Here is a 57,671-nt window from a genome sequence, read left to right as displayed (position 1 = left end):
GCCTGGGTCTCCAGCTTTTCTCCCGGGCTGGGAGGCGCCGACCCCTGCCCGGCGTGCCGCGCCCGCACCTGCGCAACGGCCCGCCGACACGGCGGTGGCTGTGCTCGGCAACGCGTGACTGTGGCCTGCGACACGCTCGAAGGCTAATCTTATCGAGTCGATAGAGTCAATAAGGTTCTATTTGATCATCCCATGGAGGTCTCGAGTAGCAGATTAGTTACTTTAGGTAAGATCGGGAGTCCTCGTGGCATCGACGGCTCCTCGACGGCTCCTCGACGGCCAAGACGCACAACACCTTGATCGCGAGAGTCCTCCTACCATCGGGCACGGGGGCACGCTCGTGTGGACGGTGCCGGGAGCGGGTCGTCCTGCCGTCAGACTGGAGACACGCGCAGTGGGGAACAGGTTCGAGACACCCGCGAAGATCCTCGATGCGGCGTTGGGGTGCATCGCGGCTCGCGGTCCGGCCAAGATGTCCCTGCGGGACGTTTCCGCAGCTGCGGAGGTCTCTCGTGGCACGCTCTACCGGTACTTCAAGACCAAGGGCGAGCTGCTCACCGCCATCAGCGAACACGTCCGGCGGGGTGTCAGCGCCGCGCTCGACGAAGCGGTCGCCGAGCAGCCGGTCACCTCTGAGCGCCTCCGCGCGACCGCCGATGCCATCATGCACTACGGAGACGGCCATCCCGAGGTTTCCAGAGTCATCGAAGCGGAGCCCGCCTTCGCCCTGCAGTTCATCCGCGACATTTTCCCGACCTTCGTGGCCCAGGTGACGGAACTCCTCGAGCCCGTACTTGACGAGCTCGACATAGTCCAGGAAGGCAAGGTGAGACGGGAGGTCCTGGCGGAGCTTCTGCTACGAGCCACGAGCTCGCTCTATCTGATACCGTCCCCCAACCCCGACGAGATGGCCGACGCGGTCGTGGCCCTGTGGGCTTCTGTCGCTGAACCCGCGAAGGTCGGCGGTCCCGCCCCAGAAGACGTCGCCTGACTCGCTCCGGAGATTCTCCACCCAGGGAATGTTCCGGCGGCTCGGGGGTGACGAAGTCACCGAACGGTCACTCTGGGGCGCAGTCCCGTCGGGCGGGATTGTGATCACCGAAATTATCACCGCCGGCGTCCGGGAATTCCCGCGTGGCTGCCTCCCGTCTTCCGGGCCGGGCCGGGCCGGTGGACCCAGCCAGCAGGCGACGTCCCGCCTTAGCTGGAGGCTGCGACTGCTCAGATAGCCGTCCTGCCACTCCCGCAGTGACCAAAGCGGGATTGCGGTTCGGGGTGCCGGAAATATCCTCCGGGCCCGATCGGTCGCTCCTGCGCGCGACGAGCTTTCGTGCAGAGAAGCCGATCGTCCTCGCGTGCGCACCCGGGCCTGCACGTAGACACTGTGTCAGATGCGCTGTAACTTCCTCGACACACCCGACCTGGCAGGACGGGGATTCCGAGGACGAAGGAGTCTGATCGGCGATGACCACGGAGTCTGATGCGGTGTTGGCGCAGGGCGAGCACCGGCTTCTGATCGACGGAAAACTCGGCGAGGCGGAGGCGGGGGGCCGCTTCGACAACATCAACCCGGCGACCGAGGAGATCCTCGGTCAGACGACGGACGCCACCGCGGCGGACATGGACCGCGCCATCGCGGCGGCGCGCCGCGCGTTCGACGAGTCGTCGTGGTCGACCGACCGGGAGCTGCGCAAGCGGTGCCTGGCCCAGTTGCAGGCCGCGCTGGAGGACGAGAAGGAGGCGCTGCGGGCGGAGCTCATCGCCGAGGCGGGCTCGCCGATCACGGTGACGCGCTTCGCGCAGCTCGACTGGCCGCTGGCCGACGGCCTGCGCGGGCCGCTGGAGCTGATCGACGAGTTCCCGTGGGAGCGCCCGCTGCCCGACACGAACCTGTTCGGGCCCAGCCACCGCGCCGTCTGGAAGGAGCCGGTGGGGGTTGTCGCGGCGATCGTGCCGTGGAACTACCCGTTCGAGGTGACGATCAACAAGCTGGGCCCGATCCTGGCCACCGGCAACACGGTGGTGCTCAAGCCCGCGCCGGACACGCCCTGGAACGCCACCCGGATCGGCCGCATCGTCGCCGAGCGGACGGACATCCCGGCGGGCGTCGTGAACGTGGTCCCGACCTCGGACAACGCGGTGGCCGAGCTGCTCGTGACCGATCCCCGGGTGGACATGGTGTCGTTCACCGGGTCGACCGGGGTCGGCCGGCGGATCGTCGAACTGTCCGCCGGGACGATGAAGCGGACGCTGCTGGAGCTGGGCGGCAAGTCCGCGCTGATCGCCCTCGACGACGCCGACCTCGCCTCCGTGCTGCCCGGGGCCGGCCTCGGGGCGTGCCTGCACGCCGGGCAGGGCTGCGCGATGACGACGCGGATCCTGCTGCCCCGCTCCGTCTACGACCAGGGCGTCGAGATCCTCACCGAGGTGTTCCGCCAGCTTCCCTACGGCGACCCGAACGACCCGGCGAACCTCTCCGGCCCGCAGATCAACGCCCGCCAGCGCGACCGGGTGCTGGACTACATCGAGATAGGCAAGGGCGAGGGCGCCCGGGTCGCCGTCGGCGGCGGCCGCCCGGCGCACCTGCCGTCCGGCTACTACGTCGAGCCGACGCTGCTGGTCGACGTGGACAACGGCATGCGGGTGGCCCGGGAGGAGATCTTCGGCCCGGTGGCCGTTGTGATCCCGTTCGACGACGAGGCGGACGCCGTGCGAATCGCCAACGACAGCCCGTACGGCCTGTCCGGCGGGGTCTTCTCCGCCTCCCTCGACCGCGGCCTCGCCGTCGCCCGGCGGATCCGTACGGGGAGCATCAACGTCAACGGGGGCAACTTCTACGGCTCGAACGGTCCCTACGGCGGCTACAAGCTGTCGGGCAACGGCCGCCAGGGCGGCATCGAGGGCTTCGAGCAGCACCTGGAGAGCAAGTCCGTCGGCTACACCGGCTGAGCCGCTCTCATCTCAGGCGCCCACAACCAGGCGGCCCCTACCCGGGCCGCCCCATGAACAGATCGAATCCACGAGCAGAGGAGCAGGACGATGCCAGGTCGCCTCGAGGGCAAGGTCGCCTTCATCACGGGTGCGGCGCGCGGGCAGGGCCGCAGCCACGCGGTCCGCCTGGCGCAGGAGGGCGCCGACATCATCGCCATCGACATCGTCGAGCAGATCGAGTCGAACCCCTACCCGCTGTCCACTCCGGAGGACCTCGCCGAGACCGTCACGCTGGTCGAGAAGCTCGGCCGGCGCATCATCGCCACCAAGGCCGACGTCCGCGAGCGTGACCAGCTCCGAGAGGCTGTCACCAAGGGCGTCGCCGAGCTCGGACGTCTCGACATCGTCGTCGCGAACGCCGGCATCCTGCCGATGGCGATGGGCGACCCGCAGGCCACCGACTTCATCGACGCCGTCGACGTCGACCTCATCGGCGTGATGAACGCCGTCGCCGTCAGCGTCCCGCACCTGCCGGACCACAGCTCCATCATCGTCACCGGCTCGACCGCGGCCATGATGCCCAACACCACCGACAACCCCGCGATGGGCCCGGGCAGCGCCGGCTACGGCTGGGCGAAGAAGATCCTCATCGGCTACGTCGAGGAGATGGCGCTCCACCTGGCCCCGAAGTTCATCCGGGTCAACGCGGTCCACCCGACCAACGTCAACACCCACCTGCTTCACAACGACGGGCTGTACGCGCAGTTCCGGCCGGACCTGGAGAACCCGACCCGGGAGGACGTCGAGCCCGCGTTCGTCACGTTCCAGGCGATGCCGATCCCCTACGTCGAGCCGGTCGATATCTCCAACCTGGTGCTGTTCCTCGCCTCCGACGAGTCCCGGTACATCACCGGCCAGCAGATCCGGGTCGACGCCGGCTCCCTGCTCAAGTTCCCGAACGGCCCCACAGGCTGATCTTCGCTGAGCCCTGCGGAAGGCAGTGCTCGGGTCGCGTCGAAGCGCCCGCCGAGCACCGCCTTCCACGAGGTTCCAACATTCGATGTTCCGGGGCCGCTCAATGGTTCGGCGGGGGGCTGAGGAGAGTTTCGAGGGGTTGGGTGTAGGGGTTTCGGCGGGGTGTCTGGGCGGGGTCGGTCCAGAGGGGCGGGAGGAATTCGGGTCGGTGGTCGGCGCCGAGTCGGACGGTCCAGCCGTGGTGGTGGAGGAAGCGGTGGTGCCAGCCGCAGACGAGCACGAGGTTGTTCAGGCAGGTGGTGCCGTTGTCGGTCCAGTGCCGAATGTGGTGCGCCTGACACCAACTCGGCGGCCTGTTGCAAGTGGGGAACGCGCAACAGCGGTCGCGGGCGACCAGGGCGCGGCGCAGGTCGGCCGGGACGGTGCGTTGCGTGCGGCCGACGTCGAGGGGGACGCTGTCCGGGTTGAGGACGATGCGGCTGACCTCGGCGTCGCAGGCCAGGCGGCGTAGCACGGAACGGGGTATCGGCTGGCCCCAGCTCGTGGACGCGGCCGGCCCGCCGCGGCCGACCAGCGTCGCCCAGGGGACGGTGACGGTCAGGTGGGGGCGCACACCGCCGGAGACGGGTACCGACGAGGCGTCGAGGGCACGGCGCAGAAGCTCGACGAGCGCGTCGGCCCGGCGTCGGGCGGGGCTGCGGGGGTCGCGTGTGCCGTCGATGGCGGGGCTGGGGGCGGCGAGGCTGTCGAGGGCGGTGCGCAGGAGTGCGGCGCCCTCGGCGTCGAGTTCGCCGCTGATCCGGGTCATCCCGTCGGACAGGTCGATGATCGACAGGTGGCGACGCGACGCCGGATCGTCCCCGTCAGCACCATCGCCGGCGTTGGCACCGTCGGGGTCACCACCGCCGCTGCCGTGATCATTCCCGTCATCGCTGCCGCTGTTGTCGTCGGCGGGGTCGGGGCTGTCGCCGCCGGGGCTGGTGTCGACGTCGGTGAGCCGCTCGCGGATGTGGCGGCCGAGGAGGGTGAGATCGGCGGGGTCGAAGGTGCCCGCGCACTGGAGCAGGAGTGCTTCGGCTTCACGTCGTTTGGTGAGGTCCACCCCGCGGGGTAGGGCGCGCAGCGCCGCGTGGATCGCGAAGGCCTGGTCGATGCTGATGGTGCCGGCGGTCAGGGCGGTGCCGGTGGCGGTGAGGTCGCCGTCGACTGCCAGGGCAAGACCGAGCAGCCGCTGGGCCTCGCCGGGGCGGATCCGCAGCCGGGCGCGCAGGAGCGCGGCGGTGCTGGTGGCGCCCTCGCGTTGGGCGCTGCCGCGGCCGTGCAGCTCACGGATCAACCCCAGACGCAGCGCGGCGAGCCGGGCCAGCAACACCGAGCAGTCCAGCACCGCGCTGTCGAGGTCGGGATCTGACAGGGACCAGCCGGGCATGTCCACCGCCTGCCCGACCAGCTCGTCGAGCTCGGACAGCGCGGCAAGCAGCCGTGGACAACCCGTCTGGTCGTTGCCGAAGCCGGACGCGGGAGCCGGGTCGACGTCGGAGTCAGGATCGGGGGTGGAGGCGAGGTCGGGGTCGGCGTCGGCGCCAGGATCGGGGGTGGGGGTGGCGTCGGGGTCAGGGACCGGGCTGGGAGCGGGGTCGCGGCCGGGGCTGGGGCCGTGCGTGGTCATGAGTCAACGGTAGATCCGCCACCCCCGGATGTCGAACGTATGTTCGGCTCTGTGAGCGATGTGGGGAAGCGGCCCGCCGCACGCCGCCGGCCCGTCCACATCCCCAAGGCTGCGGCTGCCGGCGAGGGGTCGGGCCGGGTGGCGAAGTGCAGGGCCGGGCGGCGAAGTGCAGGGCCGGGTGGCGAGGGGTCGGGCCGGGTGGCGAAGTGCAGGGCCGGGTGGCGAGGGGTCGGGCCGGGCGGCGAAGAGTGGGGCCGGGCGGCGAAGTGCAGGGCCGGGTGGCGAGGGGTCGGGCCGGGCGGCGAGGGGTTGGCCGGAGGTCGCGGGCCGGGCCGGGCCGGGCCGACGACTCAGGACGGTGCCGCACCCGGCGGCGAAGCATTCGGTCCGTGGTGTGCGGGGTTCCGCGCAATCGTCGGTAATTTGGATACAGATCTCCGACATCTGGCGGATACCCATCGGAGTTGGATGGGTGACAGTGCACGCCATCCCGACTCCGACCAAAAGGAACGTGCTTGTCAAGAAGAGCGTTACCCCATGGTGGGGTGCCGTCCACGGTCTAAGTCCCGTAATGTCGAGATCACAGCATCGTGAATGAGTGATTCCAGGAAAGCCCCGAAACGGGTTCCGGCGAAATGCCCGGCCTTTCTGGGGGCGTTCCCGCGCCAGCCTCGGTCGTTTCCACGGCCGGGGCCGCGCGTGGCGATCGCTCGCGAAGCCACCGATGCTGACGTGTGTCGCGGCTCGGTGGAGGCAGGTCGGGTCGCGGCGTCCCTCGCCGTAAAGGACGTGACCATGACAGTGATGGCCAGGTGGCGGACCCGCCGCCGACGGATCGCGACGACAACGGTGGCCGGCCTGCTGGCCGTGACCGCCGCCGGGGTGGCCCAGGTCGCGACCGGTTCGGCCGCTGCGGCCGCCAGCCCTTCGGCTGCCAGCCCTTCGGCTGCCAGCCCTTCGGCCGCCAGCCCCTCGGCTGCCAGCCCCTCGGCTGCCAGTCCCACGGTGACCGGGCCCGTCACCGGCGGTAAGGGCGTCCCCGTGGTGGGCGCCACCGCCTTCGCCTTAGCCAAGGTCGGGTACCGGCAGTCCGAGTACTTCCTCGCCGGCTCCGCGACCGCCTACCAGTCGTCGGGGACGCTGGGGTCGGACGGCAAGTGGACCGTGACCCCGGCCACCACGGCGCCGTACACAACACGGATCGTGGTCAACCGCCCGGCCGACGCCCGGAAGTTCAACGGCACCGTCGTCGTCGAATGGCTCAACGTATCCGCCGGTTACGACGGAGCCCCGGACTGGACCGCCGCCCACAACCAGCTCATCCGGGAGGGCTACGCCTGGGTCGGGGTGTCCGCGCAGGCCGTCGGGCTCAACGCGACGAAGAACGCCGACCCGGACCGCTACCAGGCGCTGTCCCATCCCGGTGACAGCTACTCGTACGACATCTTCTCCCAGACCGGCCAGGCGGTGCGGAAGTCGGCCGGCACGGTCCTCGGCGGGCTGAGGCCGAAGAAGGTGCTCGGCGACGGAGAGTCGCAGTCGGCCTTCCGGCTGACGACCTACGTCAACGCCATCCACCCGCTCGTCAACGTGTACGACGGGTACCTGCTGCACAGCCGCGCCGGCACCGCGAGCGCGCTGTCCCAGGCCCCGGAGCGTCCCGACATCGCGGCGCCAGCCGTCGTCCGGATCCGTCCCGACCTCGCCGTCCCGGTCCTGACCTTCCAGACCGAGACGGACCTGCCGACCGGCCTGCTCGGCTACGTCGACGCCCGCCAGGACGACACCAACCGGTTCCGCCTGTGGGAGGTCGCGGGGACCGCCCACGCCGACGCCTACACCATCGGCATCGCGGCCACGGACGTCGGCGACGGGCAGGGCAGCGTCGCCGCGTTCAACGCGCTGCGCAACCCGCCGACCGGGGCCGCCGGCTTCAGCTGCGCCAAGCCGATCAACGCCGGCGAGCAGCAGTACGTCCTGCAGACCGCGTTCTCGCAGCTCAACCGGTGGGTCACCACCGGGCAGGCGCCGTCGAAGGCGCCGCGGCTGCAGATCACGAACAACGCCTACGTCCTCGACGCCAACGGTAACGTGAAGGGCGGCATCCGCACCCCCGCGGTCGACGCCCCGGTGGCGAAGCTGTCCGGGCTCGGCCAGGACACCGGTTCCTCCCCGTTCTGCGCCCTGTTCGGCACCACCGTCCCGTTCACCGCGGCGCAGTTGCACGCCCTCTACCCGTCCCACGAAGCCTTCGTCGCCGCGTGGACGAAGGCCACGACCAGCGCCGTGAACGCCGGCTTCATCCTGCCGGCCGACGCGAAGCCGCTCGTGGCGGCGGCGGCGTCGTCCACCGTTCCGGAATGACAGGTGTTCCCCAGTGCCAGGTGTCCCCGGTGACGGCGTTCCGGTGACGGGCGCCGACCGCACCTGAGCACCGCCGACCGCCGACCGCCCATCCCCCAGCGCCAGTGGGGATGGGCGGTTCGGCCGTCCGGCAGCCGAGTCCCGTTCTCAGCCGAGTCCCGTTCTCAGCCGAGTCCCGTTCTCAGCCGAGACGGCCCCACGCGGCGCGCTCGGCGCCGGCGGGGTCGGCCTCGATCCGGGTCGGGACGTCGAACAGCACGGTGGCGCGTTCGGGCAGGGAGTACGGCGGCCACGGGAGAGCCGGCCCGGCGGCGGGCCGGCCGTCGCGGGCGAAGGCGACCCAGGCGTCGCCCATCCGCGCCGCGAGTGCGCGGCGTCCGTCGCTGTCGCCGGTGTCCGCGCCGAGGGCGGCGGCCGTGGCGGTGTCCACCGTGTCGAAGAAGAACGGGACGTCGAGGCCGTGCGCCGCCCGCAGTGACGGGTCGAGCGGGGTCTCCCAGCCGAACCGGTACAGGTACACGGCCGCGCCGCCCGCGGCCAGGCGGGCCTGCGCCAGCCGGATGGCGGGCAGCCGCACGTGACCGTCCGTCGCCACCGCCACCCGCACCCGGTCCGCGCTCAGCTCCGGCCGATCGGCCTGGTAGGCCTCCACGACCCCGACGACGTCGGGTCCGAAGGCGTCGACCAGGTGGGCGAGCTCCGCGTCCGCCCGCGGACCGGGCCGGCCCATCGTGGCCAACGGCAGGAACATGCTGTACTCGTCGCGGGTCGTCCCGATGAGCAGCGGCACGTCGGGAGCCAGTCCGTCGCGGACCGCCGCGAGTGGCTGGGCGGGGATGATCTTCCCGTCGGTGGCGGGGTAGAGGCCGTTGTCGATGCCGCCCATCGGGGCGGCGGCCTCCACCAGCCGCTGCGCCGGCAGCGTCAGCACCTGCTCGGCCTGGTCGGGACGCAGGTCCAGCAGGTCCAGCAGGTCCAGCGCCCGAGCGGTGATGGACCGGGCCTGCTCGGGCTCGGTGCCCCGCAGGCCGAACCACCCGCTCATGATCACGGCGCGGTGAAACAGGCCGCGGGCGGACGGCATCGCCAGCAGGGTCGCGACCTTGGAGCCGCCCCCGGACTCACCGGAGATCGTGACGTTGCCGGGATCCCCGCCGAAGGCCGCGATGGTGTCCCGGACCCACTCCAGCGCCTGCACCAAGTCGAGCACGCCGGCTGCACCCGACGCCGTGAACTGCTCGCCCAGCAGGTCGGCCAGGTACAGGTAGCCCAGGATACCGAGCCGGTGGTTGACCGTGACCACGACGGCGTCCCGGCGGGCGAGGGCCGCGCCGTCATGGACGGGCCACGACACCGAACCGGTCGCGTGCCCCCCGCCGTGGAAGTAGACGATCACCGGTCGGCCGGCGGGCGCCGTCGGCCGCCGGCGTCCACACGTTCAGCACCAGGCAGTCCTCGGACATCGAGGGCTCGGGGATGCCGCCGAAGACCGCCAGCGCCCCGGCCGCCTCCGCGGGCACCGCGGGCTGGGGGCTGGAGGGGCCGACGGCCAGCGCGTCGCGGACGCCGGTCGGCGGCCGCACGGGCGCCGGCGGCCGGAACCGGCGCTCGCCGCCGGTCGGCGCGCCATACGTGATGCCGAGAAAGGCCAGCACATCCGCGTCCACGCGCCGGCCACGCAGCCGCCCCGCCGAGGTCTCGGTGATCGGCGCGCCCGGGTTGCCCGCCCCGCCAGCGTTGCCCGCCCCGCCAGCGTCGTCCGCCCCGCCAGCGTTGCCCGCCCCGCCAGCGTTGTCCGCCCCGCCAGCGTTGTCCGCCCCGCCAGCGTTGTCCGCCCCGCCAGCGTCGTCCGCCCCGCCAGCGTCGTCCATGGCCGGACCTTATCGGGGCAGAAGTGCCGGCGCCCGGCCGATCTATCCCGCCGATACCCGGGCGTGGAGCTCGCGGATCGCCGGGCGGGGATCGTTCTCGACGCGGGACTCGGTGTCGAAGATCATGGTGGCGCGCCGGTCGAGCGTGTAGGGCGACCAGGCGGGCAGTCCGGGGTGGTTTGGATCGCCCTCCTGGGCGAAACGCACGAACGCCTCGCTGAGCGCGCGGGCCACCTGTGCATTCTCGGGCCGGTCACCGGCCATCGGGGTGAGCGGGTAATTGTCGAACACAAATGGGATCTCACCGCCGTGGGTGGCCCCGAGAATCCCGCCGAGCGCGGGCGTGGCGAAATCGAAACGGTAGACGTACACGGGGGCGCCGTTGGCGGCGATCTTCCGCTGGGCCCAGTCGATCCCGCCCCACCACATCACCCGGTCGGTCACGAAGGCGCACGCCAGCTCGCTCGGCGTCGCGTCCGGCCGCTCCGCGCGGTAGGCGCGCACGAACTCCGGCCCGGCGGCGCCGAACATGCCGCCGGCCAGCGCGGCCAGGCCGGCGTCGTCGAGGGAGCCGAACCACGGCATGCCCAACATGATCATCTTCATGTCGTCCCGCGTCGAACCGACCAGAACCGGGACGTCGGCGCCCAGTGGCGAGGCCACCGGATCCATCGGATGGGCGGGCAGGTTCCGGCCGTCGACGACCGCCTGGAAGGGCATGAACCGGTCGCCCTCGGCCGCCCCGGCGAGCCCGGCGCCGATCGGCACGCCGACCGCCTCCGCCTCCTCGACGAGCCGCTCGGCCGGCACGTCGTGCAGCTTCGCGACGTCCGGCCCGGCGATCCCGAGCCGGCCGAGCAGCTCCTCGGCGTTCGCGGTCGCCACGTCCGCCGGGCAGGAGCGGACCAGCGGGCCGCTCATCACCGCCGCCCGGTGGAACAGGCCCCTCGCCGCCGGCATGCCCAGCAGGATGGAGGTCTTCGACGCGCCGCCCGAGTCGCCGAACACCAGCACCCGGTTCGGGTCGCCGCCGAATCCGGCGATGTTGTCGCGCACCCACCGCAGGGCGAGCACGATGTCGAGCATGCCGGCGTTGCCCGCGTCGCGGTAGCGGTCCCCGGCCAGCTCGCCGAGGTGCAGGAAGCCGAGCGGGCCCAGCCGGTGGTTGATCGTGACGACCACGGCGTCGCCCCGGCCGGCCAGGGGAGCGCCGTCGTACAGCGGCCAGGAGCCCGAGCCCGTGCTGAAGGCGCCGCCGTGCAGCCACACCAGCACCGCGCGGGGGCGTTGCTGATCGACGCCGCCGGTCCAGACGTTGAGCACCAGACAGTCCTCGTCCTGGGCCGGTTCGTCCCCGGCCAGGCCGTGCAGGAACGCCAGGAACGGCGCCATCCGCGCGGTCGCGGCGGGATCGTCCGCACCGCCGCCCGCCTCGGCCGGGTGCGCCTGCGGCGCGGTCGGACCGTAGGATAAGGCGTCCCGAACACCCGTCCACGGCTCGGGCGGGCGGGCGGGCTGGAATCGGTTCGCGCCGGTGACGGATCCGCCGTACGGAATTCCCTTGAAAACGTGCACACCCGATGGTGTCGTCGTGCCGCGAATCCGGCCGCTCGACGTTTCGATGATGATATCCGGCATGGTCGGTCCTTTCCCGCGTGGCCCGTTCCCGGGTGCGAGTGATCCGGCTCGATGCATCGGAAATTAGGCGCCGACCGAAGGCGTGTCAACACTGTTCACCGCACCCGGTCGCGACCGGTTGACGTGGTCGCGGGCACTCTGAAACGCTGCTCGGTACCCGCACACGGGCCGCGGGTACCGGCTGGGCCGTGGGCGCCGGCGCGAGGCTGGGCCCGAGGGCTACTGAGGATGGAGCTGCCTGATGGGCGCGAGCGAGCTGTCCGGGAACGTCGATTCCGCACCGTTAGCCCGCTGCGCGGCGACGGCGGCCTGACGCCGATGGCCGCGCCCACCGCGGAACCCACTCCATCCACGAACGGCCGGCTCGCCGGGCGGGTCGCCGTCGTCACCGGTGCGGGCCAGGGCCTGGGCCGGGCGATCGCCGAGGCGCTGGCCGACGAAGGCGCCGCGGTGGCCCTGCTCGGCCGCACCGAGTCGAAGGTGGTCGCCGCCGCCGAGGAGCTGTCGGGCAAGGGCGCCCGGGTGCTGGCGCTGCGCTGCGACGTGGCCGAGCGGGCCGACGCGCAGGCCGCGGTCGCGGCGACGCTGGACGCGTTCGGCGGGGTCGACATCCTCGTCAACAACGCCCAGGGCGGGAACAACACCGTCCGCATCCCGACGGTCGATGCCACCGACGCCCAGCTCCTCGAATCCTTCGAGACCGGGCCGCTGGGCAGCGTGCACATGATGCAGGCCTGCTTCGAGGCGTTGCGGGACTCCGGCCACGGCGCGGTCGTCAACTTCGGGTCGGGGATCGGGGTGCGCGGCGCGCCCGGCCTGCTCGGGTACGCGATGGCGAAGGAGGCCATCGGCGGCCTGACGAAGGTCACCGCCATCGAGTGGGGCCGCTACGGGATCCGGGTGAACCAGGTCTGCCCGGCGGCCTGGTCGCCGGCGGCCGAGGAGTACATGAAGCAGAGCCCCGAGCGCTGGGAGCTGCAGCGCCGCCAGACTCCGCTGCGCCGGCTCGGCGACCCCTACGCCGACATCGGCCGGGCGATCGTCGGCCTGGTCAGCGACGACCTGCAGTACCTGACCGGGGCGACGCTCATGCTCGACGGCGGCCAGATCCTGCTGCGCTGAACCGGTCGCGCTCTCCAACCCCGCGGCAGGACGGACCGGAAGGGAACGGCGATGCCGGACAACCTGGTGGGCAAGACGGCGATTGTGACCGGCGGCAGCAGTGGCATCGGCCTGGCCAGCGTCGAGGCGTTCGTCGCCGAGGGCGCACACGTGGTCATCGGCGACATCCAGGACGAGCGCGGCCGGGCCGCCGCCGAGCGGCTCGGCGACGCCGCGATCTACGTCCACGCGGACGTCTCCGACGACGATCAGGTCGCGGGCCTGGTCGACACCGCGGTGCGGCACTTCGGCGGGCTGGACATCATGTTCAACAACGCCAGCGGCGCCGGCGACCAGGCCGGGTTCGTCGATCTCGGGCCGGACGGGCTCGACCGGTCGCTGCGCCTCATCGTCGGCTCGGCCGTCTCCGGGCACCGCCACGCCGCCCGGGTGTTCATCGAGCAGGGCCGCGGCGGCTCGATCATCACCACGAGCAGCGGTTCGGGCCTGCGCGGCGGCCTGGGCCAGCCGAGCTACGTGATCGGCAAGCACGCCGTCATCGGCGTGGTGCGCCAGGCCGCGGCCGAGCTCGGCCGGCACGGCATCCGCTCCAACGCGATCTGCCCCGGCATCACCATGACGCCGGTGCTGGGCATGGGCATCGCCCGGGACCGTCGACCGGCCTTCATGGAACACCTCGCCGAGGCGCTGCGCGACGAGCAGCCGGCCGGCCGGGTCGGGCAGCCCGAGGACATCGCCGCGGCCGTGGTGTTCCTGGCCAGCGACCTGTCCCGGTTCGTCAACGGGGTGATCCTGCCGGTGGACGGCGGCGCCGACGCGGTGAGCCTGGGCCGCTACGCCGAGATCACCACCGCCGTCCGGGCGGAGTTCGGCGGCCGCTGACCGCGGTGGCGATCGGGCCGAGGCTCCCGGCAACCTGCTCGGTCGGGTGCGCTACTCGACGTCCTTGAGAATGCCTTCGACGGACCGCAGCCGGGTCTGCATCTCGGCGAGGCGACCTCCCAGCTCGGCGAGCTGGCGTTCGGTACCCTCCTGGAACAGGACGGCTCGGTCCGCGATCGTCCGGTACTCCTTCTCCCGGGCGAGCGACGCCTTCGCCCGCCAGGTCGCGGCGAACTGCCAGATCGACACGATGACCACGGACGTGACCAGGGTGAAGACCCCGATGACGCCGATGATCTCCTGTCAGTCGTAGGGACTCATGCCGTTGCTCCCTTCTCCTGCGGGCTGAGGGTGCGGGCTGCCTGCGCGATGGTCCGCGGGGTCAGCTGGATCACGAACGCGGTGATCTCGTAGAACTTCATCGCCTTGCCATCCTCCGAGAGTTCAAGGCAGGCGGTCACGAGGCCGGCGGCCTCGAGCTTGCGCAGATGGACCTGCAGCAGGGCCCGGCTGATGTCCAGGTCCCGGGCCAGCCGGCTCACGTAGTTGCGCTCGCCGGCCAGCGCCGCGAGAACCCGCAGCCGGTGCGGGTTGGCAAGCGTGGCCATGATCTGCACCAGCTCGTCCCCGGATGGATCGGATCTCGTCACTTGCGGGCCCACCTCTGTCACGTGCAGATCCCCGTCACTCCAGATCCCTGTCACTCCAGATCACTGTCACTCCAGATCACTGGCACTCCAGATCCCTGTCACTCCAGATCACTGGCACGTGCGAATCTCTGGCACGTGCAAAAAAACCTTAGCATGTGCTGGATCAGGCTAGCATGTGAGGACCGGAAAGCAAGGCCCGCGGCGCGACCGGTCCGCCGGGGTGCCGCGGGGGGTGGCGCCAGTGGTGCCGGGGGTGCCGCCGGGGTGGGCGCAGACGCGTCGCGGGGCCGGCTGCGCGACGGTGCGCGGCCGGCCCCGCGACGGGCTGGGGTGAGGCGGGTCAGGTCACGACGATCCGCACGGAGGCGACGTTCGGGATGCGGCGGTGCACGGCGTCGCGGTCGCCGTCCCGGTGGGACCACACCCGGGCGGTGGCGAACCGGGTACCCGGCGTGGGGTAGGTGTGCGTCCTGGTCAGGCTCACGGCGGTCGGGGTGCCGTCGACGTCGGCCGGGTCGGCGAACGAACCCGAGCCGTCGAGGTCCCACTCGACCGCGACGATCGTGCCGGCCCCCGGGGGCACCTCGGCGTCCACCCGCAGGGTCACCGCCGTGCCCGCCGGCACCTCGGCCCGCTCGCCGCCGTCCACCGTCGCCGAGACCACCGGCTGGATGCCGCCGCGTTCGGCCGCGGTCGCCGGCAGCACGACCCGCCCGTCGCGGAACTCGTAGCGCGACCCGGCGGGCTCGACGCCCTGCTCCACCCAGGCGACCAGGTCGAGCAGGCTCTGCTCGATGACGGGCAGGTAGTCGATGAGCCACGTCGAGGTGGCCCGGTCGGGCGCCGACGGCAGGTACGCGGGCGGGATGTGCTCGGCGTTCTCGGTCCAGCGCAGGCGGAACCGCTCGGCGGCCGCCTCGGGGCCCCGCACGGCGCGCACCGCCGCCTCGTACACCAGGCCCTGCGGCGGCCACAGCGAGGCGTCGTGGGTGTGGTGCACCCACAGCAGCTTCCCCTCGTACTGGCCCGAGTAGGCCACGCCCATCAGCGGCGACATCGTGGGCACCCGGTTCTGCGGGTAGATCGGGCGGCCGTCGGGGCGCAGGAAGTCGAACGCCGGCTCGTCCATCAGATGGTGGCGGTAGTAGTAGCAGAACGCCAGGAACCGGCGGTTGTCGACGTGGATCTCGTCGCCGACCTCGACGTCGCGGAAGCGCAGCAGGTTGGCCTCGGCGACGCCGTCGGCGCTCAACAGGTCGCCGGCGTGGCCCATGCAGTAGAGCTGGCGCCCCTTGGCCTTCCCGCTGAGCAGCTTCAGGCCCGCGCCGAGGCGGTAGCCATCGCCGAGGCCCTCGACCTCGATCGCCATGGGCAGATCGGGCCCCGCGCTCATCAGTGACGCCATCACCCGCAGGCCGCCGTACTCCGGTCCGGCGTAGGCGGGGTCGGTCAGCAGCTCGCGTCCGGTGACCACCCGGCTCACGGTCGTGGTCACGTCGAGGATGTCGTCGGCCAGGGCGTCCGGCGCGTCGTGGCCGACGTAGCCGGGCTGCGTCCAGAAGGCCGTGAAGTACTCGGCGTCCTCGGTGGCGAGCCGGTCGGCGATGGACGACCAGAGCCAGATCTGCCCCATCGGTGAGAAGATCATGAACTCGTCGCCGCGGGGGTAGCCGAGCTGGTAAAGGTTGGCGAGCTCCTCGCGCTGGTGCGTGGTCAGCCCGGCGTAGGGGTCGCCGCTGCCGCCCGGCCGCATCGCGTCGACGACCCCGGGGGCGACGCGGCGCAGCAGGCGCTGCACATTGAACATCGACGCGAAGGCCATGACCTGGGCGCCCTTCATGAGCGCGGTGGTGCCGTGCGCGGCGATCTCGCCGCCGCCCATGAACGGCAGCGCGCCGTCGTAGACGCCGGTGCCGTACTCCAGACACAACGGCGAGCGCCGCCCGCCGCCGCTGCCGCCCCAGACGTAGGCGTGGTGGGGCGGGGCGCCGTACACCTGGGCGGCGACGTGCTTGGAGAACCGGGCGGTCTCGACGCTGGCGCGGTGGCCGTAGAGGGTGGGGTCGTCGCCGCCGCGGGGGTCGATGTCGTCGCCGATGTGGCCGGAGTTCGACTCGACCATGTAGCCGCCGAGCCGGGAGATGAGGGCCAGCCCGCCGATCACGTCGCCCATCGGGCCGCCGAAGGCGTCCTCGTGGCCCGCGTGGGCCCCTTCGAGCGGGTGGAACAGGCGGCCGTCGTAGGAGTCCTCGGTGGGGAAGTAGAAGGTGAAGCGGGTGTCGGTGTCGTGAAAACCACCGTGCACGTGGCGGTGGGGTAAGGGGCTTTCGCGCCATTCGTCGGAGTCGATGTAGGGCGAGCCGAAGAATGAGTCGGCGGGAATGTAGGAGGCTACCTCGATCTTTCCGTCCACGTCCATGACAGCAGTCATCCTCCACGCGTTTGGTGGGGTACTGGGAATGCCGACCGCAGCCGCCGCCGGGCGACCGGTGCGGGCGCAGCGTACGTCCGCGGCGGCCACCAAGTCAACGGTGTTCACCACCTCGGGACGGACGGGTCGGACGGGCGCCACCGAGTCGGTCTGGAATGCACGAAGCGACCACCGGAAGGGCCATGGACATCGGTCGTCCGGGCGGTACCGTCCTCGCATGACGACCACTTCCGGTAACCCGGCGCCCCAGCAGAACGGCACTGCCCTCTTATCGTCCGAAGGCCCCCCGCGGCCACGGCTGGAAACCCGCGGCCTGTCGGTCGGCTACGGGTCCACCCCCGTGGTGCACGACCTGAATCTGGTGCTGCGGCCCGGGGAGGTCGTGGCGCTGCTCGGGGTCAACGGCGCGGGCAAGACGACCACGGTCCGGGCGCTGGCGGGGGAGCTGCGGCCCCTGCGCGGCGAGGTGCTGTTCGACGGGCGCCGCACGACCGCGCCGCTGCACCGCCGCGCCCGCGGCGGGTTGCGCTACATCACCGAGGAACGGTCGGTGTTCATGGAGCTGTCCGCGGCGGACAACCTGCGTCTGGGCGGGGGCGGGCGCGATCGGTGCCTGGAGCTGTTCCCGGAGCTGGCGCCGCTGCTGCCCCGCCGGGCGGGCCTGCTCTCCGGTGGCGAGCAGCAGATGCTCACCCTGGCGCGCGCGCTCGCGGCGGACCCCCGGGTGCTGCTCGCCGACGAGCTCTCGCTCGGGCTCGCGCCCCTGGTCCTCGAACGCCTGCTGCTGGCCGTGCGCGCGGCCGCGGACCGGGGCGGCGCGGTGCTCCTGGTCGAACAGCACGTCCGGGACGCCCTCGAGGTCGCGGACCGCGCGTACGTGCTCAGCCATGGGCGGGTGGTGCTGGAGGGCGAGGCCCGTGAGCTGCGGGGCCGCATCGGCGAGATCGAGCGGACCTACCTGTCGAACGCCGAGCTGGCGACCGGCTGACCCCGTCACCCGACTGCGGGCTCTGGCACTTTGGTGAGGTGAACGCTGTTGACACCGCGGCGCGGCAAGGGCAGGGTGAGCGAACTCGATCTATGAGGTGAGTCACATGGGACAGCGATTGGTCCTCGTCTCCGCCGACGGTCACACCGGAGCTCCCCCGCAGGCCTACCGCGACTACATCGAGCCCGAATACCTCCCCGACCTCGACCTCCTGGCGGCGGAGAACGACGAGTGGCTCTCCGTCGTGATCACTGCCAAGGGCTCGTCCGACGAGACGCTCGAGGTCATCGACGGGCGGGAGGCCATCCGCACCGACGGTGAGCTCGGCGCGTTCGACCTGGACCGGCGGGTGCGCGAGCTCGACGCCGAGGGCATCGCCGGCGAGCTGCTGCTGTCCGGCCACCAGATGTGCACGCTGCCGTTCTTCGGCGTCGTGAACAACCCCTACCCGCCGCGGCTGCGCGCCGCCGGGACCCGGGCCTACCACCGCTGGCTGGCGGACGCGATGGCCACCGCGCCCGGCCGGCTCTACGGCATCGCCGAGGCGGGGCCGTGCCTGGACCTGGCCGCGACCGTCGCCGAGCTGGCGTGGGTGGCCGAGCACGGCTTCGTCGGGGTCCTGCTGCCCGGCATGGTCGCCGACCCCGCGCTGCCGCCGTTGCACGACCAGTACTACGACCCGTTCTGGGCGGCCTGCGCCCGCCTCGGGCTGGTGGTGACCGTGCACGCCGGCTGGGGCGGGGTGCAGGGTCAGTTCCAGGCGTTCCTGCGGCAGGTGCACGAGGCGCTGGGCGAGTCCCGCGAGATCGACCTGAACCTGCAGCAGCGGCTGCGGGAGCAACTGGACGCCGGCGCCGACTCGCCCCTGCGGCTCGATCTGGGGCCGCGCCGGGCCATGTGGCAGCTCATGCTGGGCGGGGTGTTCGACCGCTTCCCGGACCTGCGCCTGGCCCTGACCGAGGTGCGGGCCGACTGGCTGCCGGCGACCCTGCGGCGCCTGGACGAGCGCGCCGCCCGCGCGGACATCGCGCTGAAAAGGACACCGAGCGAGTACTTCCGCCTGCACTGCGCGGCGATCCCCTCCTCGCCCCACCGCGCCGAGATCGAGATGCGCCACGAGATCGGCGTGGGACGGCTGCTGTTCGGCGTGGACTTCCCGCACCCGGAGGGGACCTGGCCCAACACCCGTGACTGGATCCGCGCCGCGTTCGCCGGTGTGCCCGAAGGGGAGGCCCGGGCGATCCTCGGCGAGAACGCCATCGACGTCTACGGCCTCGACCGGGCGGCCCTGGCGCGTGCCGCCGCCCGCGTCGGCCCGCGGCCCGAGGAGGTGCTCGGCGAGCACGAGGTCGACCCGCGCCTGCTCGCGCACTTCCACAAGCGCTCCGGGTACGCCCGCACGGCCGAGGACGTCGACCTGGCCGCCGTGGACGAGGCCTGGGACGACGACCTCGTCGCGCTCGCCCCCGGCGGCTGATCGCCCCGGCTGCCCCCGTCCCCTGCCCTGCTCGCCCGCCCTCCTGCCCCGCCCGCCCTCCTGCCCCGCCCGTACCCGCCGGCCGCCACCCGTGCCCCCGCCGGCCGTGCCCGACCGCGCCGAATGCCACCGGAGAATCGATCCGTCAAATATCCGGAGCGGATCGAAAAATCGACCCTCCTAGGTCCTCTGCTGCCCGCGTTCAGGAATACATAAAAGGCGCTCAGCCGATACTTGCGGACCGGGATGCAAGCTGGTAAAAAACGAGCTGTAGCCCCGGTATGAAACAGCTCACACCTCTTCTGGTAAGGTTCGGGAACCCGTGGGGAGCACATGGTCGGGAGCAGGAATTCACGAACGTCGGCGATTATCGTCGGATTATGTCTGGCGCTAGTGCTAGCAGCATGCGGCGGATCGTCGTCGGATGGCGGGGCGGGCGGATCGCCGAGCGCTTCGCCGCCCATTTCATCGGACGTCAGCGCCAAGATCATGGTGATCGGCGACCTGACCAGTACCATTCCCTTCAAGGTGCCGGAGGTCGTCCCGACGGCGCGCGGGGTGCTCCGCGGTTTTCCCAACGTGCGGATCGAGACCTGCGACTCGAAGGGAACCTCCGGCGGTTATCAGACCTGCGCCCGGCGGGCGATCACCGAGAAGGTCGCCGGGGTGATCCAGGGCTTCGTCACGGCTCGGGACCAGACGGCGCTGACCAGGGCCGGCATCCCGGTAGTCGGGGTCAGTGACGACACGAGCCCCAACTCCTTCCCGGTCAGCTCGTCGTTCGCGCTCTACGTCTCCCTCGGGGTGGGCCTGGCCGAGACGGGCTGCACCCGGCTCGGCATCGTCTACCTCGACGGCTCGGACTTCCTCGTCGACTACATCAAGCGGGGGTTCGAGTCCCGGGGCGGCAAGGAGGTCGCACGGGCCCCGGTCGCGGCCAACGCCGCGGACCTGTCGCCCGCCGTGGCGAAGCTGACCGGCGCCGGCGCCACGTGCGTGGCGGTCAGCCTGGTCCCGAGCGGCGCGGCGCAGGCGCTCACCGCCCTGCGCCAGAGCGGTCGCACGCTCACGATCGGCGGGATCTCGGCCATCTTCAACGAGGACCTGCTCAGCTCGCTGGGCAGCCTCGCCGACGGCCTCATCGTCGTCGACAGCCAGCTCAACTCCCACGACTCCGACGCCGCCGGGATCGGGCAAGTGCGGGCGGACGCGCGGGCCGTCGACTCCAAGACCAAGATCACCGAGCAGGCCGTCGTCGCGTGGATCGCCGCGCGACTCGTCGCGAACGCCCTGCGCAGCACCTCCGGCGAGGTCACGCCCGCCTCGCTCACCACCGCGCTCAACGGCCTGCGCGGCGTGGACCTCGCGGGCGTCGTCCCGCCCTGGACCTCGCAGCCGCTGGACAACCCGTCGTTCCGCCGGGTGTTCAACCACTACGGGGTCAACTACGAGATCTCCGGCGGCGGCAAGGCGGTTCGCCAGGGCGAGTTCTACGACATCGCCCCCATCCTGCGAACCAAGTGATCCGCGGGGGATCGAGATGACCGAGGTATTCAGATTCGCCGCGCTCGGCGTGGGCGCCGGCGCGCTGTACGCGCTGGCCGCCGTCGGACTCGTCCTGGTCCACCGCGGGTCGGGCGTGGTCAACTTCGCCCAGGGCGCGATGGGCATGGTCGGCGCCTACGTGTACTTCGAGGGCCGCGAGAGCGACCTGCCCGAGCCGGTCGCGGTGGTCCTCGGGCTGCTCGCCGCCGCCGTGCTCGGCGCGGTGTTCCACCTGCTGGTGCTGCGCCGGATGCGGGGGGCGTCCGGCCTCGCCCGGATCGTGGCGACCCTCGCCCTGCTGGTGGTCCTGCAGTCGGTGGCCGTGCTGCGCTACGGGGATCTGCCAAAGGTGATCCCGTCGATGCTGCCGATCGAACCGGTCGGCGTCTTCGGGGCGCAGATCGGGCGGGACCGCCTCTACATCCTCGCCATCGTCGTGGTGCTCACCGGCGCGCTGTGGGCGGTCTACCGGTTCACCAGGTTCGGCGTGGCGACCAGCGCGGTGGCGGAGAACTCCCGGGCGGCCGCGGCCCTGGGCGTCTCGCCGGATCTCATCGCGGCGGCGAACTGGGCGATCGGCGCGGCGCTCGGCGCGCTCGCGGCGATCCTGCTCGCGCCGATCACCGGACTCGGCCCCGCGAACCTCACCTACCTCGTCATCCCGGTGCTGGCCGCGGCGGTGGTGGGACGGTTCGCGTCGTTCCCGATCACCCTCGCCGCGGGGCTGGTGATCGGGATCGGGCAGTCCGAGGTGACGCGGTACGTCACCGCGCCCGGCCTGGCCACCGCCGTCCCGTTCGTCCTGGTCGCGGTGGTGCTGCTCGCCCGCGGGCGCACGACCGCCGGGAAGGGCGACAGCTTCGGCCGGATGCCGCGCCTGGGCGCCGGCCGTCCCCACCGGCTCGCGACGCTCGCCGCGGTGCTCGTGGCGGTCGTGTGCATCTGGTGGTTGCTGCCCGCCGGGTGGGTCAACGCGCTGCAGCTCCAGATGATCGTTGCGATCATCCTGATGTCCTTCGTGGTCGTCACGGGCTACGCCGGTCAGGTCTCCCTCGTCCAGATCGGCTTCGCCGGAGTCGGGGCGCTGATGACGGCCTGGCTGGTGGCCGACCACGGCTGGCCGTTCTGGCTCGCCGCCCTCGCCGGCGTCCTCGCCGTCGTACCGGTCGGGATCGTGGTGGGCCTCGGCGGGCTGCGCACCCGCGGGGTCCACCTCGCGATCCTCACCCTGGGACTGGCGATCTCGCTGGAGGCCGTCGTGTTCGGCAACCCCCGCTACACCGGCGGGGTCGAGGGCTACCCGGTCGGCGGCATCAGCGTGTTCGGGCTGACGGTCGACGCGCTGACCTTCCCGAAGCGGTACGCGAGCCTCGTGCTCGCCGTCCTCGTCATCGTCGCCCTGGCGATCGTCAACCTGCGCCGGTCCCGCGCCGGGCGGCGGCTCATCGCGGTGCGGACCAACGAGCGCGCCGCCGCGGCACTCGGCATCTCCGTGGTCGGCGCGAAGCTCTACGCCTTCGTCCTGGGCGCGATGATCGCCTCCCTCGGCGGCATCCTGCTCGCGTTCCACGATCCCGTGCCGAGCTTCGGCTCCTTCGCGGGCCTGCAGTCGGTGACGGCCCTGCAGAACTCGGTCCTCGGCGGCGTCGGGGCCACCGCGGGGCCGCTGGTGGGCAGCTCGTTCGCCCCGGAGACCCTCGGCCAGCAGATCTTCGGGTTCCTCGGCGCGAAGGTGGCGCTCTACCTGGCGCTGGCCAGCGGAGTCGGGCTGCTGTTGATGCTGACCTCCGCGCCCGACGGGCTGGTGTTCCTGCGCCACCGCGCCGACGACCGGTTGCGCGCGCTGGTGGCCGACCGCCTTCCCCGGCGGCTTCCGGGGCTCCGGCCACGCGCGCGGCTGGCGACCACCCCTGCGTCCGTAGCTTCGACGTCCGTATCGCCGACGTCCGAATCGCCGACGTCCGTATCTTCGACGTCCGTATCTTCGACGTCCGAATCGCCGACGCTCGAGGCCGGGGGGGCAGGGCGCGCGGTGGGCCGGGAGCACCATCGCGTCCCGCCGCTCTCGCTCGAGCTGCGCGGGGTGTCGGTGCGCTTCGGCGGCGTCGCCGCGCTGCGCGAGCTGAGCCTGCGCGTGCGTCCGGGCGAGATCGTGGGCCTGATCGGGCCGAACGGTGCCGGCAAGAGCACGACGATCGACGCGATCACCGGCTTCACCACCCTGGCCGGCGGTGAGGTGCGTCTCGGCGAGACGCGCATCGACGGCTGGAGCCGCGAACGGCGGGCGCGCGCCGGGCTCGGTCGGTCGTTCCAGTCGCTGGAGCTGTTCGAGGACCTGACCGTCCTGGAGAACCTCCAGAGCGCCTGCGACCGTCGGGACAGCCTCGCCTACGTCACCAACCTGGTCGTCCCGGACCGCGGCCGGCTCACCCCCGCCGGCTGGGCCGCGGTCGCCGACTTCGGGCTCGCGCCGTTCCTCGACACGCCGGTGCAGGACCTCGGCTACGCCCACCGGCGGATGCTCGCGGTGGCTCGCGCCGTGGCGGGCGGCCACAGCGTCCTGCTGCTCGACGAGCCGGCGGCCGGCCTCGGCGACGCGCAGACCCGCGAGCTCGGCGCGGTCCTGCGCCGGCTCGCGGACGAGCGCGGGATGGCCGTCTTCCTCGTCGAGCACAACGTCGACATGGTGCTGCGCACCTGCGACAGCGTCTACGCGCTCGACTTCGGGGCGCTGATCGGCGCGGGCACGCCGGCCGAGATCAGCGGCACGCCGGCCGTCGTCGACGCCTACCTGGGCACCGCCCGATTCCGCGCCGACGGCGCGCCGGCCGTGCCGGACGACCTCGGTGCCGCAGTGCGGGAGGAGACCCCTGAACCGGCCCGCGGCACCGCGTGACCCGACCCGACCCGACCCGACCCGACCCGACCCGACCCGACCCGACCCGACCCGACCCGAGGAGACGATCGGCATGAGCGAGGAACTCACCTGGCTTCCGGCGTGGCGAATCCGGGAGCTGATCGGCAAGCGCGAGGTGTCCTGTGTGGAGGTCACCGAGCACTTCCTGGGCCGCATCGAGGAGTTCAACCCCACCCTGCGCGCCTTCGAACAGGTCGACGCCGCCGGTGCCCGCGAGCAGGCCCGGCGCGCCGACCGGGCGGTGGCCGGCGGCGAGGCCCTCGGGCCCCTGCACGGAATCCCGACGTCGGTGAAGTCGCACATCCGGGTCGAGGGGCTGCGCTACGTCCAGCCGGGCACGGACGTGGTGTCGACCTTCGACGACATCGGTGTCGAGCGCCTGCGCCGGGCCGGGGCGATCATCATCGGCACGAACACGATGATGGGCGCCGGTGCCGACCTGACGCTCGCCCGGGACCGGCCCGGTGTGTTCAGCCCGTTCAACTGGGACGCCGAGGCGCTCAGCCCGTGGGACACCACCCGGGTCCCCGGCTGGTCGAGCTCCGGCGGTGCCGCGACGGCGGCGGCCCGGCTGCTGCCGGTGACCATCGGCTCGGACGGCGGGGGCTCGACCCGGCTGCCGGCGGCGTACTCGGGGGTGGTGGGCCTGCACACCTCGCGCGGGCTCATCCCTCACGTCAACTACGACAAGCCGACGATGCTGCTCACCGCCAGCTACGGTCCGCTGGCCCGGTACGTCCGCGACGCGGCGCTGTTCACCCGCGCGATGAGCGGCGGCGACGGGCGGGACTACGTGTGCCTGCAGGACGACACCCCCGATCCCCTCGACGCCCTCGACCGGGGCATCGAGGGGATGTCGATGGCGTGGACCGAGGACTTCGGCTTCGCCGCGACCTACGCCACCGCCGACAGCGCGCGGATCATCGACGTCGCCCGGGCGGCCGCGCACAGCCTCGCCACCCTCGGCGCCACGGTCGAGCCGACCGAGGAGGTCTGGGAGGACCGCGCCGAGCGGGGAACCGTGCGCTGGACGGTGGAGCCCTCCGTCTACGAGGCCATGGTCGGCACCAACACGGCCCCGCTGCCGGCGCTGGACCCGGTGCTCTACCGCGAGCAGGCGCAGTCGCGGGCGCGCAACTGGGAGCGTTTCCAGCGCCTGTTCCGGCGCCACGACGTCATCCTGTCGGTCACCGCGCAGCGGATCGCCGCCCCCGTCGAGGAGTGGGAGCGAGCCTGGACCGTCGACGGCCCGGCCTTCCCGGGCGGCAGCTTCGCCCCGGTGTACTGCAGCCATACGATGATCTTCAACTGGCTGGGGTTTCCCGCGGTGACGGTGCCGTGCGGCTTCGTCGACGGCCTGCCCGTCGGGCTGCAGATCGCTGCCTGGCACGGCCGCGAGGACCTCGTTCTCCGCGTCGCCCAGGCCTTCCAACAGGCGTTCCCGCGCGACGAACACCCGGCCGTCAGCTGACGTCGGCGGCTCGGCTGGTGGCGGCTCGGCTGGTGGCGGCTCGGCTGGTGGCGGCTCAGGCGGTGGCGGCTCAGGCGGTGGCGGCTCAGGCGGTGGCGGCTCAGGCGGTGGCGGCTCAGGCGGTGGCGGCGCGGTCGCGTTCGAGAGACCGGTGGGCGCCGTCGAGCACCAGGTCGAGCCCCGCGGCGAACTCGGCATCCGCGTGCTCGCCCAGCGTCAGCGTCGCCGGCGCCAGCATCGCCCCGGAGGTGTAGAAGAACAGGACCCGCACCACCCGCTCCGCGCCGGCCGGAGAGAAGCCGACGCCCCGCAGCGTCCCGTTCAGGGATGTGTAGAGCTGATGCGGCATCGGGTCGGTGACGTGCGCGGAGATGTGGCCCGCCATCCCCGGGTAGGCGCCGACGACCTCGCGGAAGCGCAGCAGGAACGACCGGATGCCCCGGCACCAGTCCGCGCCGGTCGGCTCGCACGGGCCGATCCGGGCGTAGAGCTCGAGCGTGACCAGGCGCAGGAGATGCTCCTTCGTCGGCACGTGCTTGTACGTCGCGCCGACCGCGACGCCGAGGCGGTCGGAGAGGCGGCGCATGGTGAGGCCCTCCACCCCGTCCACCCCGATGATCTTTAGAGCCTCGCCGACGATCTCGGCTTCGTGCAGCGCGCCGCGCCGCGGCCCGCCGCGGCCGGTGCCACGGCTACTCCCCTGCGCGGCAGCATGCATGTCAACAGCCTAGATCCGCGGGCAGGGCGGGATCGGATGATGTCCCGAGGTGGAGGGGAACACCACGCCCGCCGCCGTGGCGGACTGCGTAAGGTGACGGGGCATTCCGAGATGGTTACGCCGTTGGTGGCGTGATGGTTACCGGCTGGGCTGGGCGGGCACCGGGGGACGTGCCGGCGTGGCGTTCGAGGGGAGGTGGCCGCCGTGCCGGGGGGCAGACCCGAGGCGGAGGAACCGCACCCGCCGGTTCCGGACGAGCCGCGGCACCCGACCGAGCCCGCCGCAGGCGAACCGCCGGAGTCGCCGGCGGGACGCCCAGAGGGCGCGCAGGACCGTCCGGGGGGCGCGCAGGACCGTCCCGATGCCTCGGCGGCACGTCGAGACGTGCCGGTGGAACCGCCGGATGCCGGGGCTGAGCTCTCCGCCGGCGACGTCGTGCCGGGCGGCTTCGGCTGGGCGCGGGTGGCCGGTCGGGTCGTCCCGCTGGCCGCGACCGGGGTGGCGCTGTACCTGCTCATGCCGCAGTTGCTCGCGGTGTTCTCCGCTTTCCCCCGGCTGCGGGCGTTCCAGCCGCTGTGGTACCCGGCGATGGTGCTGCTGGAGGCGGCCAGCTTCGCCTGCGTCTGGCAGCTCCAACGGATCGCGATCAGCGGGTTGAGCTGGTTCCTCTCGGTCACCTCGCAGCTGGTCTCGAACAGCATCAGCCGGATCGTGCCGGGCGGGATCGCGGTCGGCGGCGCCGTGCAGTTCCGCATGCTGAACCGGGGCGGCTGCGATCCCGCCGCCGCCGGGTTCGCGCTGACCGCGACCTCCATGGTGACCACCGGCGTCGTGTTCGGCCTGCCCCTGGTCGTCCTGCCGGTGATCGCCTTCGGTCAGCCGGCGCCGAGCGGGCTCACCACGATCGCCACCACCGGGGGGCTGGCGTTCGTCCTGCTCGTGATCGTCGGCGTGGTCCTCGCGTGGTCGGACGCGACGGTCCGCCTGCTCGCTCGGGCGGTCGGCCGGCTGGCCCGGCTGGCCCGGCGGTCGACGCCCGCGGACCTTCCCGACGTGCTCGTCGCCCGCCGTACGGACGTGATCCGCTCGCTGGGGAAGCGCTGGCCCGCGGCCGTGCTGACCGCGGCCGGCAAGTGGGGGCTGGACTACCTCGCGCTGCTCGCGGCGCTGGCCGGGGCCGGCCAGCATCCGAGAGTGTCCCTCGTGCTGCTCGCTTACGTGGCCGCCAATGTTCTCGCTATGATCCCCATCACGCCTGGTGGTCTCGGCTTCGTCGAGGCGGGGCTGACCGGCACCCTCGCGCTCGCCGGGGTGCCGGCGGCGGCCGCCGCGGTGTCGACGCTGGCCTACCGGCTGGTGTCGTTCTGGCTGCCGCTGGCCGCCGGGGCTCCCGCCTGGGTCGCCTACCGCGTCCGGTACCGGTGACCCGCGTTCCGGGGGCCGGTGGCCGCGGTGCCGATCCCGCTGCCGTTACGTGAGTGTGTCTCGGGCGAGCGAGAAGTCGGAGTACTACGCGATTCCTCCAATATGCGGGCCGCGGGGGGCGTGAGACGGTGGGCGACGTGCCCGCCGCCCGCCCTGGAAGTCCGGGCGAGGCGCGGCGGCGTTCGGCCGTCGGATGCGGCCGAGGCGCAGGGCGCCCAGCCCGTCGGGTTCGGCGCGCGTCACCGACGTCTACTTCCCGTGGGGCAGGCCGTGCGATACGAGATCCTGGGACCTCTTCGCGTGCTGGACGGCGATCGGCAGGTGCGCGTGAGCGCCCCGAAGCTGACCGTGCTGCTGGCGGTGCTGCTGGCCCGGGCCCGGCAGGTGGTCGCCGCCGACCTGCTGGTCGCCGAGATCTGGCCGGACGACCCGCCGCGGCGGGCGACCGCCGCGCTGCACGTCTACGTCTCTCAGCTGCGCAAGCTGCTCACCTGCCCCAGGCGCCCGCAGTGCCCGATCATCACGCGGTCGCCGGGATATCTGCTGGCCGTCGAGCCGGAGGCCGTCGACCTGCACCAGTTCGAGCAGCGGGTGGCGGCCGGCCGGCGCCATGCCCGCTCCGGCCGGCACCCGCAGGCGATCGAGCAGTTCACGGCCGCGCTCGCGCTGTGGCGCAGTCCCGCCCTCAGCGATCTGCGCGACGGCCCGATCGTGGACGCCTTCGTCACCCGGCTGGAGGAGGCCCGGCTGGAGTGCCTGGAGATGATGATGGAGTCCGGGCTCAGCGCCGGCCGTCACCGCGAGCTCGTCGGGCAGCTGTTCGAGCTGACCCTGGAACATCCGATGCGGGAGGCCTTCTACCGCCAGCTCATGATCGCGCTGTACCGGTCGGAGCGGCAGGCCGACGCGCTGCGCGTGTACCAGCGCGCGCGGGGGCTTCTCGCCGAGGAGCTCGGCGTCGAGCCGGGCCGCCCCCTGCGGGAGATCCAGCGCGCCATCCTGCTCGACGACGACCGGTTCGAGCTGCCCTCCACGGGATGACCGGACGCCCCTGCGCCGCGCGACTCGGCGACCGGCCGGGCACCGGCATCGCGCGGCCCGGCCGGCCCGGTCGGCCTTCATCGCGGCCCGGTCGGCCTTCATCGCGGCCCGCTGCCGTCGATGAGCCGGACCAGCGCCACCCGGGAGGACACGCCGAGCTTGCGGTAGATGCGGGTCAGGTGCGCGTCCACCGTCCGCGGGCTCAGCCGCAGGTCGTAGGCGATCTGCCGGCTCGTCTTGCCACCGACCGCCACCAGGGCGATCTCGCGTTCCCGGGGGGTGAGGCCGGCCAGCGCGTCGACTCCGGCCGATCGCCGCTCGTCCAGCGCGCGCAGGGCGGCGCGGGCCTGCGCGCCCAGCCGGTGTGCCCCGCACCGGCCGGCCAGCTCGGCCGCGACGGCGAGCTGGTGGGCGGCCGGGTTGGGACGCCCCGCCGCCGCCAGACACATCCCGCCCTGCACCAGCAGGTAGGTGCGCAGCGAGAGCATGCCGGCGGCGGCGAACAGGTCCGCCGCCTGCTGGTACAGCGCGCCGGCCAGGGCCGGCTCGGTCTGGCGCAGCGCGTGCGCCCGGGCAGCGAGGGCGTGCCCGCGCTGGTAGCCCAGATCCAGGCGCTCGGCGGCCTGTTCGGCGCCGTCCGCCCAGCGCAGGGCGGCGGGGGTGTCCCCGAGGCGTTCGGAGGCGGCGGTGAGCGCCTCGAACGCCATCGGGCGCAGGACGGGCGACAGCTCCGCCAGTGTCTCGCCGCCGCCCGTGTCGAGGATCAGCGCCATCGTCCGGTGCGGATCGCCGCTGTCGGTCTCGGCCGCGTACGCGGTCCAGATCGCCGCCACATCGCCCCACCAGGACCGCCGCGGCGTCGGCCGGGCGGTGAACCGCTCGATGGCGGCCTCCTCGGCCAGCGTGGCCGCCCGCCGGCTGCCGTGGCCGTCGATCCACACCCCGGCCAGCGCCTCGATGGCATCGGCGAGGTTCGTGTGGTGGCCGCGCCGGGTGTTGCGGATCAGGTGCTGCACCTCGGCGGCGGTCCGGCGGGCGTCGGCCAGCCGGCCGACCCGGTGGTAGACCGCGCCGAGCCCGCCGAGCAGCAGCGGCAGGGTGTCGTCGCGGCCGGAGCGGCGGGCGAGGGCGGCCCCGCGGCTGAAGTGCCGTTCGGCGTCGAGCTGGCGGCCCAGCACCGAGTCCGCCCAGCCGAGCAGGGCCAGGTGCTCGGGATGGTCGGCGAGGTCGGCGTCGGGCAGCCGGTCGGCGATGGCGATGCAGCGGGTCACGGTCGTCGCGGCCGCCGGGATGTCGCCGCCGAACGCCTCGACGACGCCGCGCAGGGCCAGCGCGCCGACCTCGGCGGTGTGGTCCTGCTGCTCGCGGGCCAGCCGTAGCAGCAGGCCCAGATCGTCGGGGCTGGGCGGCGTCCCGTCGAGCAGCCCCACCGCCGCCCGGGTCAGCAGCAGGGTGATGACGGCCGGCCGAGCCTGCGGGCGGACCGGCCGTCCGGCGGCCGGTGGGTGGGCGCGTTGCCCCGGCGGCTCGCCGATGGCGGCGTCGATCTCGTCGGTGAGGATCGCCTGCGAGTCCGCGTGCTGCCCGAGGGAGTAGGCCAGCATCGCGCAGAGGGAGGCGAGGTCGGCACGGGCCGTCGCCGGCCGCGTGGCGGCCAGCCGCAGGGTCTGGCGGATCTGCGCCAGGCTCTCGGCGAGCTGCCCGGCCGAGCCCAACGCCCGGGCGAGGCTGAGGGACAGCTCGCCGCGCAGGCCCTCGACCCGGTCCGGATCCCCGCCGTCGACGCCCGCGAGGATGCGCAGCGCCAGGCGCAGCCAGCGCACGGCATCGGGCGGCGCGCTGGCCAGTGACTCCTCGGCCGCCCAGGCGAGCACCTCCACCTCCTCGAACCCCGAGTCCTGCGGGCAGTGCTCGATGTGCGCCGCGAGGACAGCCGGTGGCGCGCCGGACAGACCGAGGATCCGCGCCGCCCGGCGGTGCGCCGCCCGGCGCCAGCCCGGGTCGAGGGTCGGGTAGAGCATGCGGGCCAGCAGCGGATGGCGCAGCCGGTAGGTCGCCCCGTCGCCGGTCGCCACCAGCAGGTCTCGCGCGGTGAGGTTGGCGACGGCGACGCAGGCCGGTTCGACCCCCAGCTCGGCGACGGCGGCGATGGTGTCGACGTCGAACGTCTCGTCGACGACCACCGCCGCCCAGACCACGCGCAGGCACGCCGCGTCCAGCTCGGCGAGCTCGGCCAGCACCGGGCTGACCAGGTCGCGGGGAGGCTGGTCGAGGTCGCCCGGGTCGTCCGCACGGCCCACGCCGGACGCGAGCTCGGCCCAGGTGTGGGAGGGGCCCGGGTGGGGCGCGAGGGCGGCGAGACCGAGCAGGTAGTGCGGAATGCCCCCGCTCACCTGATGCAGCTCCCGCAGCAGTGGGTCGTCCGCGGCCAGCCCGGTCAGGAGCGCCGCCTGGTCCAGGGTGAGCGGTGGGACGTCGATGCGGTCGACCGTGCCGATTTCCTCGCCGTGGGCGAGGGAGGCGAGCAGCCGGGGCGGGCTCTGGCGCGGCCGGTGCGCCAGGACGAGCAGCAGGTGGGCGTCGACCGGCCAGCGGACGAGATGGTCGATGAACGCGCTGGACGCCTCGTCCGCCCAGTGGGCGTCGTCGACGATCAGGACGAGCCCGTCGCCGGCCGCCCGGCCCAGCAGCAGCCGGGCGGCATCGAACAGCGAGCCCGCGGCATCCGGGGTGGACAACATGGCGGCCAGCAACGGGCCGGGCGAGGACCGGTCGGCCTCCGCGGAGGCGGGCGGAGAGATGGACAACAGCCGGCTGAACACCCCGAAGCGGACCGCGTGATCGGTCTCGGCGCACCGACCCCGGATGACCGGCAGGCCGCGCCGGGCCGCCTGCCGGGTCAGCTCGCCGAGCAGTCGGGTCTTGCCGATGCCGGGCTCCCCGCGGACCTCGACGATGCGCCCCTGGCCGGTTGCCAACGCCTCGAGTGCCGCCAGCAGGCGGCGACGTTCCTTCGGCCGGACGGCGCGCGGCCGCCGGCCGGCGCCGGAACGTGAGCCGGTCAAGTGAGGGCGGGCCGGGGCACGGCGGCCAGCAGGGCCCGGGTGTACTCCTGCGCCGGCTGGGCGAAGACCTGCCCGACCGGGCCGGTCTCGACGACCCGGCCGTCCTTCATCACCACCAGCCGGTCGCTGATGTGGTGGATCACGCCGAGGTCGTGGGAGATGAACAGCATGGCGACTCCGAGATCGTGCTGGAGCCCGGCGAGCAGGTCGAGGATCTGAGCCTGGACCGAGACGTCGAGCGCGGAGACCGGCTCGTCGCAGACGAGCAGCTCGGGCTCGGTGGCCAGGGCCCGTGCGATGGCGACCCGTTGCCGCTGACCACCGGAGAGCTCCAGCGGACGCCGCCGCAGCAGGCCGGGCGCCAACCCCACCCGTTCGAGCAGGTCGACGACCCGGTCACGGCGTTGCTGCCCGCGACGTACCCCGGCCGAACCCAACGCCTCACCGATGATCTTTTCGGTGGTGAACCGTGGATCGAACGATCCCAGCGGGTCCTGGTAGACGGCCTGGATGCGCGGCCGGAGGGCTCGCCGCCGGCGTTCCGGCAGCCCGCTCCAGGGCGCGCCGGCGAAACGCACGGTGCCGGAGTCCGGGGCCTGCATCCCCAACACGATCCGGGCCACGGTCGTCTTGCCGGACCCGGACTCGCCGACCACGCCGAGGGTCTCGCCGGCGAACAGCTCGAACGAAACGTCCTGCACGGCGTGCCGCCAGGACCCGTCGGGGGAGCGGAACCGCTTGTGGATCGCGGCCACCTCGACGAGTGGGCCGGCCCCGGTGACCCGGTCCGTCCGCCCCACCCCGGCCGCCGGTGCGGCCGTGACGGTCGCCGAGACCGCGGCGGTGGGTGGGGGCGGACCCGGATGCCAGCACAACGTCCGGTGGCCGGGCTCGTCGCCCGCCAGGGGCGGCAGCTCGGCGCGGCAGCGCTCGTCGCTGCGCGGGCAGCGGGCCGCGTACGGGCAGCCGGCTGTGGCCGGCGGGCGGTCGACCGGCGTGATCGACAGCCGGGTGCCCTTGGCGTGCATCGCGGGCACGGCCGCGAGCAGCGCCTGCGTGTACGGGTGACGAGGGTCGGCCAGCACCGCCGCGGTCGGCCCCTGCTCGACGACCAGCCCGCCGTACATGACCGCCACCTGGTCGGCGAGCCCGGCGACGACGGCCAGGTCGTGACTGATCAGCAGGACCGACATGCCATCCGCGGCGAGGCCGCGCAGCAGGTCGAGCACCTGCGCCTGCACGGTGACGTCGAGGGCGGTGGTGGGTTCGTCGGCCACCAGCAGCTCCGGGCCGGCGGCCAGCGCCGAGGCGATCAGCGCGCGCTGGCGCAGGCCGCCGGAGAGCTGGTGCGGGTACTGCGCCGCCCGCTGGGCCGGCTCGGGCACGCCCACGTCGGTGAGCAGGCTCAGCACGCGGGGGCGCACCTCGGCGCGGTCGACGACCCGGTGGGTGCGCAGCGCCTCGGCGATCTCCGCCCCGGCGGTGCGCAGCGGGTCGAGGGAGACCAGGGCGTCCTGGAGCACCAGTCCGATGTGCCGCCCGCGGATGCGCCGCCACGACGCCTCGCGCAACCTGGTCAGATCCTGGCCGTCGAAGCCCAGCCGCCGCGCGCTGACCGTCGCGCGGCCGCCCGTCAGCCCGACGAGCGTCCGGGCGGTGACGCTCTTGCCGGAACCGGACTCCCCGACGATGGCGAGGCACTCGCCTCGGCGCAGGGTGAACGACACGTCCCGCACAGCGCGGACGGGGCGCGCGGACCGGGCGTCGAAGGTCACGCTGAGCCCCTCCACGACCAGCAGGGGATCACCGGCCGGCACGGGAGGCCGCACCGCCGCGCTCGGCCCGTCCGCCGGGAGGGCCGCCGGGACCGCCGTCGAGACGGACACCGGCGCCGCCGGGGCGAGGGTCGCCGGAGCGGGCGCCCCGGAGGGGTCGCTCATCGGCTGGTCCTCCTCGTGTAACGCGCCTGGGCGTGGCGTCCCACGACGTTGACGGTGATCACCGTGACGGCGATCGCGGCGCCCGGGAACACCCCGATCCACCAGGCGGTGGACAGGTAGTTGCGGCCCTCCGAGAGCATCAGCCCCCACTCCGGGGTCGGCGGCTCGGCGCCGAAGCCGAGGAAGCTCAGGCTGGAGGCGGCGATGAGCGTGGTGCCGAAGCCGACGGTCGCCAGCACCAGCAGCGGGCCCAGGGTGTTCGGCAGGATGTGCCGCGCGACCAGCAGCCAGCGGCGCAGGCCCAGCCCGACGGCCGCCTCGACGTAGCCGGAGCGGCGCACCACCAGCGCCTCCGCCCGCACCATCCGGGCGTAGCCGGGCACCGTGGAGATCGCCACGGCGAGGGTCAGGTTCCACGCGCCGTTGCCGAGCACCGTCATCGCCAGCAGGGCCAGCAGCAGCGGCGGCAACGCCAGCAGGACGTCGGCCAGCCGCATCAGCACCGTGTCCGCCGCCCGGCCGCCGAGTGCGGCGGCCAGACCCAGCACGGCGCCACCCAGCACGCCGAGCACGGTCGCGCCCACGCCGAGCCGCAGCGACCGGCCGGCCCCGTGGGCCACCCGGGTGAACACGTCCCGGCCGAGCTGGTCGGTGCCGAACCAGTGCGTCCCGCTCGGGCCGCGCAGCGCGTCGACCGACGCGGTGCCCGTCGGGGACCTGTCGGTGAACAGCCCCGGCACCACCGCAATGAGGATGATCAGCAGCAGGACGCCGGCCGCGAGCACCAGCCCGAGCCGGGGCGGCCGACGTCCGCGGGTCAGGCTGCGCCGGCCGAGCCCGACGGCGGCGTCGATCGCCGTCATGTTCCTGCGCCCTTCACGCCCGCCTTCTTCATGTCCGGCGCCGGCTCCTCGTGGTTCTGCTCGCGCTGTGGTTCTTGGTCGTGCTGCGGTTCTTGGTCGTGCTGTGGTCCTCGGCCCTTGTCCTCGGCCCGCAGCCGCGGGTCGATGGCAAGGTAGAGCAGGTCGACGGCGGTGGAGATCACGACGAACACCAGCGCGGACAGCAGCACGACGCCCATGACGACGGGCATGTCCCGGCTGCTGACCGCCTGTAGCGTCAGTGCACCGATGCCGGGCCGGGCGAAGACCTTCTCCACGAGCACCGCGCCGCCCAGCAGCGTGCCGGTCAGCCAGCCCGACAGCGTCACCAGCGGCACCGTCGCGTGGCGCAGCGCGTGCCGCAGCCGGACCGCGGTCTGGCTCAGGCCCCGGGCCCGCGCGGTGGTGACGAAGGGCTGTTCGAGCGCGGTCTCCAGCCCCTCCCGCAGCACCTGGCCGAGGATCCCGGCCACCGGCAGGCCGAGGGTCAGCGCGGGCAGCACCAGCGCGGAGAACCCGTCGGCCCCGGCGACCGGGAACAGCTCGATGCGGAACGAAAACGCGGTGAGCAGCAGGATGCCCAGCCAGAACGACGGCGTGGACACCGCGACGAGCTCCCAGAGGTTGGCCAGCGCGCGCAGGCCGGGGCGGCGCCCCGCGGTGGCCACCGCCGAGGCCACCGCGAGGACCACCGCCACGACGATCGCGGCCAGGGCGAGCTCCACCGTCGGGCGTAGCTGGTCCCCGATCAGTCTCGACACCGGCTGCTGGAGCTGGTAGGACTCGCCGAGATCGCCCTGCAGGAGCTGGCCCAGGTAGTGCAGGTACTGCATGATCAGCGGGCGGTCGAGGCCCAGATCGAGCCGGATCTGCGCCCGCACCTCGGGAGAGGCCATGGTCGACGGCCCGAGGATGATGGCCACCGGATCGCCGGGCAGCAGGTGCAGGGCGATGAACGCGGTTGTCGCCGCGCCCAGCATGACCGCCGCCGCGGCGGCCACCCGGCGGCCGACGGCGGCGGCCACCCCCCGCAGAACCCGGGCCCAGACGGGCCCCGCGGATCCGTCGGGATGCGGCGCGGCCGGACCGTCGTCGCCCCGTCGCCGTGGCCGGCGCCCGGTGGTCGCCGGCCACGGAGTGCTGCTCGCCGGGGTGGCCGTCATGGTCAGCTACGCCAGGCGTCGAAGAGCAGCGGCTTGCCGTTGGGATCGACGGTCAGCCCCGACACGTCGGTTGCGACGGCGACGAGCTTCGTCGGCACGTAGATCGGCAACACGACCGCGTCGTCGACGACCACCTTGTGCTGCACCTTGCCGTACACGTCGTCCCGCTTGGCCCGGTCGAGGGTGGCCGCGCCGGCCTCAGTCCAGGTGTCCACCTGCGGGTCGCGCAGGTTCGCCGCGTTCTGGCCGCCGGTGGCCGGCAGGCTGGCCGAGTTGAAGAACCCGCGCAGGAGGTCCGGCTCGAACCGCGTCCACGAGAAGTCGTACAGGTCGTACTTGCCGTTCAGGGCCAGGGAGACGTAGGCGCCGATGTCGAGGGCGGGCCGGGTGACCTCCACGCCGATCTTCTTCAGGTCGGCCTGGATCGCCTGGGCGACGACCTCCCGCTGCTCGCGGGTGTGCGGCGGGTTCCACGGCCAGTCCAAGGTCAGCCGCTTGCCGTCCTTCGTCCGGTAGCCCTGGCCGTCGCGGCCCGTCCAGCCGGCCTCGTCGAGCAGCTTCCCGGCGGCCGTCGGGTCGAACGCGATGGCGTTGGTCAGCGTCTTGTCGTAGGACGGGGTGGCGGGGGTCAGCGGGCTCCACGCCCGGGCGTACTGGCCGAAGTACACCGTCTTCACGGCCTGGTCGACGTCGGCGCCGAGCTGGATGGCCCGGCGTACCCGCTGGTCGGCCAGGGGTCCGTGGGCGGTGTTGAGGAAGACGTTGTAGGCGCCGCCGGGGTCCTCCACCTTGCGGATCTTCAGGCCCTTGTCCGCCTCGACGGTCTTGATGTCCGACGGCGGGATGCTCGTGGCCACGTCGGCCTGGCCGCTGGTGACGGCGCCGACTCGTACCGTGTCCTCGGTCAGGAACCGGAAGGTCACCTTGTCCAGGTAGGCCGCGCCGGTGTGCGCGGCCTGCTGCGGCGCCCAGTTGTACTTCGGGTTCTTCGTCAGGACGACGTTCTGGCCCTTGGTGTAGCTGCTGAAGACGAACGGGCCGGTGCCGACGATCGCGCTGCCGCCGGCGCACAGCTCATCGGGGCGGCGGCTGAGCGAGCGCGTGGAGTAGAAGCCCAGGTTGGGGGTGCTCGTTGCCTGCAGGAACGGGGCGAAGGGCTTGGCGAAGTTGACCTTCACCGTGTGCGCGTCGATGACGTCGGCGCCGGTGTAGGGGCCGAGCAGGGTGGCCGCGTACTGCGACTTCGTCTTCTTGTCGACGATACGGTCGAAGTTCGCCTTCACCACGGCCGCGTCGAACGGCGTGCCGTCGGTGAACGTCACCCCCTCGCGCAGCTTGAAGGTGTAGGTCTTCAGATCCGCGGCGACCTCCCACGACGTCGCCAGCCACGGATGGAATTCGCCCTTGGCGTCGACGGCCACCAGGGAGTCGACCACGCCGCGTTCGATGTCGCCGGTGATTCCCTGCTGATTGACCTGGAGGTCGAAGCAGGTCGGTTCGACGTCAAGGGCGTAGGTCAGCGACCCGCCGGCCTTGGGCTTGCCCGATGCCGCCCCGGACGTGCCCGCGTCGGAATCGGAACCCGAGTCCGAGCCGCAGGAGGTGAGGACCAGGGTTGCCGCCGTCGCCGCGGCGAAAGCAAGGCGGACGGGTTTGGCGAGACGCATGCATGTGCTCCGGGAGTATGGAGGATGAGACGTGAGTGGGCGTCGGCGCCGTCGGTCATGCGGCCGTTCACCCGGAATTCGGGAAGATTGACCTCCGGCCGTTCCGGCCGCCACCGGAACGGCTGGGGCGACGTTGTGGCCGCCGACCGATGACCTGCGAGACGGCCTGGTGCCGAATGGTCAGGAGTGTAGGGCCAAGGGGCCGGAGAATGAGGGGAAACGCGGGATAAAACCGGCCGGAGAGGGCGGCGCGGTGCTATCAGGGAATGTCCGGTAAGCCGCCGTGCCGGGGTCCGGGGCACGGCGGCCGATGATTACCGTGGTCGACTCGCTTGGGATTTTCTTGACTGCCGGGCATTCCCGGACCACCAGGCCGCAGCCCGGCGGTCCGGGAACCCGTCGGGCCCGACCGGGCGGCCGACCACCTGCCTCAGAAGGGCGGCGGGTGACGGTGGTGTTCGGGCGCCGCGCCCTAGCGGGAAAGCCGGTCGCCGCCGGGACAGGCTGCGCTTGACACCCGGAGCAGATCGATGTGCCGACGCACGGTGAGAAAAGTGCGCGCAGTGGGGCAGGCGATCCGTCGGGGCGGCCGGGCGCAGGTATGGCCGAGCGGCGTCCCCGGAATGTGAGTGAATGTCCGGCGGCGCGTCCGCGAGGTCGGATGGTGCTGCCGGTCGTCCACAAAATTCATCTTAGTGAAACCTGGCACTTTTGTGTTGGATATTGTGATGCATAACACATCCGATGTTATCGGCTGCGATTCGTCCGTGGTCGTGGTTGCATCAACTCCGATGCACAGTCCGTGCTGCCCATGTTCGGTCCCGGGTTCGGTGTCGTTCAGCGTTCTACTGCCGGTTCGAATCGTGGCAGGTGAATGTCCGCCCGGTCCGACCGCCGGCCGGTGCCGGGGAATCCATCCCGCGCGGTCGAACCGTTCAGGAATAGGCCCGGACGTCCTCGTCTCCGGCGACGTCCGGCACGCCCAGCCCGGTCGGGTCCGGCGCCGCCGGCGTGGCCGCCGCCGACGGACGGTCGCGCAGGAGCAGCGCGACGACCACGCTGATCACCACCGCGGTGACGGCGGAGACCAGGCCGCCGACCCGCAGCCCGTCGACCACGCTGTCCGGCGTGGGTGCGCCGCCGACGCCGAGGTCGAGCCCGGAGTTGGCCACCGCCACGATCGCCGCCAGCCCCACCGCGCTGCCGACCTGCTGCGAGGTGGAGGCAACCGCGTTGGCGACGCCCTGCTCTTCGACGGCGATCCCGTGCCCGGCCGCCGAGAAGCACACCGTGAAGGCGATGCCGCCACCGATGCCCCACACCGCGATGCCGGGCAGCAGCGCCGGGTAGGAACCGCCCACCGACATCCCGGGGACGAGCAGCCCGATGCCGATCCCGCACAGCAGCAGCGCGACAGCCATCGTGGCGCCGTACCCCAGTTTGGCGACGCTGGTGGTGGCCAGCGGGCCGGCGCCGGCCATCGAGATCAGCGTCAGCGGGAGGAAGGCCAGCCCCGCCTTCAGCGGGCTGTAACCGAGGACGTTCTGCAGGTAGGTGGTGAACAGGAAGTACTCGCCGGCGAGGGTGCCGGCGAAGACGAACACGGCGAGCACGGCCGTCGACAGGTTGCGGTACCCCAGCAGCCGCGGCGGCAGAAGCGGGTTGCGCAGACGCTGTTCGAGGACGGCGAAGCCGGCGAGGATCACCACGCCGAGCGCGATCGCGCCGGCCGCGCGCACCGACCACCAACCCGCCTCCGGCCCGCTGACCAACCCGAACACAACCAGTGCGACGCCGGCGGTGGCCAGTAGACCACCCGGTAGGTCGAACCCGGTGCGCGCGGGCTGGGATGCGTCCGCCGCCAGCAGCCGCGGCGCCACCGCGGCGATGAGCACCGCGACCGGGACGTTGACGAAGAAGACCCATTCCCAGCCGAGGTAGTTGGTGAGCACGCCGCCGAGCAGCGCGCCGGCGGCGAGCCCGCCGCCACCCGCGGCACCCCACGCGGCCAGCGCCCGGGTGCGCTCGGCTCCCGGCTGGAAGGTGGTGTTGATCAACGTGAGGATCGCGGGGAACAGCAGCGCGCCGCCGACCCCCTGCACCGCGCGTGCGGCGATCAGCAGCCCCGAGTCGTTCGCGAGGCCGCCCGCGAGCGAGGACAGGCCGTAGAGCACCGCCGCGGTGAGGAACACCCGCCGTGCCCCGAGCCGGTCGGCCGCCCGGCCGCCCAGCAGCAGCAGCCCACCGAACGTCACCGCGTAGGCGCTGACGACCCACTGCAGGGACTGGGAACTGAAATCGAGCTCCCGGCCGATGTCCGGCAGCGCGACATAGACGATGTTGTAGTCAATGGCGATCATGAATTGGGCGAACGCCAGGAGTGCGAGCGTCAGCCCGAGCCCTGGCCGTGGTCGGGGCACGGATGCATCCACTGGAGTGGCTCTTTCTGTCGCGGGCGTCGGGTCATGCGCCGACGTGATCGCACCCGGCCGGCGGCATCGGGCGCGCTCGAGGCGCGGTGACAAAAATTCTACACACCGTTGTGTTTCTGCTCGACGACTGGTTGCTGAACGGGCATCTGTCTCTGAACGCCGTATAGTAGTTGGGCATTGTAAGGTGTCAAGAGTGGACGGAGTGAAGCTGAGTCGGCGGGAGCGCCTGCGGGTCGAGACCGTGCGGGACATCAAGGAAATCGCGCTTCGTCACATGGCCGAGCAGGGCGCGGCCGGCCTGTCGCTGCGGGCGATCGCCCGGGAGATGGGGATGACCGCCGGCGCGCTGTACAGCTACTACGACACCAGGGACGACCTGATCACCGCCCTGATCGTCGACGTGTACGACTCCCTTGCCCAGGCGCTGGAGGCCGCGCGCCGCTCCCGGCCTGACGACCCGGCGGGCCAGCTGGAGGCCGTCGGCGTGACCTACCGGCAGTGGGCGATCGGCAGACCCCCGGAGTTCCAGCTCGTGTACGGCGACCCGATCCCCGGCTACCAGGTGCGCGACGACGGCGCCGAACTCGCGGCCGAGCATCGGGCCTGCGGCGTCCTGATCAGGATCGTCGCCGCGGCCTGGCCCGGCATCGAGGCCACCCGGGCCGCCGGGGCCGCCGGGGTGGCCACCGGTGAGCCGGTCCGCGCCGCTCCGGTCGCCGGCTCGTACACCTGGTCGGACTTCCGGCCCGACTTCGCCGAGATGGCCCGCACCTCGTTTCCCGACTTCCCGCCCGACGCCGCCGCGCTGTCGCTGCGGATCTGGGGCCGCCTGCACGGTCTCGTCGCGCTGGAGGTGTACGGCCACCTGCGGCCGCAGGTGAACGACCCGGCCCGGCTGTACCGCGACGAGCTGCGCGACCTGTGCGAGCTGCTCAACCTCGTGCCGAGCACCCCGTCAGGCGGACTGGCGGGATGACGGCCCGGCCGGTGCCCGGCCGGGCCGGGCCGGGTTACGGCACCAGGTTCGGCAGCCGGTCGGCCGATGCCCGCCACTGTTCGGGGAGCGGCTGCTGGACGACCGGCCCCGCGGCGTCCGGCGAGCCGGCGGCCAGGGGGTAGCGGGGCACGATCTGCCGGGCGGCGATCCGCCATCCGCCGTCGGTCCGGACCAGGACGTCGCGGTACTCGCCGTTGGTCACCGAACCGTCGGCGAGCACGGCGAGGTAGCGGCTCACCGCCCGCACCGTGCCGTCCGGGTCGGACAGGACCACGGTGCTCACCGTCTGATGGTCGGCGGCTTCGGGTGGTAGCTGGCGCTGGAACTCCGCCACCTCGGCGAGCCCGCGCAGCGACCTGCCGCTGCGTTGGAACTCGACCGCGACGTCCTCGGTGAACACCAGCCCGAGGGCGTCGGCCTGCCGGTTGTCGAACACATGCGAGAACAGGGCCAGGGTCTGTCCGATCTCGGCGAGATCGGTGGCCGACAGCTTCGTGCTCATGCGGTCCTCCCGTCGCGGCCGGCGCGCTCAGGCGGCGGCGATGGCGCCGACCTGGCGCAGGATGGTGAGACGGTCCGGCAGCACGCTGTAGTTGACGATCTGGCCGTCCCGGAAGGTGACGAGGCTGATGCTGGTGGCGTCGATGGGCTTCCCGGTCGCGGGCGCGCCGAACAGCTCGCCCTGATGGGTGCCCTCGATCCGCCAGTACACGACCACCCGGTCGCCCTCGGCGACGAGATCGGTCACCGTGGTGCGCACGTCCGGAACCGCCGTCCGCAGCCACTCGAGGTGTTCCCGGAAACCGGCGCGGCCGATGGACCAGCCGGCGTGCTGGCGGGTGGCGTCGTCCCCGTCGTCGGCGACGAACGTCTCCAGCAGCTCCGCCTTCCCGAAGTTCACCACCTCCTCGTAAAGCCGCCGCGCGATCTCCTTGTTGGCCTCGATGCTCATTCCGATCCTTTCCCGGTTGGATTTTCGAGACGTTCTTATTTCCTGATCGTCCGTTGACGGACTACTGCGGCGGCTCACCGTGGTAGGTGGGCGGCAGCAGAATTCCGTTGGAGGCGGAGAGACCGCCGTCGACCGGTATGACGGCGCCGGTGATGTACGACGCCGCCGGGGACGCGAGAAACCAGATGACCTCGGCCTGCTCCGCCGGCCGCGCCCAGCGTCCCAGCGGGACGCGCCGGGTCACCGCCGCGGCGAAGGCCGGGTCGGCACGCTGGCCGGCGGTGCGCGGGGTCTCGGTGAGCCCGGGGGCGACGGCGTTGATCCGGATGCCCTCGAAGGCGTAGTCCAGGGCGGCGGAGCGCACCAGGTTGTTCGCCGCGGCCTTCGTGGTGTTGTAGGCCCAGGTGTACGGGTCGCCCCGCAGCCCGGCGCCGGACGACGTCACCACGATCGACCCGCCCCCGGCGGCCCGCAGTGCCGGGGCGGCCGCGCGGATCCCCAGCACCAGGCCGCGGACGTTCACGGCGTAGATCGTGTCGAGGCTCTCGGCGGCACCGGCCGCCTCGATCGGCGGGGCGCCCCCGAGACCAGCGTTGAGCACCGCCGTGTCGAGCCGGCCGAAGCGCTCGACCGCCAGGGCAACCATGGCGTCGTTCGTCGCCGGGTCCGCCACGTCACCGACGAGGGTGACCACGTCCTCGCGGGTGCCGAGCTTGGCCAGGCCCTCCTCGGACACGTCGACGGCGACGACGCCGAACCCGCGTTCGGCGAACAGGTCGACGCATGCCTCGCCGATCCCGGCCGCGGCGCCGGTGACGACGACTGCTCCCCTGGCCATGTCGACTCTTCTCTCCCGCACCCGCGGTCGTTCGTCGAACGGGCCCGCAACATGCGTGTAGTAATCCGGCAGTACCTGGGCCGGATGGATCGGCTGTGTTATTCCCACCGGTGGTCGCGCCGCCCGGTGTGTCGCTGATGTTTCTCAACCCTACCGGGATCGGAAACACTGCGGGCTGCTTTCCGATTGCTTCTTCTCCGGGTCCGCACAACAAAGAACGGCCTGGCCCGGACGGTCGGCCCGGACGGCGACGGACGGCCAACCAGGAATGGTCCCGGCGCGGCTAGGTAGAAGTACGTAGCCGCGCCGGCCGCCCGGCGTCAGGCGAGGGAGTCGATGAACTGACGGATCGCCGCCACCGTCGTCGGCGAGTGCTCCTCCAGGATCGAGAAGTGCTCACCGGGCACGTCCACCGTCGTGTGCGGCGTGGTCCAGTACGCCTGCCAGCCGTCCGGGTCCGCCGGATCGATGATCGTCCGCCGCAGCGGGTCCGCCGCCCGGATGAGCAGCGTCGGGGCGGCGACCGGCTTGGCCTGCCAGCCGTTGAAGACCCGTACGTAGGCGCCCATCGTGGTCAGGCTCGCGTCGCTCCAGACCATCTGGTAGCGATCGACCCGGTCCAGCATCCCGGTGATCATCGCGGTCAGCCACCAGTCCGCCATCCCCTCGCGGACGGCGCTCTCCGGCGGGTAGCTGTCGACGAGCACCAGCCCGGACGGGGTGATTCCGGCGTTCTCCAGCTCCGCCGCCACCGCGTGTGCTACGACCCCGCCCATCGAGCGGCCGACGAGGACGAACGGCTCGTCCCCGACCAGCCTGGTCACCTCCCGCACATGCATCTCGATGTAGGTGGGCTCGTCGATCGGGACGTGGTCGCTCTCGTCGTAGCCCGGCGAGGGCAGCACGAACACGTCGCGTTCGCCGCGCAGCAGCGTGCCGAGCCGGGCGTACTCGTGCGGCCCGGAGATCGCGCTCATCGCCGGGAAGCAGATCAGCCGGTGGCGGGCCGGGCCCTCGGCGAGCTCCGGGCCCTCGGCGAGCTGGAGTGTCGGCACGGCGTGCCGGGCGCTGTCGGCCGCGTCGAAGACGGGGCGCAGGGCCGAGGCGACGACCAGCAGCTGCGCCGCGGCCGCGAAGTTGTCCCGCGCGCACAACGCCTGGTACAGCTCGGACAGCGGCCCCTCCTGCGGGCCGATGACGGTCGTGCGGCCCGCCGCAGGCCCGCCCGCCGGCGTGGTGGCGCCGCCCGTGGCGGGCGCGGCGGCCAGGACCTTCGCGAGCTGCTCGGCGAGGTACGCGGCGAGCGCGGCCGCGCTCGGGTGGTCGAAGGTGAGGGTGGCGGGCAGGCGCAGGCCGGTGGCGGTGTTGAGCCGGTTGCGCAGCTCGACGGCGGTCAGCGAGTCCAGGCCCAGCTCGCCGAAGTCCCGCTCGGCCTCGACGGTGTCGACGTCGCGGTGGCCCAGCACCGCCGCGACCTCGTGGCGGACGTGCTCGAGCAGGATCGACTCCCGCTGTTCGTCGGGGGCCGCCGTCAGCCGGTCGCGCACCGCCGCGGCGTCCCCACGCGACGCCGCGGCGCCCTGCGCGGCACCCCGGCGAGCCGGGCGGACGAGGCCGCGCAGCAGCGGGGGGACCGCCCCGTCCGTGGCTGCCCGCCGGCTGATCGTGGCGACGTCGAGGGCGGCGGGGACGAGCAGCGGCTGGTCGAGGGTGCCGGCGGCGTCGAACAGGGCGAGGCCGTCGGCGGGCGGCAGCGACCGCAGACCGCTCTGCGCGATGCGGGCCCGGTCGGCGGCGGTGAGGTTCTCGGTGAACGTGCTGGTGTCGTCCCAGAGTCCCCAGGCGAGGCTGGTGGCGGGGAGTCCCTGGGCGCGGCGGTGGTGGGCGAGGGCGTCGAGGAAGGTGTTCGCCGCGGTGTAGCTGCCCTGCCCGGCTCCGCCGACGAGCCCCGCGAGCGAGGAGTAGAGGACGAAGGCTTTGAGGGGGTGGTGGCGGGTGAGGTGGTGGAGGTGCCAGGCGCCGTCGATTTTGGGGGCCAGGACGGTGTGGAGGCGGTCTTCGGTGAGGTTGGTCAGGGTGGTGTCGTCGAGGGTGCCGGCGGTGTGGAGGACGGCGGTGAGGGGGTGGGTGGCGGGGATGGTGTCGAGGAGGTGTTGGAGCTGTTCGGGGTTGGTGGTGTCGGTGGCGGTGATGGTGATGGTGGCGCCGAGGTTTTCGAGTTCGGTGCGCAGTTTCTGGGCGTGGGGGTGGTGGGGGCCGGTGCGGCTGGTGAGGTGGAGGTGGCGGGTGTGGTGGTGGGTGATGAGGTGGCGGGCGAGGTGTTGGGCGAGGGTGCCGAGGCCGCCGGTGATGAGGACGGTGCCGTCGGGGTCGAGGTTCCAGCCCGCCGGATCCGCCGGGTCTGCCGCATCGGGTGCGGCGGCCGCTGCGGCTGCCGGGACGAGACGTGGGGTGTGGGCGGTGCCGCGGCGCAGGGCGATCTGGTGTTCGCCGGTGGCCAGGGCGGCGGCGATGGCCGCGGGCAGGTTGGCGCGGCTGTCGGAATCGCCGTCGAGGTCGAGCAGCAGGATGCGGTCGGGGTGCTCGCTCTGGGCGGTGCGCAGCAGACCGGTCAGGGGCGCCGTGGTCAGGTCGACGTCCTCCCCGGCGATGCTGACCGCGCCGGAGGTGAGGAGCGCGAGCCGGGTCGTGTCCAGCCGGCGGTCGGACAGGTAGGTCCGCAGCAGCTCCAACGCCCGCTCCGTGGCCGCCCGCGCGGCGGCGGGGACGTCCGGGATGTCCGAGGCGTCGGTGGGGCGTGCGAGGTCCGAAGCGCCGAGGGGGAGGACGACGAGGTCGGGAACGGCCGCGCCAGCCTCGATCGCCGCGACGAGGGACGCGAGGTCGGGCTGATCCGTCCGGGTGACGCTCGCCCCGAGCTCGGCCGGTACCGCCTCGCCGGCGTCGGCGCCGACGACGGCCCAGCCGGTGGCCGCTGAAGCCGCCGTGGCCGGTGAATCCGCGCAGGCCAGCCGCAGGGGCGGCCAGGCCACCTCGTAGAGCGAGTCCGAACGGCGGCGCCGGGCCGCGGCGAGCTGCTCGGCGGAGACCACCCGGGCCAGCAGCGAGTCGACGGTGATGACGGGGGCGCCGGTGGGGTCGGTGGCGTGCAGGGAGATCTCGTCGGTGCCATGGATGGCGATGTGGACGCGCAGGCTGGTGGCGCCGGTGGCGTGCAGGCGCACGCCGTTCCAGGCGAACGGCAGCCGGCTGTGGCCCGCGGGTACGTCCGCGAGCCCGTGGAAGACCGACAGGTGCACGGCCGCGTCGAGCAGCGCGGGATGCACCCCGAAGGCGGCGGACTGGTGCTGGTCGCTCCCGGCGTCGGGGAGGGTGACCTCGGCGTACAGGTCGTCGCCGTCGCGCCAGGCGGCGTGCAGGCCCTGGAAGGCGGGCCCGTAGGCCAGCCCCGACGCGGCCAGCGCCGGATAGACGTCCCCGACCGGCACCTCCAGCGCGTCCGGCGGCGGCCACGCGGTCAGCGCTTCGGGGCTCGCCGACGTCTCCGCCACCGTCGCCGGCGGCGGCGAAGACCCCGCTGGCGTGCCGGGTCCACGCGGCGTCGGGCATGTCCTGCGGCCGGGAGTGGACGGCGACGGGGCGGCGACCGGTGTCGTCAGGGGCGGCGACGGTGACCTGGATGGCGACCGCGGCGCGTTCGGACAGGATGAGCGGCGCCTCGAAGACCAGTTCGTCCAACGCCCCCGCGCCGAGGTCGTCGCCGGCCCGCAGCGCCAGCTCGACGAAGGCGGTGCCGGGCACGAGCACGTTGCCCTGCACCGTGTGGTCGGCCAGCCAGGGATGGGTCGCCAGCGAGAGCCGGCCGGAGAACAGCACCCCGTCCTGGTCGGCCAGTCCGATGACCGCGCCGAGCAGCGGATGGTCCGCGCTGGCGAGGCCGAGCCCGGCGACGCTGTGCCCACCGGTCGACGCCTCCCGCAGCCAGTAGCGCTGGCGCTGGAAGGGGTAGGTGGGGAGGGTGGCCGCGAGGCGGGCGGGGTCGCTGCCGATGTTGTCGCCGGTGGCGGTGGCGGTGGTGCTGTCGGTGTTGGCGGCGCTGGTGGTGGGGGGTGTGGGGGTGTGGCCTGTGGTGTGGAGGGTGGCCAGGGCGGTGGCGAGGGTGGTGGTGGGGGGCTTGGTGCGGTGGAGGGTGGGGGTGGCGGTGAAGCGTGGCCGGCTGCTGGTGGTGTCGCTGGTGTCGCTGCTGGTGTCGGTGTGCAGGTGGGTGAGGGTTTGGGTGGTGAGGGTGGACAGGGTGGTGTCGGGTCCGAGTTCGAGGTAGGTGGTGACGCCGTTCTGGTGGAGGGTGGTGACGCCGTCGGTGTAGCGGACGGTGTGGCGGATGTGGCGGGTCCAGTAGTCGGCGGTGGTGTGGTCGCCGTCGGTGGGCAGAGCACCGGTCAGCCCGGTGATGAGGGGGAGGGTGGGCTGGTGGAAGGTCAGGCTGGTCGCGGTGGTGTGGAAGGGGGTGAGGATGGGGTCGGTGAGGGGGCTGTGGAAGGCGTGGCTGACGGTGAGTTTGCGGCTGCGGATGCCTTGGGTGGTGGCGTGTTTGGCGATGCGGGTGAGGGTGGGGGTGTCGCCGGCGATGACGGTGTTGGTGGGGCTGTTCACCGCGGCGATGTCGAGGGTGGGTTGGTCGGCGATGAGACTGCGGGCGGTGGTCTCGTCGGTGTGGAGGGTGAGCATGCCGCCGCCGGGGGGGAGGGCGGCGAGTAGGCGGGCGCGGGTGGCGACGAGGCGGGCGGCGTCGTCGAGGGTGAGGATGCCGGCGAGGTGGGCGGCGGTGATTTCGCCGAGGCTGTGGCCGATGAGGTAGTCGGGGGTGATGCCGTGGGCGGTGATGAGCTGGTAGAGGGCGGTTTGGAGGGCGAACAGGGTGGGTTGGGTCCAGGCGGTGTGGTGGATGGTCGCGCTGTCGGGATGGTCGGGGTGGGCGTGGAGGATGTCGAGCAGGGGTTGGTCGAGGTGGGGGTTGAGGGCGTCGGCGGCGTCGTGGAGGGCTTGGCGGTAGACGGGGTGGGTGGCGTAGAGGGCGTGGCCCATGCGGGGGTACTGGCTGCCCTGACCGGAGAAGGCGAAGGCGAGCTTGCCCGCCCCGGCCTGGCCGGTGATCACGCGGGGATCGGGATTGCCGTCGCGGAGGCGGTCGAGGCCGGCGAGCAGGCTTTCGGTGGTGGTGGCGAGGGCGACGGCGCGGTGGGGGAAGACGGTGCGGGTCGCCAGCGCGCGGGCCAATGCCGGCAGCTCCGGGCTGGTCGGGTTGCGGCGTAGGTGGGTGGTAAGGCGGCGGGCCAGTGCCTGGAGGGCTTCGGGGCTGCGCGCGGACAGCGGCACCAGCACCGGCAGCGCGGCCGCGCCGTCGGCTGGCACGCCGTCGGCTGGCACACCGTCGGCTGGCACACCGTCGGCTGGCACACCGTCGGCTGGCACGCCATCCGCGGGCACGCCGTCCGCGTCGGCCTGAGCCGGACCGGCGGCGAGAGCGTCCGCGTCCGTGGGTGCCTGTTCGATGATGATGTGGGCGTTGGTGCCGCTGATGCCGAAGGAGGAGACGGCGGCGCGTCGCGGTCGGTCGGTGTCGGGCCAGGGCCGGTTCTCGGTGAGGAGCGCGACGTCGCCTTCGGTCCAGTCGACGTGGGGGCTGGGTTCGTCGACGTGCAGGGTGCGGGGCAGTAGGCCGTGCTGGAGGGCGAGGACGGTCTTGATGACACCGGCGGCGCCGGCGGCGGCCTGGGTGTGGCCGATGTTGGACTTGAGGCTGCCGAGCCACAGCGGTCGGTCGGCGGGCCGCTCGCGGCCGTAGGTGGCGACGATGGCCTGGGCCTCGATGGGGTCGCCGAGCGGCGTGCCGGTGCCGTGGCCTTCGACCGCGTCGACGTCGGCCGGGGCGAGGCCGGCGGCGGCGAGGGCGGCGCGGATGACCCGCTGCTGGGCCGGGCCGTTCGGCGCGGTGAGGCCGTTGGAGGCGCCGTCCTGGTTGACGGCGCTGCCGCGGACCACGGCGAGCACGGGATGGCCGTGGCGTTGGGCGTCGGAGAGCCGTTCGACGAGGAGCATGGTGGCGCCCTCGGCCCAGCCGACGCCGTCGGCGGCGGCGGCGAACGCCTTGCACCGCCCGTCGCGGGCGAGGCCGCGCTGCCGGGAGAACTCGATGAACTCGGTGGGCGTCGCCATCACGGCCACGCCGCCGGCCAGCGCCAGGTCGGCCTCGCCGCTGCGCAGGGCCTGGGCGGCGAGGTGCAGGGCGACCAGGGAGGAGGAGCAGGCGGTGTCGATGGTGACCGACGGTCCCTCGAAGCCGAACGTGTAGGAGATCCGGCCCGAGGCCACGCTGCCGGCGATGCCGGTGCCGAGGTAGCCCTCCAGCTCCGGCGGCACCTCGCGTAGCCGGGTGCCGTAGTCGTGGTACATGACGCCGGCGAAGACGCCGGTGGTGCTGCCGCGCAGGGTGGTGGGGTCAATGCCGGCGCGTTCGATGGCTTCCCAGCTCGTTTCGAGCAGGAGGCGTTGCTGGGGGTCGGTGGCGAGGGCTTCGCGGGGGGAGATGCCGAAGAACTCGGCGTCGAAGTCGGCCGCGTCGTGCAGGAACCCACCGTGGCGGGCGTAGGACTTGCCCGCCGCGTCCGGGTCGGGATCGTAGAGCTGCGCCAGATCCCAGCCGCGGTCCGTCGGGAACTCGCTGATCGCGTCCCGGCCCTCGGCGACCAGCTCCCAGAGCTCCTCCGGCGTGGTGACCCCGCCCGGCAGCCGGCAGGCCATCCCGACGATCGCGATCGGCTCGTCGGTCGTGGTGGACGTGGCGGGCCCGGTGCCGGCGCCGACCGGGTGCGCGTCGTCGGCCGCGAGGGTGGTGACCAGGTGTGCGGCGAGCGCGTCCGGGGTGGGATGGTCGAAGGTGAGGGTGGCGGGCAGGCGTAGGCCGGTGGCGGTGTTCAGCCGGTTGCGCAGCTCGACGGCGGTCAGCGAGTCCAGGCCGAGGGCGCTGAACGCCCGGTCGGCGGCGATGCCGTCCGCGGTGGCGTGTCCGAGCACCGCGGCGATCTCGCGGCGCACCGCGGTGAGCGCCTCGGCATGCCGGTCGGCCTGCGCCAGCTCGGCGAGCCGGCGGGCGAGCGACGAGCCGCCCGCACCGGCCGTCTCGACGCCCGCACCCGCGGCGCGCCGCACCGGGGGAACGAGGGCGCGCAGCAGCGGCGGCACGCCGCGCTGGGCGGACTGGGCGCGGATCGTGGCCAGGTCGAGGGCGGCGGGGACGAGCAGCGGCTGGTCGAGGGTGCCGGCGGCGTCGAACAGGGCGAGGCCGTCGGCGGGTGACAGCGGCCGCAGACCACCGGCGCCGAGCCTGGCCCGGTCGGCGGCGGTGAGGTTCTCGGTGAGGGTGCTGGTGTCGTCCCAGAGTCCCCAGGCGAGGCTGGTGGCGGGTAGGCCTTGGGTGTGGCGGTGGTGGGCGAGGGCGTCGAGGAAGGTGTTGGCGGTGGCGTAGTTGGCTTGGCCGGGGTTGCCGGTGATGCCGGCGATGGAGGAGTAGAGGACGAAGGCTTTGAGGGGGTGGTGGCGGGTGAGGTGGTGGAGGTGCCAGGCGCCGTCGATTTTGGGGGCCAGGACGGTGTGGAGGCGGTCTTCGGTGAGGTTGGTCAGGGTGGTGTCGTCGAGGGTGCCGGCGGTGTGGAGGACGGCGGTGAGGGGGTGGGTGGCGGGGATGGTGTTGAGGAGGTGTTGAAGCTGTTCGGGGTTGGTGGTGTCGGTGGCGGTGATGGTGATGGTGGCGCCGAGGTTTTCGAGTTCGGTGCGCAGTTTCTGGGCGTGGGGGTGGTGGGGGCCGGTGCGGCTGGTGAGGTGGAGGTGGCGGGTGTGGTGGTGGGTGATGAGGTGGCGGGCGAGGTGTTGGGCGAGGGTGCCGAGGCCGCCGGTGATGAGGACGGTGCCGTCGGGGTCGAGGTTCCAGCCCGCCGGATCCGCCGGGTCGGCGGTGATGTCACGCTGAGCGTCGCCGGTCCCGATCCCGGTCCCGGTCGAGGTCGAGGTGCGGTCCGGGCTGGTCGCCGATGAGCCGGCGGCGTCCGCGGCCGGGACGGGGATGGGTCGCGGGATGGGGATGGGTCGCGGGATGGGGGTGAGCCGTGGGGTGTGGGCGATGCCGCGGCGCAGGGCGAGGTGGGGTTCCTCCGCCGCCAGCGCGGCGATGATCGTCGCCGGGAGGTTCGCGCGGCTGGCCGGGTCGCCGTCGAGGTCGACATGCAGAACCCGGCCGGGATGCTCGGCGACGGCGGTGCGCAGCAGACCGGTCAGGGGCGCGGTGGTCAGGTCGAGAGCCTCGCCGGCGACGCTGACCGCACCGGTGGTGAGGACGGCGAGGGCGCTGCCGGGCCGGTCCGCGCGCACCCAGTCCTGCAGGAGCGGGAGGACGGCGGCCGCCGTGGCCTTGGCCAGCGCCGGGATCTCGCTGTCCGTGACGCCGTCCGGCCCCGCCTCGCCCGGCCCGATGGCCGACAGCGCGGGTACGTGGACGAGCACCACCTGCGGGGCCTCCGCGTCCACCGCGTCAGGTGCGTCCGCTGCGTCAGGTGCGTCCACCGCGTCAGGTGCGTCCGCTGCGGCGGCGTCCAGCGTGGCGAGATCCGCCACCGCCCGCGCCTCGATGCCGGCCGTCGCCAGGGCCGTGACCAGCTCGCCGCTGGTCTCTCCCAGCACCGCCCAGGCACCCGCGGCCGTGCCGGGGCCGGTGACCGGCAGCTCCGGCCAGGTCACCTCGTAGAGAAGATCCGCGCCTGCGGCCTCGCGCCGCGCCGCAGCGACCTGCTCGGCCGACACCAGCCGGGAGACCAGGGAGTCGACGGTGATGACGGGGGCGCCGGCGGGGTCGGTGGCGTGCAGGGAGATCTCGTCGGCGCCGTGGACGGCGATGCGGACGCGCAGGCTGGTGGCGCCGGTGGCGTGCAGGCGCACGCCGTTCCACGCGTAGGGCAGCCGGCTGTGGGCCGCCGGGGTGTCCGGCAGCCGGTGCAGCGCGGCGGCGTGGAAGGCGGCGTCGAGCAGCGCGGGATGCATCCCGAAGGCGGCACCGTGGCTCTGGTCCGCCCGTGGATCCGGCAGGGTGACCTCGGCGTAGAGGTCGTCGCCGTCGCGCCAGGCGGCGCGCAGGCCCTGGAAGGCGGGCCCGTAGGCGAGCCCGGACGCGGCCAGCTCGGCGTAGCCGTCGGTGAGATCCAATGCGTCCGCCTCGGCCGGTGGCCATGCTTCCGGCGATGCCGCGTCCTGCGTCGTCACCTCCAGGGGGGCCGGTGACTGGGCGGCGGAAACGAGCGTGCCGCTGGCGTGCCGGGTCCAGTCGCCGTCGTCGGCAGCGCCGCCGTTCGGATCGGCCTGCGGCCGGGAGTGGACGGTGACGGGTCGGCGGCCGGTGTCGTCGGGGGCCGCGACGGTCACCTGGATGACGACGGCGCCCCGTTCGGGAATGACGAGTGGCGCCTCGACGACGAGCTCGTCCAGCAGATCGGCGCCGAGGTCGTCGCCGGCGTGCAGCGCCAGCTCGACGAAGGCGGTGCCGGGCACGACGACGCTGCCCTGCACGAGGTGGTCGGCGAGCCACGGCTGGGCCGTCGCCGCGAGCCGTCCGGTGTGCACGGCGGTGTCGTCGGTGGCAAGCCGGACGACGGCGCCGAGCAGTGGATGCCCGGCCGAACGCAGGCCGGCCACGGAGAGGTCACCGGGAGCGTCGGGCGAGCCTTCCAGCCAGTACCGCTGGCGCTGGAAGGGGTACGTGGGGAGGGTGGCCGCGAGGCGGGCCAGGTCGGTGCCGCCGGCGGTGGCGTCTTCGCTGGTGGGGTTTTTGCCGTCGCTGCCGGGGCTGGTGCTGTCGGCGGTGGCGCCGCTGGTGCTGGTGCTACTGGTGATGGGGGGTGTGGGGGTGTGGCCTTCGGTGTGCAGGGTGGCGAGGGCGGTGGCGAGGGTGGTGGTGGGGGGCTTGGTGCGGTGGAGGGTGGGGGCGGCGGTGAAACGTGGCCGACTCCCTGCGGTGCTGTCGCTGGTGTCGCTGCCCTCGAGGGTGGTGAGGGTTTGGGTGGTGAGCGTGGTGAGGGTGGTGTCGGGGCCGAGTTCGAGGTAGGTGGTGACACCGCGGGCGCGGAGGGTGGTGATGCCGTCGGCGTAGCGGACGGCATCACGGATGTGGCGGGTCCAGTAGTCCGCGGTGGTGTGGTCGCCGTCGACGGCCAGGTTGCCGGTGAGACCGGCGATCAGCGGGATGGTGGGTTGCCGGTAGGCGAGGGCGCTGGTGGTGGCGTGGAAGGAAGCGAGGATCGGATCGGTCAGCGGGCTGTGGAAGGCGTGGCTGACGGTGAGGAATCTGCTGCGGATTCCGCGCTCGGTCGCGAGGGTGGCGATGTGGGCCAGCTCGTCGGCGTCGCCGGCGATGACGGTGTTGGTGGGGCTGTTGGCCGCGGCGACGTCGAGGGCGGGCTGCTCGGCGATCAGCTCGCGGGCGGTGGTCTCGTCGGTGTGCAGGGTGAGCATGCCGCCGCCGGGAGGAAGGCTGGCGAGCAGGCGGGCGCGGGTGGCGACGAGGCGGGCGGCGTCGTCGAGGGAGAGCACCCCGGCGAGGTGGGCGGCGGTGATCTCGCCGAGGCTGTGGCCGACCAGATAGTCGGGGACGACGCCGTGGCTGGTCACGAGTCGGTAGAGGGCGGTCTGAAGCGCGAACAGGGTGGGTTGGGTCCAGGCGGTGTGATGAATCGTCGACGCCAGCGGACCGTCGGGGTCGGCGTGGAGGATGTCGAACAGGGGCTGTTCAAGGTGGGGATTCAGGGCGTCGGCCGCGTCCTGGAGGGCGCGGCGGTAGACCGGGTGCGTGGTGTACAGGTCGTGGCCCATGCGGGGGTACTGGCTGCCCTGGCCGGAGAAGGCGAAGGCGAGTTTTCCGGTGCCGGCCTGGCCGGTGACCACCGACGGACCGGGGCGACCGTCGGCGAGGTGGTCGAGGCCGGCGAGTAGATCGTCGGTGCTGGTGGCGAGGGCGACGGCGCGGTGCGGGAAGACGGTGCGGGTCGCCAGGGCGCGGGCCAGCGTCGGCAGCGGCACACGATCGGTGCTGTGGCCATCGCTGCGGTCGTCGCTGCGGCTGTCGCTGTCGCTGTCGCTGTGGCTGTGGCTGTGGCTGTCGTCGTCGGCGCGCAGGTGGGCGGCGAGGCGACGGGCTTGGTCGCGCAGCGCCTCGGGGCTACGCGCCGACAGCGGTACCAGCACCGGAAGCGCTTCGGTCGCACCCGCACCCGCACCCGACGCGGCCGGATCGGCCGGATCGACCGTGTTCGCGGCGGCCGGGGCCTGTTCGATGATGACGTGGGCATTGGTGCCGCTGACGCCGAACGCCGACACCCCGGCCCGGCGGGGGGCGCCGGTCTCGGGCCAGGCGCGGGCCTCGGTGAGCACCTCGACCCCGCCGACCGACCAGTCCACCTGGGTGGACGGCTCGTCGACGTGCAGGGTCGGCGGCAGCAGGCCCGCGCGGATCGCCTGCACGATCTTGATGACCCCGGCGGCGCCGGCGGCGGCCTGGGTGTGGCCGATGTTCGACTTCACCGAGCCGAGGTAGAGCGGCCGGTCGGCCGGGCGGTTGCGACCGTAGACGGTCAGCAGCGCGTGGGCCTCGATCGGGTCGCCCAGCGCGGTGCCGGTGCCGTGGGCCTCGACGGCGTCGACGTCGGCGGGGGTGAGCCGGGCGCCGGCCAGCGCGGCGCGGATGACCCGCTGCTGGGACGGGCCGTTCGGCGCGGTCAGGCCGTTGGAAGCGCCGTCGGAGTTGACCGCGCTGCCGCGGACGAGGGCGAGGATGGGGTGGCCGTGGCGTTGGGCGTCGGAGAGCCGTTCGACGAGCAGGACGCCGGCGCCCTCGCCCCAACCGGTGCCGTCGGCGGCGTCGGCGAAGGCCTTGCACCGCCCGTCGGAGGCCAGGCCCCGCTGGCGGGAGAACTCGACGAAGGCGGCCGGGGAGGCCATCACCGTCACCCCGCTGGCGACGGCGAGGTCGGTTTCGCCGTTGCGTAGCGCCTGCGCGGCCAGGTGCAGGGCGACCAGGGCGGACGAGCAGGCCGTGTCGACGGTGACCGACGGCCCCTCGAAGCCGAACGTGTAGGAGATCCGCCCGGACAGCACGCTGCCGAGCGTCCCCAGCCCGAGGTAGGCCTCCAGCTCCGGCGGCGGCTGACGCACCGTGTCGCCGTAGTCCTGCCCGTTCGTTCCGGTGAACACCGCGGTGCGGCTGCCGCGCAGGGCCGTCGGGTCGATCCCGGCCTGCTCGAACGCCTCCCAGGTGGTTTCCAGCAGCAGCCGCTGCTGCGGGTCGAGGGCGAGCGCCTCGCGCGGCGAGATCCCGAAGAACTCGGCGTCGAAACCGGCGGCGTCGGTCAGGAACCCGCCGTGCCTCGTGTACGACTTCCCCGTCGCGTCCGGGTCGGGGTCGAACAGCTCGTCGACGTCCCAGCCGCGGTCCGTCGGGAACTCGCCGATCGCGTCCCGGCCCTCGGCGACCAGCTCCCACAGCTCCTGCGCGGAGCCGACCCCGCCCGGAAACCGGCAGGCCATCCCGACGATCGCGATCGGCTCCACCCGAGCGTCCCGCTCGTCCCGCAGCCGCTCACGGGTTTCGTGCAGCTCGGCGGTCACCCTCTTGAGGAGGTACCGAATCTGGTCGTCGCTCATGTTCCACCTTCTTTCGCGATGCGGGGTCAGGAGATCCCGAGGGTCTTGCCGATGAAGTCGATGAGTTCGTCATCGCTGGCCGTGGACAGCTCGGCCGCGACGGCCGCGCCGTCCGCGGCCGGTCCGCCCAACCGGGTGAGCAGGTCCCGCAGCCGGTCGGCCGCGGCCTCCCGGTCCGCCTCGGCCACGGCGCTCAGCGCCGACTCCAGCCGGTCGATCTCGGCCAGCACGGCCGGCAGCCCGGCCGGTTCGTCCGGCACCAGCTCGGCGAGCAGATGGTCGGTCAGCGCCGCGGCCGTGGGGTAGTCGAACACCAGGCTGACCGGCAGGGACAGGCCCGTCTCGGCGATCAGCCGGTTGCGCAGGTTCACCGCGGCGAGGGAGTCAAAGCCCTGGTCACGGAACCCGCGGTCGACGTCGACCGCGTCCGGCGACGCGTGTCCCTGCACGGCGGCGACATGGTCGCGGACGATGGCGAGCAGCGTCTCCCGGCGTGCCGGTCCGTCGAGCTCGGCCAGCCGGCTCGCCAGCACCGGGGCGTCGCCGCCGGTCGCGCCCGCCGGCCGGCCCGAGCGCTCGGCGAGGGCGCCGCGTTCGGCGGCGACCTCGGGCAGCTCGTGGACGAGGGGATGCGGCCGGCTCCGGTAGAACGTCCGCCAGTCGGCGGCCACGATCGCCAGGTGCGTCTCGTCGCCGGCCAACGCGCCGGCCAGCGCCCGCACCGCCGGTTGCGGGTCCATCGCCAGCAGCCCGTACCGGCCGAGGATGCGCTCCACGTCCGGTTCGGCGAGTCCCGCCCCGTCCCACTGGCCCCAGGCGATGGAGGTGGCCACCAGCCCGGCGGCGCGCCGGTAACCGGCGAAGGCGTCGAGGAACGCGTTCCCGGGGGCGTAGTTGCCCTGGCCGGTGATCCCCGCCGTCCCGGCGATCGAGGAGAACAGGACGAAGGCCGCCAGATCGGCGTCGCGGGTCAGCTCGTGCAGGTTCAGCGCCCCACCGACCTTCACCCGCAGCACCCGGTCGATCTGCTCCAGGGTCAGCTCCGAGACCAGGCCGTCGTCGAGGACCGCCGCGGTGTGGACGACCGCGCGCAGCGGCAGCTCCGCGGGAATCCCGCCGATCACCTCCGCGAGCGCGTCACGATCCCCCACGTCGACCGCGGCGATCGTGACCCGGGCGCCCAGCGCGCGCAGCTCCGTGGCGAGTTCGGCGGCGCCGGGCGCCTGCTCGCCCCGCCGGCTCGTCAGCAGCAGGTGGGCGGCACCCTCCCGGGCCAGCCAGCGGGCGACGTGCCCGCCGAGCGCCCCGGTGCCGCCGGTGATGAGAACGGTGCCGGCCGGCGCCCATCCGGCGACCGTGCCCGACTCCTGCGCGTCCCGGGTCGCCGCATCCTGGATCGTCGTGTCCGAGACCGCCGGGTCGGCGGCGATGTCCGCGGACGCCGCCGTCACCCGGAGCGGGGCGTGCCGGGCGGCTGCCGGAGCGGGCACCAGCCGGCGGGCCAGCAGGCCGCCCGGCCGCAGCGCGAGCTCCGTCTCGCCGTGGCCGGCTCGCAGCGCCGTCGCCAGGAGCCGCTCGACCTCCTCGTCCACCTGGTCGGGAAGGTCGACGACCCCGCCCCAGCGGCCCGGATGCTCCACGGCGCAGATCGAGCCGAGGCCCCACAGCAACGCGTCGGCCGGTCGGGTGACGGGATCCGCCGCCGACGTCGACACGGCGCCGCCGGTGACGATCCACAGCGGGGCGTCGAGGCCGGTGTCGTCCAGGGCCTGCAGCAGGGCGACGGTCCCTGCGATGCCGAGCGGCGTGGCGGCGGCATCCGGATGCGCCGACTCGTCGAGTGCCAGCAGGGACAGCACCCCCGCCACCGCCGATCCGCCGGGGGCAGCCGGCGGGATCGCGGCGTTCTGGGCTGTGCCGTTGGGGGCCGTGTCGTTGGGGGCTGTGCCGTTCTGGGCTGTGCCGTTCGGGACAGCGCCGTTCGGGATGGCGCGGTCGAGGGGTGTGCCGAGGGCGCCGGCGTCCGGTGAATCGGTCGGGATGGCGGCACCCGTGTCGGCCGGGTCGGCTTCGGCGGCCACGAGCAGGCGGGTGAGCTCGGTCGCCAGGGTGCGGCGGTCCGCGCTCGCCGGGACGACCAGCCGGCGCACGGTGGCGCCCCCGCCCTCCAGCGCCCGCGCCGACGCGGCGACCCGGGGATGGTCGGCGTGGTCCGACGCGACCACCAGGAGCCAGTCGCCCTCGGACGCCGGGGATGCCGGGGCGCTCTCCGGAACCGGTCGCCAGGCGATCCGGTACCGCCACGAGTCCGCCTGCGACTCGGTGACCCGGCGCGTCCACCAGGAGTTCAGCGCGGGCAGCACGGTGGCCAGCGCGTTCTGGTCCGTCGGGTCGGAGATCCCCAGGGTGTCGGCGAGGGTGGTCGCGTCGGCGTGCTGGACGGCATCCCAGAAGCCGGTGTCGACCGCGTCGAGTGGGCTCCCCTGCCGATCGGACCCGGCCGACGCCGGGTCCTCCAACCAGTAGCGCCGGCGCTGGAAGGGGTAGGTGGGGAGGGTGGCGGCGAGGTTGGCCGGGCTGGCGTCGCTGCTGGTGCTGGTGGCGCTGCTGGTGCTGGTGGCGCTGCTGGTGCTGGTGGCGCTGTCGCTGTCGGTGCTGGCGTCGCTGGTGACGGCGCCGGTGCTGGCGGCGCTGGTGGTGGGGGGTGTGGGGGTGTGGCCTGTGGTGTGGAGGGTGGCCAGGGCGGTGGCGAGGGTGGTGTGGGGGGCTTGGTGCGGTGGAGGTGGGGTGGCGGTGAAGCGTGGCCGGCTGCTGGTGGTGTCGCTGGTGTCGCTGCTGGTGTCGGTGTGCAGGTGGGTGAGGGTTTGGGTGGTGAGGGTGGAC

At 73.1% G+C, this 57,671-nt stretch carries 34 protein-coding genes and 2 pseudogenes; 15 read left to right on the top strand and 21 right to left on the bottom strand.

The genetic code is table 11. The features are described 5' to 3' along the window. The first annotated feature begins 394 nt into the window (after positions 1–394). The 3 genes from FRAQA3DRAFT_RS21720 to FRAQA3DRAFT_RS21710 all read left to right on the top strand — a co-directional run bounded on the left by FRAQA3DRAFT_RS21720 (position 395) and on the right by FRAQA3DRAFT_RS21710 (position 3,906). Positions 395–991 (top strand): TetR/AcrR family transcriptional regulator, encoded by a 597-nt coding sequence (locus FRAQA3DRAFT_RS21720; protein ID WP_009741203.1) that lies wholly within the window; start codon positions 395–397, stop codon positions 989–991. Positions 992–1,464: 473 nt separating this feature from the next. Further along, positions 1,465–2,949, top strand: a complete 1,485-nt coding sequence (locus FRAQA3DRAFT_RS21715; protein ID WP_009741202.1) for an aldehyde dehydrogenase family protein — start codon at positions 1,465–1,467, stop codon at positions 2,947–2,949. A gap of 90 nt (positions 2,950–3,039) precedes the next feature. Then, entirely contained in the window at positions 3,040–3,906 is an 867-nt protein-coding gene (locus FRAQA3DRAFT_RS21710) for a mycofactocin-coupled SDR family oxidoreductase (RefSeq protein WP_009741201.1), read from the top strand. A gap of 100 nt (positions 3,907–4,006) precedes the next feature. On the opposite strand, the gene FRAQA3DRAFT_RS21705 is transcribed toward FRAQA3DRAFT_RS21710, so the two are convergent. Further along, positions 4,007–5,575 carry an HNH endonuclease signature motif containing protein gene (locus FRAQA3DRAFT_RS21705; protein ID WP_009741200.1) on the bottom strand — a complete coding sequence of 523 codons (1,569 nt, stop codon included), beginning with the start codon at positions 5,573–5,575 and terminating at the stop codon, positions 4,007–4,009. A 795-nt stretch (positions 5,576–6,370) separates the two neighbouring features. Here FRAQA3DRAFT_RS21705 and FRAQA3DRAFT_RS21700 point away from each other — a divergent pair. Then, positions 6,371–7,939, top strand: a complete 1,569-nt coding sequence (locus tag FRAQA3DRAFT_RS21700; RefSeq protein WP_009741199.1) for an alpha/beta hydrolase domain-containing protein — start codon at positions 6,371–6,373, stop codon at positions 7,937–7,939. 181 nt (positions 7,940–8,120) lie between these two features. Here FRAQA3DRAFT_RS21700 and FRAQA3DRAFT_RS21695 read toward each other — a convergent pair whose 3' ends face one another. From FRAQA3DRAFT_RS21695 to FRAQA3DRAFT_RS21685, 3 genes are read right to left on the bottom strand one after another with little or no spacing between them, the layout of a single operon-like run. Next, a complete protein-coding gene (locus FRAQA3DRAFT_RS21695; protein ID WP_255346966.1) occupies positions 8,121–9,293 on the bottom strand; it encodes a carboxylesterase family protein in 1,173 nt (390 codons plus the stop codon). Continuing rightward, entirely contained in the window at positions 9,274–9,810 is a 537-nt protein-coding gene (locus FRAQA3DRAFT_RS38145) for a carboxylesterase family protein (protein ID WP_051054429.1), read from the bottom strand. Before FRAQA3DRAFT_RS38145 ends, FRAQA3DRAFT_RS21695 begins: the two co-directional genes overlap by 20 nt. 42 nt (positions 9,811–9,852) lie before the next feature. Then, the gene (locus tag FRAQA3DRAFT_RS21685) at positions 9,853–11,448 is read right to left on the bottom strand and encodes a carboxylesterase/lipase family protein (protein WP_009741198.1); all 1,596 of its coding nucleotides are present in this window, start codon (positions 11,446–11,448) and stop codon (positions 9,853–9,855) included. A 228-nt stretch (positions 11,449–11,676) separates the two neighbouring features. Between FRAQA3DRAFT_RS21685 and FRAQA3DRAFT_RS21680 the strand changes: the two genes are divergently transcribed. Both FRAQA3DRAFT_RS21680 and FRAQA3DRAFT_RS21675 read left to right on the top strand, forming a co-directional pair. After that, positions 11,677–12,570 carry an SDR family NAD(P)-dependent oxidoreductase gene (locus tag FRAQA3DRAFT_RS21680; RefSeq protein WP_009741197.1) on the top strand — a complete coding sequence of 298 codons (894 nt, stop codon included), beginning with the start codon at positions 11,677–11,679 and terminating at the stop codon, positions 12,568–12,570. A 51-nt stretch (positions 12,571–12,621) separates the two neighbouring features. After that, positions 12,622–13,452, top strand: a complete 831-nt coding sequence (locus FRAQA3DRAFT_RS21675) for an SDR family NAD(P)-dependent oxidoreductase (RefSeq protein ID WP_009741196.1) — start codon at positions 12,622–12,624, stop codon at positions 13,450–13,452. Between the two features lie 51 nt (positions 13,453–13,503). Here the strand turns inward: FRAQA3DRAFT_RS21675 and FRAQA3DRAFT_RS21670 are convergent, their stop codons facing one another. The 3 genes from FRAQA3DRAFT_RS21670 to FRAQA3DRAFT_RS21660 form a co-directional block, all read right to left on the bottom strand. Beyond that, on the bottom strand, positions 13,504–13,710 hold the full coding sequence (locus FRAQA3DRAFT_RS21670) for a hypothetical protein (RefSeq protein WP_009741195.1): 207 nt from the start codon (positions 13,708–13,710) through the stop codon (positions 13,504–13,506). A 59-nt stretch (positions 13,711–13,769) separates the two neighbouring features. Beyond that, complete coding sequence (locus tag FRAQA3DRAFT_RS21665) at positions 13,770–14,102, bottom strand: helix-turn-helix domain-containing protein (RefSeq protein ID WP_009741194.1); 333 nt, start codon at positions 14,100–14,102, stop codon at positions 13,770–13,772. 340 nt (positions 14,103–14,442) lie between these two features. Then, complete coding sequence (locus FRAQA3DRAFT_RS21660) at positions 14,443–16,521, bottom strand: tannase/feruloyl esterase family alpha/beta hydrolase (protein ID WP_009741193.1); 2,079 nt, start codon at positions 16,519–16,521, stop codon at positions 14,443–14,445. 229 nt (positions 16,522–16,750) lie between these two features. On the opposite strand from FRAQA3DRAFT_RS21660, the gene FRAQA3DRAFT_RS21655 reads away from it, so the two are divergent. From FRAQA3DRAFT_RS21655 to FRAQA3DRAFT_RS21635, 5 genes are all read left to right on the top strand, one after another. Further along, positions 16,751–17,521 carry an ABC transporter ATP-binding protein gene (locus FRAQA3DRAFT_RS21655; RefSeq protein ID WP_009741192.1) on the top strand — a complete coding sequence of 257 codons (771 nt, stop codon included), beginning with the start codon at positions 16,751–16,753 and terminating at the stop codon, positions 17,519–17,521. Between the two features lie 106 nt (positions 17,522–17,627). Then, positions 17,628–18,998: an amidohydrolase family protein gene (locus tag FRAQA3DRAFT_RS21650; protein WP_009741191.1), complete on the top strand. Its 1,371-nt coding sequence runs from the start codon at positions 17,628–17,630 to the stop codon at positions 18,996–18,998. A 489-nt stretch (positions 18,999–19,487) separates the two neighbouring features. Then, positions 19,488–20,522 (top strand): ABC transporter substrate-binding protein, encoded by a 1,035-nt coding sequence (locus tag FRAQA3DRAFT_RS21645; protein ID WP_009741190.1) that lies wholly within the window; start codon positions 19,488–19,490, stop codon positions 20,520–20,522. A gap of 16 nt (positions 20,523–20,538) precedes the next feature. Continuing rightward, positions 20,539–23,439, top strand: coding sequence for an ATP-binding cassette domain-containing protein (locus FRAQA3DRAFT_RS21640; protein WP_009741189.1), 2,901 nt, complete (start codon positions 20,539–20,541; stop codon positions 23,437–23,439). Positions 23,440–23,512: 73 nt separating this feature from the next. After that, positions 23,513–24,931 (top strand): amidase, encoded by a 1,419-nt coding sequence (locus tag FRAQA3DRAFT_RS21635; RefSeq protein WP_009741188.1) that lies wholly within the window; start codon positions 23,513–23,515, stop codon positions 24,929–24,931. A gap of 115 nt (positions 24,932–25,046) precedes the next feature. Here FRAQA3DRAFT_RS21635 and FRAQA3DRAFT_RS21630 read toward each other — a convergent pair whose 3' ends face one another. Further along, complete coding sequence (locus tag FRAQA3DRAFT_RS21630) at positions 25,047–25,649, bottom strand: TetR/AcrR family transcriptional regulator (RefSeq protein ID WP_009741187.1); 603 nt, start codon at positions 25,647–25,649, stop codon at positions 25,047–25,049. A gap of 390 nt (positions 25,650–26,039) precedes the next feature. On the opposite strand from FRAQA3DRAFT_RS21630, the gene FRAQA3DRAFT_RS21625 reads away from it, so the two are divergent. Both FRAQA3DRAFT_RS21625 and FRAQA3DRAFT_RS21620 read left to right on the top strand, forming a co-directional pair. Continuing rightward, on the top strand, positions 26,040–27,074 hold the full coding sequence (locus FRAQA3DRAFT_RS21625) for a lysylphosphatidylglycerol synthase transmembrane domain-containing protein (RefSeq protein WP_232291697.1): 1,035 nt from the start codon (positions 26,040–26,042) through the stop codon (positions 27,072–27,074). 270 nt (positions 27,075–27,344) lie between these two features. Next, positions 27,345–28,115 carry an AfsR/SARP family transcriptional regulator gene (locus FRAQA3DRAFT_RS21620; protein WP_035923274.1) on the top strand — a complete coding sequence of 257 codons (771 nt, stop codon included), beginning with the start codon at positions 27,345–27,347 and terminating at the stop codon, positions 28,113–28,115. A 98-nt stretch (positions 28,116–28,213) separates the two neighbouring features. On the opposite strand, the gene FRAQA3DRAFT_RS21615 is transcribed toward FRAQA3DRAFT_RS21620, so the two are convergent. The 7 genes from FRAQA3DRAFT_RS21615 to FRAQA3DRAFT_RS21590 form a co-directional block, all read right to left on the bottom strand. Continuing rightward, on the bottom strand, positions 28,214–31,180 hold the full coding sequence (locus FRAQA3DRAFT_RS21615; RefSeq protein WP_009741184.1) for a LuxR family transcriptional regulator: 2,967 nt from the start codon (positions 31,178–31,180) through the stop codon (positions 28,214–28,216). Beyond that, positions 31,177–33,120, bottom strand: a complete 1,944-nt coding sequence (locus tag FRAQA3DRAFT_RS21610; protein ID WP_009741183.1) for an ABC transporter ATP-binding protein — start codon at positions 33,118–33,120, stop codon at positions 31,177–31,179. The genes FRAQA3DRAFT_RS21615 and FRAQA3DRAFT_RS21610 overlap by 4 nt, the downstream gene beginning before the upstream one ends. Next, positions 33,117–33,983 carry an ABC transporter permease gene (locus FRAQA3DRAFT_RS21605; protein ID WP_009741182.1) on the bottom strand — a complete coding sequence of 289 codons (867 nt, stop codon included), beginning with the start codon at positions 33,981–33,983 and terminating at the stop codon, positions 33,117–33,119. Before FRAQA3DRAFT_RS21605 ends, FRAQA3DRAFT_RS21610 begins: the two co-directional genes overlap by 4 nt. Continuing rightward, positions 33,980–34,981, bottom strand: coding sequence for an ABC transporter permease (locus tag FRAQA3DRAFT_RS21600; RefSeq protein ID WP_232292149.1), 1,002 nt, complete (start codon positions 34,979–34,981; stop codon positions 33,980–33,982). Before FRAQA3DRAFT_RS21600 ends, FRAQA3DRAFT_RS21605 begins: the two co-directional genes overlap by 4 nt. Positions 34,982–35,166: 185 nt before the next feature. Beyond that, positions 35,167–36,831, bottom strand: coding sequence for an ABC transporter substrate-binding protein (locus FRAQA3DRAFT_RS21595; RefSeq protein WP_009741180.1), 1,665 nt, complete (start codon positions 36,829–36,831; stop codon positions 35,167–35,169). A gap of 472 nt (positions 36,832–37,303) precedes the next feature. After that, entirely contained in the window at positions 37,304–37,522 is a 219-nt protein-coding gene (locus FRAQA3DRAFT_RS38900) for a putative leader peptide (protein ID WP_369809371.1), read from the bottom strand. Positions 37,523–37,766: 244 nt separating this feature from the next. Continuing rightward, a complete protein-coding gene (locus FRAQA3DRAFT_RS21590; RefSeq protein WP_232291695.1) occupies positions 37,767–39,191 on the bottom strand; it encodes an MFS transporter in 1,425 nt (474 codons plus the stop codon). 265 nt (positions 39,192–39,456) lie between these two features. Between FRAQA3DRAFT_RS21590 and FRAQA3DRAFT_RS21585 the strand changes: the two genes are divergently transcribed. After that, positions 39,457–40,239 (top strand): TetR/AcrR family transcriptional regulator, encoded by a 783-nt coding sequence (locus FRAQA3DRAFT_RS21585; RefSeq protein WP_009741178.1) that lies wholly within the window; start codon positions 39,457–39,459, stop codon positions 40,237–40,239. Positions 40,240–40,273: 34 nt separating this feature from the next. Here the strand turns inward: FRAQA3DRAFT_RS21585 and FRAQA3DRAFT_RS21580 are convergent, their stop codons facing one another. From FRAQA3DRAFT_RS21580 to FRAQA3DRAFT_RS38890, 6 genes and pseudogenes are all read right to left on the bottom strand, one after another. Then, on the bottom strand, positions 40,274–40,762 hold the full coding sequence (locus FRAQA3DRAFT_RS21580) for a nuclear transport factor 2 family protein (RefSeq protein WP_009741177.1): 489 nt from the start codon (positions 40,760–40,762) through the stop codon (positions 40,274–40,276). Positions 40,763–40,789: 27 nt separating this feature from the next. Further along, positions 40,790–41,212 carry an ester cyclase gene (locus FRAQA3DRAFT_RS21575; protein ID WP_009741176.1) on the bottom strand — a complete coding sequence of 141 codons (423 nt, stop codon included), beginning with the start codon at positions 41,210–41,212 and terminating at the stop codon, positions 40,790–40,792. A 61-nt stretch (positions 41,213–41,273) separates the two neighbouring features. Next, the gene (locus tag FRAQA3DRAFT_RS21570; RefSeq protein ID WP_009741175.1) at positions 41,274–42,050 is read right to left on the bottom strand and encodes an SDR family NAD(P)-dependent oxidoreductase; all 777 of its coding nucleotides are present in this window, start codon (positions 42,048–42,050) and stop codon (positions 41,274–41,276) included. A 320-nt stretch (positions 42,051–42,370) separates the two neighbouring features. Then, positions 42,371–45,601: a type I polyketide synthase gene (locus FRAQA3DRAFT_RS35340; RefSeq protein WP_198286953.1), complete on the bottom strand. Its 3,231-nt coding sequence runs from the start codon at positions 45,599–45,601 to the stop codon at positions 42,371–42,373. A gap of 127 nt (positions 45,602–45,728) precedes the next feature. Next, positions 45,729–55,595: pseudogene (locus FRAQA3DRAFT_RS38895) on the bottom strand (SDR family NAD(P)-dependent oxidoreductase); the annotation flags it as partial. 53 nt (positions 55,596–55,648) lie between these two features. Beyond that, positions 55,649–57,307 (bottom strand): annotated as a pseudogene (locus FRAQA3DRAFT_RS38890) (SDR family NAD(P)-dependent oxidoreductase); the annotation flags it as partial. Positions 57,308–57,344: 37 nt separating this feature from the next. On the opposite strand from FRAQA3DRAFT_RS38890, the gene FRAQA3DRAFT_RS38885 reads away from it, so the two are divergent. Next, positions 57,345–57,671 (top strand): hypothetical protein (locus FRAQA3DRAFT_RS38885; RefSeq protein ID WP_369809370.1); only part of this gene is annotated, 327 nt, incomplete at its 3' end.

It is taken from the genome of Frankia sp. QA3 (assembly GCF_000262465.1).
Taxonomy (GTDB): domain Bacteria; phylum Actinomycetota; class Actinomycetes; order Frankiales; family Frankiaceae; genus Frankia.
Note: the sequence above shows the minus strand (reverse complement) of the source record. Positions and strands in the feature narration are given on the sequence as shown.

What these genes read in the sequence shown, in the direction of transcription:
- FRAQA3DRAFT_RS21715 (WP_009741202.1), top strand. Translation starts at nt 1,465, where the DNA reads ATGACCACGGAGTCTGATGCGGTGTTGGCGCAGGGCGAGCACCGGCTT.
- FRAQA3DRAFT_RS21710 (WP_009741201.1), top strand. Translation starts at nt 3,040, where the DNA reads ATGCCAGGTCGCCTCGAGGGCAAGGTCGCCTTCATCACGGGTGCGGCG.
- FRAQA3DRAFT_RS21705 (WP_009741200.1), bottom strand. Translation starts at nt 5,575, where the DNA reads ATGACCACGCACGGCCCCAGCCCCGGCCGCGACCCCGCTCCCAGCCCG.
- FRAQA3DRAFT_RS21700 (WP_009741199.1), top strand. Translation starts at nt 6,371, where the DNA reads ATGACAGTGATGGCCAGGTGGCGGACCCGCCGCCGACGGATCGCGACG.
- FRAQA3DRAFT_RS38145 (WP_051054429.1), bottom strand. Translation starts at nt 9,810, where the DNA reads ATGGACGACGCTGGCGGGGCGGACGACGCTGGCGGGGCGGACAACGCT.
- FRAQA3DRAFT_RS21685 (WP_009741198.1), bottom strand. Translation starts at nt 11,448, where the DNA reads ATGCCGGATATCATCATCGAAACGTCGAGCGGCCGGATTCGCGGCACG.
- FRAQA3DRAFT_RS21680 (WP_009741197.1), top strand. Translation starts at nt 11,677, where the DNA reads ATGGAGCTGCCTGATGGGCGCGAGCGAGCTGTCCGGGAACGTCGATTC.
- FRAQA3DRAFT_RS21675 (WP_009741196.1), top strand. Translation starts at nt 12,622, where the DNA reads ATGCCGGACAACCTGGTGGGCAAGACGGCGATTGTGACCGGCGGCAGC.
- FRAQA3DRAFT_RS21660 (WP_009741193.1), bottom strand. Translation starts at nt 16,521, where the DNA reads ATGGACGTGGACGGAAAGATCGAGGTAGCCTCCTACATTCCCGCCGAC.
- FRAQA3DRAFT_RS21655 (WP_009741192.1), top strand. Translation starts at nt 16,751, where the DNA reads ATGACGACCACTTCCGGTAACCCGGCGCCCCAGCAGAACGGCACTGCC.
- FRAQA3DRAFT_RS21650 (WP_009741191.1), top strand. Translation starts at nt 17,628, where the DNA reads ATGGGACAGCGATTGGTCCTCGTCTCCGCCGACGGTCACACCGGAGCT.
- FRAQA3DRAFT_RS21645 (WP_009741190.1), top strand. Translation starts at nt 19,488, where the DNA reads ATGGTGATCGGCGACCTGACCAGTACCATTCCCTTCAAGGTGCCGGAG.
- FRAQA3DRAFT_RS21640 (WP_009741189.1), top strand. Translation starts at nt 20,539, where the DNA reads ATGACCGAGGTATTCAGATTCGCCGCGCTCGGCGTGGGCGCCGGCGCG.
- FRAQA3DRAFT_RS21635 (WP_009741188.1), top strand. Translation starts at nt 23,513, where the DNA reads ATGAGCGAGGAACTCACCTGGCTTCCGGCGTGGCGAATCCGGGAGCTG.
- FRAQA3DRAFT_RS21630 (WP_009741187.1), bottom strand. Translation starts at nt 25,649, where the DNA reads ATGCATGCTGCCGCGCAGGGGAGTAGCCGTGGCACCGGCCGCGGCGGG.
- FRAQA3DRAFT_RS21610 (WP_009741183.1), bottom strand. Translation starts at nt 33,120, where the DNA reads ATGAGCGACCCCTCCGGGGCGCCCGCTCCGGCGACCCTCGCCCCGGCG.
- FRAQA3DRAFT_RS21605 (WP_009741182.1), bottom strand. Translation starts at nt 33,983, where the DNA reads ATGACGGCGATCGACGCCGCCGTCGGGCTCGGCCGGCGCAGCCTGACC.
- FRAQA3DRAFT_RS21600 (WP_232292149.1), bottom strand. Translation starts at nt 34,981, where the DNA reads ATGCTGGGCGCGGCGACAACCGCGTTCATCGCCCTGCACCTGCTGCCC.
- FRAQA3DRAFT_RS21595 (WP_009741180.1), bottom strand. Translation starts at nt 36,831, where the DNA reads ATGCGTCTCGCCAAACCCGTCCGCCTTGCTTTCGCCGCGGCGACGGCG.
- FRAQA3DRAFT_RS38900 (WP_369809371.1), bottom strand. Translation starts at nt 37,522, where the DNA reads ATGAATTTTGTGGACGACCGGCAGCACCATCCGACCTCGCGGACGCGC.
- FRAQA3DRAFT_RS21590 (WP_232291695.1), bottom strand. Translation starts at nt 39,191, where the DNA reads ATGATCGCCATTGACTACAACATCGTCTATGTCGCGCTGCCGGACATC.
- FRAQA3DRAFT_RS21580 (WP_009741177.1), bottom strand. Translation starts at nt 40,762, where the DNA reads ATGAGCACGAAGCTGTCGGCCACCGATCTCGCCGAGATCGGACAGACC.
- FRAQA3DRAFT_RS21575 (WP_009741176.1), bottom strand. Translation starts at nt 41,212, where the DNA reads ATGAGCATCGAGGCCAACAAGGAGATCGCGCGGCGGCTTTACGAGGAG.
- FRAQA3DRAFT_RS21570 (WP_009741175.1), bottom strand. Translation starts at nt 42,050, where the DNA reads ATGGCCAGGGGAGCAGTCGTCGTCACCGGCGCCGCGGCCGGGATCGGC.